At 43.3% G+C, this 57,671-nt stretch carries 48 protein-coding genes and 1 pseudogene (2 of these 49 running past the window's edge); 7 read left to right on the forward strand and 42 right to left on the reverse strand.

The genetic code is table 11. The features are described from left to right. On the forward strand, nucleotides 1-1,254 hold the 3' portion of the coding sequence (locus tag L6475_RS05850) for a hypothetical protein (RefSeq protein WP_237823507.1). The gene continues 234 nt to the left of window position 1, outside the view; the window shows 1,254 of its 1,488 coding nt (coding positions 235-1,488); its start codon lies off the left edge, out of view; it ends in the stop codon at nucleotides 1,252-1,254. A 30-nt stretch (nucleotides 1,255-1,284) separates the two neighbouring features. Here L6475_RS05850 and L6475_RS05855 read toward each other — a convergent pair. The 3 genes and pseudogenes from L6475_RS05855 to L6475_RS05865 form a co-directional block, all read right to left on the reverse strand. Next, nucleotides 1,285-1,404: pseudogene (locus L6475_RS05855) on the reverse strand (nucleotidyl transferase AbiEii/AbiGii toxin family protein); the annotation flags it as partial. Between the two features lie 11 nt (nucleotides 1,405-1,415). After that, a complete protein-coding gene (locus L6475_RS05860) occupies nucleotides 1,416-2,219 on the reverse strand; it encodes a type IV toxin-antitoxin system AbiEi family antitoxin (RefSeq protein WP_237823510.1) in 804 nt (267 codons plus the stop codon). 638 nt (nucleotides 2,220-2,857) lie between these two features. Next, the gene (locus L6475_RS05865) at nucleotides 2,858-3,934 is read right to left on the reverse strand and encodes an IS110 family transposase (protein WP_237820660.1); all 1,077 of its coding nucleotides are present in this window, start codon (nucleotides 3,932-3,934) and stop codon (nucleotides 2,858-2,860) included. Between the two features lie 450 nt (nucleotides 3,935-4,384). On the opposite strand from L6475_RS05865, the gene L6475_RS05870 reads away from it, so the two are divergent. Together L6475_RS05870 and L6475_RS05875 are read left to right on the forward strand one after the other, a co-directional pair. Continuing rightward, a complete protein-coding gene (locus tag L6475_RS05870) occupies nucleotides 4,385-7,267 on the forward strand; it encodes a glycoside hydrolase family 2 TIM barrel-domain containing protein (protein WP_237823513.1) in 2,883 nt (960 codons plus the stop codon). 172 nt (nucleotides 7,268-7,439) lie between these two features. After that, nucleotides 7,440-10,646: a DUF6055 domain-containing protein gene (locus L6475_RS05875; protein WP_237823516.1), complete on the forward strand. Its 3,207-nt coding sequence runs from the start codon at nucleotides 7,440-7,442 to the stop codon at nucleotides 10,644-10,646. A gap of 841 nt (nucleotides 10,647-11,487) precedes the next feature. Here the strand turns inward: L6475_RS05875 and L6475_RS05880 are convergent. From L6475_RS05880 to mce, 32 genes are all read right to left on the reverse strand, one after another. After that, nucleotides 11,488-11,958, reverse strand: a complete 471-nt coding sequence (locus L6475_RS05880; RefSeq protein WP_237823518.1) for a glycosyltransferase — start codon at nucleotides 11,956-11,958, stop codon at nucleotides 11,488-11,490. A 16-nt stretch (nucleotides 11,959-11,974) separates the two neighbouring features. After that, on the reverse strand, nucleotides 11,975-12,430 hold the full coding sequence (locus L6475_RS05885) for an oligosaccharide biosynthesis protein Alg14 (protein ID WP_237823520.1): 456 nt from the start codon (nucleotides 12,428-12,430) through the stop codon (nucleotides 11,975-11,977). Nucleotides 12,431-12,440: 10 nt separating this feature from the next. Beyond that, nucleotides 12,441-13,580, reverse strand: a complete 1,140-nt coding sequence (locus tag L6475_RS05890) for a glycosyl hydrolase (protein ID WP_237823522.1) — start codon at nucleotides 13,578-13,580, stop codon at nucleotides 12,441-12,443. A 2-nt stretch (nucleotides 13,581-13,582) separates the two neighbouring features. Then, on the reverse strand, nucleotides 13,583-14,482 hold the full coding sequence (locus L6475_RS05895) for an ATP-grasp fold amidoligase family protein (RefSeq protein ID WP_237823524.1): 900 nt from the start codon (nucleotides 14,480-14,482) through the stop codon (nucleotides 13,583-13,585). Then, the gene (locus L6475_RS05900; protein WP_370641663.1) at nucleotides 14,479-16,878 is read right to left on the reverse strand and encodes a CotH kinase family protein; all 2,400 of its coding nucleotides are present in this window, start codon (nucleotides 16,876-16,878) and stop codon (nucleotides 14,479-14,481) included. Before L6475_RS05900 ends, L6475_RS05895 begins: the two co-directional genes overlap by 4 nt. Then, a complete protein-coding gene (locus tag L6475_RS05905; RefSeq protein WP_237823528.1) occupies nucleotides 16,875-17,906 on the reverse strand; it encodes a glycosyltransferase in 1,032 nt (343 codons plus the stop codon). Before L6475_RS05905 ends, L6475_RS05900 begins: the two co-directional genes overlap by 4 nt. Nucleotides 17,907-17,918: 12 nt before the next feature. Beyond that, nucleotides 17,919-18,527, reverse strand: coding sequence for a serine acetyltransferase (locus L6475_RS05910; protein WP_237823530.1), 609 nt, complete (start codon nucleotides 18,525-18,527; stop codon nucleotides 17,919-17,921). Between the two features lie 24 nt (nucleotides 18,528-18,551). Further along, nucleotides 18,552-19,613, reverse strand: a complete 1,062-nt coding sequence (locus L6475_RS05915) for a glycosyltransferase (RefSeq protein WP_237823532.1) — start codon at nucleotides 19,611-19,613, stop codon at nucleotides 18,552-18,554. A 48-nt stretch (nucleotides 19,614-19,661) separates the two neighbouring features. Then, nucleotides 19,662-20,723: a polysaccharide pyruvyl transferase family protein gene (locus tag L6475_RS05920; protein ID WP_255777664.1), complete on the reverse strand. Its 1,062-nt coding sequence runs from the start codon at nucleotides 20,721-20,723 to the stop codon at nucleotides 19,662-19,664. Between the two features lie 2 nt (nucleotides 20,724-20,725). Next, nucleotides 20,726-22,072 (reverse strand): O-antigen ligase family protein, encoded by a 1,347-nt coding sequence (locus L6475_RS05925; protein ID WP_237823537.1) that lies wholly within the window; start codon nucleotides 22,070-22,072, stop codon nucleotides 20,726-20,728. 8 nt (nucleotides 22,073-22,080) lie between these two features. Further along, nucleotides 22,081-23,034, reverse strand: a complete 954-nt coding sequence (locus tag L6475_RS05930) for a nitroreductase family protein (RefSeq protein ID WP_237823540.1) — start codon at nucleotides 23,032-23,034, stop codon at nucleotides 22,081-22,083. A gap of 47 nt (nucleotides 23,035-23,081) precedes the next feature. Then, nucleotides 23,082-23,879: a phosphorylcholine transferase LicD gene (locus L6475_RS05935; protein WP_237823542.1), complete on the reverse strand. Its 798-nt coding sequence runs from the start codon at nucleotides 23,877-23,879 to the stop codon at nucleotides 23,082-23,084. Nucleotides 23,880-23,909: 30 nt separating this feature from the next. Beyond that, nucleotides 23,910-24,317: an adenylyltransferase/cytidyltransferase family protein gene (locus tag L6475_RS05940; RefSeq protein ID WP_237823544.1), complete on the reverse strand. Its 408-nt coding sequence runs from the start codon at nucleotides 24,315-24,317 to the stop codon at nucleotides 23,910-23,912. A gap of 3 nt (nucleotides 24,318-24,320) precedes the next feature. Then, nucleotides 24,321-25,541: an ATP-grasp domain-containing protein gene (locus L6475_RS05945; protein ID WP_237823546.1), complete on the reverse strand. Its 1,221-nt coding sequence runs from the start codon at nucleotides 25,539-25,541 to the stop codon at nucleotides 24,321-24,323. 33 nt (nucleotides 25,542-25,574) lie between these two features. Beyond that, on the reverse strand, nucleotides 25,575-26,843 hold the full coding sequence (locus L6475_RS05950; protein WP_237823548.1) for an ATP-grasp domain-containing protein: 1,269 nt from the start codon (nucleotides 26,841-26,843) through the stop codon (nucleotides 25,575-25,577). A gap of 2 nt (nucleotides 26,844-26,845) precedes the next feature. Next, a complete protein-coding gene (locus tag L6475_RS05955) occupies nucleotides 26,846-27,460 on the reverse strand; it encodes a GNAT family N-acetyltransferase (protein WP_237823551.1) in 615 nt (204 codons plus the stop codon). Between the two features lie 22 nt (nucleotides 27,461-27,482). Continuing rightward, on the reverse strand, nucleotides 27,483-28,445 hold the full coding sequence (locus tag L6475_RS05960; RefSeq protein ID WP_237823553.1) for a sugar-transfer associated ATP-grasp domain-containing protein: 963 nt from the start codon (nucleotides 28,443-28,445) through the stop codon (nucleotides 27,483-27,485). A gap of 2 nt (nucleotides 28,446-28,447) precedes the next feature. Then, on the reverse strand, nucleotides 28,448-29,620 hold the full coding sequence (locus tag L6475_RS05965; RefSeq protein ID WP_237823555.1) for a CapA family protein: 1,173 nt from the start codon (nucleotides 29,618-29,620) through the stop codon (nucleotides 28,448-28,450). Beyond that, nucleotides 29,617-31,089, reverse strand: coding sequence for a lipopolysaccharide biosynthesis protein (locus L6475_RS05970; RefSeq protein ID WP_237823557.1), 1,473 nt, complete (start codon nucleotides 31,087-31,089; stop codon nucleotides 29,617-29,619). The genes L6475_RS05965 and L6475_RS05970 overlap by 4 nt, the downstream gene beginning before the upstream one ends. Before the next feature lie 448 nt (nucleotides 31,090-31,537). Beyond that, nucleotides 31,538-32,149 (reverse strand): GNAT family N-acetyltransferase, encoded by a 612-nt coding sequence (locus L6475_RS05975; RefSeq protein WP_237823559.1) that lies wholly within the window; start codon nucleotides 32,147-32,149, stop codon nucleotides 31,538-31,540. After that, on the reverse strand, nucleotides 32,139-33,311 hold the full coding sequence (locus tag L6475_RS05980) for a CapA family protein (protein WP_237823561.1): 1,173 nt from the start codon (nucleotides 33,309-33,311) through the stop codon (nucleotides 32,139-32,141). Before L6475_RS05980 ends, L6475_RS05975 begins: the two co-directional genes overlap by 11 nt. Next, nucleotides 33,308-34,750, reverse strand: a complete 1,443-nt coding sequence (locus L6475_RS05985) for a lipopolysaccharide biosynthesis protein (RefSeq protein ID WP_237823562.1) — start codon at nucleotides 34,748-34,750, stop codon at nucleotides 33,308-33,310. The genes L6475_RS05980 and L6475_RS05985 overlap by 4 nt, the downstream gene beginning before the upstream one ends. Before the next feature lie 485 nt (nucleotides 34,751-35,235). After that, the gene (locus L6475_RS05990) at nucleotides 35,236-35,847 is read right to left on the reverse strand and encodes a GNAT family N-acetyltransferase (protein ID WP_237823564.1); all 612 of its coding nucleotides are present in this window, start codon (nucleotides 35,845-35,847) and stop codon (nucleotides 35,236-35,238) included. 24 nt (nucleotides 35,848-35,871) lie between these two features. Further along, nucleotides 35,872-36,957, reverse strand: a complete 1,086-nt coding sequence (locus L6475_RS05995; protein ID WP_237823567.1) for a sugar-transfer associated ATP-grasp domain-containing protein — start codon at nucleotides 36,955-36,957, stop codon at nucleotides 35,872-35,874. Between the two features lie 11 nt (nucleotides 36,958-36,968). After that, nucleotides 36,969-38,114 carry a CapA family protein gene (locus L6475_RS06000; protein ID WP_237823570.1) on the reverse strand — a complete coding sequence of 382 codons (1,146 nt, stop codon included), beginning with the start codon at nucleotides 38,112-38,114 and terminating at the stop codon, nucleotides 36,969-36,971. 3 nt (nucleotides 38,115-38,117) lie between these two features. Continuing rightward, nucleotides 38,118-38,921, reverse strand: coding sequence for a ChbG/HpnK family deacetylase (locus L6475_RS06005; RefSeq protein WP_237823572.1), 804 nt, complete (start codon nucleotides 38,919-38,921; stop codon nucleotides 38,118-38,120). 133 nt (nucleotides 38,922-39,054) lie between these two features. Beyond that, complete coding sequence (locus L6475_RS06010; protein ID WP_237823574.1) at nucleotides 39,055-40,263, reverse strand: NAD(P)-dependent oxidoreductase; 1,209 nt, start codon at nucleotides 40,261-40,263, stop codon at nucleotides 39,055-39,057. Nucleotides 40,264-40,269: 6 nt separating this feature from the next. Then, a complete protein-coding gene (locus L6475_RS06015; protein WP_237823576.1) occupies nucleotides 40,270-41,733 on the reverse strand; it encodes a lipopolysaccharide biosynthesis protein in 1,464 nt (487 codons plus the stop codon). 552 nt (nucleotides 41,734-42,285) lie between these two features. Then, complete coding sequence (locus L6475_RS06020; protein ID WP_237823578.1) at nucleotides 42,286-42,729, reverse strand: biotin/lipoyl-containing protein; 444 nt, start codon at nucleotides 42,727-42,729, stop codon at nucleotides 42,286-42,288. 11 nt (nucleotides 42,730-42,740) lie between these two features. After that, nucleotides 42,741-42,890, reverse strand: a complete 150-nt coding sequence (locus L6475_RS06025; RefSeq protein WP_237823580.1) for a hypothetical protein — start codon at nucleotides 42,888-42,890, stop codon at nucleotides 42,741-42,743. Between the two features lie 30 nt (nucleotides 42,891-42,920). Further along, nucleotides 42,921-44,486 (reverse strand): acyl-CoA carboxylase subunit beta, encoded by a 1,566-nt coding sequence (locus tag L6475_RS06030; RefSeq protein WP_237823582.1) that lies wholly within the window; start codon nucleotides 44,484-44,486, stop codon nucleotides 42,921-42,923. Nucleotides 44,487-44,505: 19 nt separating this feature from the next. Continuing rightward, entirely contained in the window at nucleotides 44,506-44,910 is a 405-nt protein-coding gene (gene mce / locus L6475_RS06035; RefSeq protein ID WP_237823583.1) for a methylmalonyl-CoA epimerase, read from the reverse strand. A gap of 202 nt (nucleotides 44,911-45,112) precedes the next feature. Here mce and L6475_RS06040 point away from each other — a divergent pair, with 202 nt between their 5' ends. The 4 genes from L6475_RS06040 to ettA are packed head-to-tail and all read left to right on the forward strand — an operon-like array spanning nucleotide 45,113 to nucleotide 50,363. Continuing rightward, nucleotides 45,113-46,714 carry a thiamine pyrophosphate-dependent enzyme gene (locus L6475_RS06040; RefSeq protein WP_237823585.1) on the forward strand — a complete coding sequence of 534 codons (1,602 nt, stop codon included), beginning with the start codon at nucleotides 45,113-45,115 and terminating at the stop codon, nucleotides 46,712-46,714. Beyond that, the gene (locus L6475_RS06045) at nucleotides 46,711-47,286 is read left to right on the forward strand and encodes an indolepyruvate oxidoreductase subunit beta (RefSeq protein WP_237823587.1); all 576 of its coding nucleotides are present in this window, start codon (nucleotides 46,711-46,713) and stop codon (nucleotides 47,284-47,286) included. The genes L6475_RS06040 and L6475_RS06045 overlap by 4 nt, the downstream gene beginning before the upstream one ends. A gap of 23 nt (nucleotides 47,287-47,309) precedes the next feature. Then, entirely contained in the window at nucleotides 47,310-48,620 is a 1,311-nt protein-coding gene (locus L6475_RS06050) for a pyridoxal phosphate-dependent aminotransferase (protein ID WP_237823589.1), read from the forward strand. 27 nt (nucleotides 48,621-48,647) lie between these two features. Continuing rightward, entirely contained in the window at nucleotides 48,648-50,363 is a 1,716-nt protein-coding gene (gene ettA, locus L6475_RS06055) for an energy-dependent translational throttle protein EttA (protein WP_237823591.1), read from the forward strand. Nucleotides 50,364-50,410: 47 nt separating this feature from the next. On the opposite strand, the gene L6475_RS06060 is transcribed toward ettA, so the two are convergent. The 7 genes in view from L6475_RS06060 to L6475_RS06090 are tightly spaced (at most 57 nt apart) and all read right to left on the reverse strand, a layout consistent with a single transcriptional unit that may run on beyond the window. Next, complete coding sequence (locus L6475_RS06060) at nucleotides 50,411-50,812, reverse strand: 2-amino-4-hydroxy-6-hydroxymethyldihydropteridine diphosphokinase (RefSeq protein WP_237823593.1); 402 nt, start codon at nucleotides 50,810-50,812, stop codon at nucleotides 50,411-50,413. Nucleotides 50,813-50,818: 6 nt separating this feature from the next. Then, nucleotides 50,819-53,116, reverse strand: coding sequence for an NADP-dependent malic enzyme (locus L6475_RS06065; protein WP_237823595.1), 2,298 nt, complete (start codon nucleotides 53,114-53,116; stop codon nucleotides 50,819-50,821). Nucleotides 53,117-53,166: 50 nt separating this feature from the next. Continuing rightward, a complete protein-coding gene (rbr, locus tag L6475_RS06070) occupies nucleotides 53,167-53,709 on the reverse strand; it encodes a rubrerythrin (RefSeq protein ID WP_237823597.1) in 543 nt (180 codons plus the stop codon). A gap of 55 nt (nucleotides 53,710-53,764) precedes the next feature. Further along, nucleotides 53,765-54,799: an asparaginase gene (locus tag L6475_RS06075; protein ID WP_237824055.1), complete on the reverse strand. Its 1,035-nt coding sequence runs from the start codon at nucleotides 54,797-54,799 to the stop codon at nucleotides 53,765-53,767. 57 nt (nucleotides 54,800-54,856) lie between these two features. Then, a complete protein-coding gene (locus tag L6475_RS06080; RefSeq protein WP_237823601.1) occupies nucleotides 54,857-55,885 on the reverse strand; it encodes a porin in 1,029 nt (342 codons plus the stop codon). 28 nt (nucleotides 55,886-55,913) lie between these two features. Beyond that, nucleotides 55,914-56,930 (reverse strand): sugar kinase, encoded by a 1,017-nt coding sequence (locus L6475_RS06085; protein ID WP_237823603.1) that lies wholly within the window; start codon nucleotides 56,928-56,930, stop codon nucleotides 55,914-55,916. A gap of 11 nt (nucleotides 56,931-56,941) precedes the next feature. After that, a protein-coding gene (locus L6475_RS06090) for a bifunctional (p)ppGpp synthetase/guanosine-3',5'-bis(diphosphate) 3'-pyrophosphohydrolase (RefSeq protein WP_237823606.1) crosses the window boundary here: on the reverse strand, nucleotides 56,942-57,671 show its final stretch. 1,562 nt of this gene lie beyond the right edge of the window; only the last 730 of its 2,292 coding nucleotides appear in the window; its start codon lies beyond the right edge, outside the window; it ends in the stop codon at nucleotides 56,942-56,944.

Genomic DNA, 57,671 nt, shown 5'->3' on the forward strand with positions numbered 1-57,671 from the left:
TTTTTCCCCTCTCATGCTAAGAAGGTGGGGAACATGCCCATAAGACCATTTGAAGAATGTAAAAGTTTTGGCAACTGGCCTAACGGTAGCCAACAGAAATGGACTGAAAAATGGAAAAAACTACCTAAAGATCAGGTCTTGGCTTTCAAAGAAGCACACACAAAATGGAATGAAACCATTATCGTTGCTGGCAAAGAAGTGAAAAAGAATCTTTATGGTCTCTTTGACGATACGCTCAGTGCTGTCAAGGATTACTCTGAATTTGACAAACTCCCAGGATTGGGAAGAATCACCACAACTAAGGATAATCCACAACTGATTCCTTTTTTAGAACGTCGATTCCTTATCCGGGAGTTAGTATGGGATAATTGCCAACGTCGAGAGTTAGACCTTAGCCGTACTCATCTCGAAGAGGTGGAAATCAGCGGCGAAGATATTGAGGTCATTATATTGCCTTCAAGCATCAGCAACCTAACACTAAGAGGGAAATTGTCACCTAATCTTTGTATCCATTCTCCTAATGATGGTTATTCTATGGTTCTTCGGGTGGAGTTGCATGATGATTTCCTTCCGGATGTGGGCTTAAGCAGGTTGACCAACTTACGTCTCACAAGTATCCAAGATTTTAATTTGAAGGATATTCCTGCGCGATACCCTGGCCTTACGTGGTTAGGGTTGGCAGGAAAACCAGGTTATATCCGTGAAGTGTCTGAGATTTCGAATTTTCGCGAATTGGAAACACTGACAATGGATGATTTATTTGGATTCTCTGCTGATGATTTTCCTCATCCAGGAAGCCTTCCAGAATTGAGACACCTATGGATTGAAAGTGTCCCAGCTGAAGCTGGAAAGATAATAAAGAAGTTGTATAAAGGAAATATTCAAGACTTGCAAGTCTTGAAACTGCGTTCTGTCGAATGGCTTCATGAGAATTTGAACAATCCACTGCGTAATTGGGATGGAAGCGAGCTCGTGCCCAAGTCAAAATATAACAAATCAGTTGCACTATGGAAAGAAACCCGTCGCCGGATGATGGAAGAGGCGAGTCATGCGGAGTTGGATTTCTCTGCTGTCAAGTGTATAGCCATTGACTATGCTGAAGGGTTCAATAAACTTGACCGTCGGTCTTCATTTATAGAGACAGAAGAACGCGAAGACATTTTCAATGCTTTTGAACAGATACTTAATGAAACAGGCCTGTCTGAATTCAAAGAAGAAATAATACAGCTCATTGACGAAAAGAGAAGTTGGTAACCCAATATGATTTATCTAAGAAAGTGGAAATAGACGTATTTGTATCGTTGGCGGTATTTCCGACTCCATACGGAAAAGCATAGTGTTATTATATCGTTTCTGCTTAGTAACTCTATCTGGCAACCAGTCAAGAACTTCCCCTAATCGATAGTTCTTGTTAATCATAAATCATCTTTTTCAATTTGAACGTTTATATTTATCTTCCATCGACTATTTCTTTCAGAAGTATTATCTTCTGCCGATGTACTTAAAGGCATATACATGAGAGAACCTGGTAAGTTTCGTATTTGTTCATACAATTCATCTGCCAGTTCGTTTTCTTCTACTACATGTTCAAGTATGTACCCAAGCCGCTGCCAAGTCACTTTTTTTACAAAGGAAGCAAGCGAAGCAAACTGGCTCTTAATGTTAATCTGTTCTGACAACTCTTCAAGTATCGTTGCTACGCGAGACAATCCTCCTACGTGCTGTTGATATTGTACAAGGTCGGCAGCAGTCAAGAGAGGATTGGAAATACGAATGGTACCAGTTTCTGTGTTTTTTGTTATGAGAGCATCCTCTGGTAGTCCCTCGCGATAGAACCAGTCGATGATAACATTCCGCGTTGAAACGACCCGACGCTTTGGGAATGTGGTCATCACAGAGAATTGCTGGGGACGCTGATGAGCGGCACCGAGCAATTCAGCAGCACTGAGCATACATACATAGTAGGGCTTGCTGAGATAAGCCATCAACTGGTCAATATAATAGGTAGCAGGAACGGAACCACGTAAAACATATTGAACAGGGATGATAACATAGAAGCCACGATACACACTGGCTATGGTCTTGTTGGAACAGAGTCTGTATAGTTCGTTCTGAAGAATTTGCTCTGAAGAGTACATTCCTGTCTCTCTCACGTCCTCAATAGAAAACGTGGGAAATCCATGAATAGCTCTATCCTTAATCCACTTTTGTAATGTCATAATGAATGATTTTGGTGCAAATGTAATAACAAATTCATTAAAAACGTGCAAACAATTCAAAAAAAAAGTCATTTCATTTTATGCTATTTTAATTAAGAACGGTAGTTTTCGAGGGCTGAACTATCATTTTTGATGTCCTAAGTAATGCATCCTCAGTTTATTCCGCAGTTAAAAGAGATGTGTTTTCAGAAGGGGAGGGAACATGAGATGGCACATTCTCAGTAAAAAGAAAAGTTACTTTACCTTATTATACATAAGAACATCTAAACTTAAACCTAAACTTACACCGCAAAAATCCATCCGTTTTTCTTCTATGTTGCATTCCAAATAATTGGAAAATATTTATTGTTTATTAACTGTTTGTTATCAATCGCTTGCGCGAAATGCATTAGTACGATGACTTTTGAAGAAGCCGTAACTATCACCCCAACGCTTACGTTGGGTACAGAATGACTACCGACAACAGACCTACCAGACAAACTTCTATGAGATGAAACGGCAAAGCAAGACCGCCCAATCAATTTACTTCTTCAGAATATATAGTAAGACGCAACAATCTTTTAAAAGAGGATGTAGTCAAAGCTACACCTCAGAAAAACGCAGGAGTCGTCTTGTGAAGTTGTCTGATAATCTGTATGTCAATTACCCGTTTGGTATGGTACATATTCCTTTTCATTCTTCAGGACGGAAAAGATGATGTTGGAAAGCTTACGTGCTATCCTCACTATCGCCTCCTGTGGCTCCATCCTCTGTTTGTACTGGAAATATTGCGTTCCAAGTCCCGCATCCTTGCCGATGGTAATCCATGCAGCCTCGATAATCATGGGGCCAAGTTGCTTGTTCCCCCTGAAAGTCTTCTCGCCATGCACGGTCTTCTCACCACTGCTGTGGCTTGTAGGGATCAGTCCAAGGTAGGCGGCAAACTCTTTCTCGTTGTGGAAACGTTTCACGTCACAGACCTCTGTCAGGATGCACATCGTGACTATGATGCCGATTCCGGGGATTGTCCTGAGCAGGTCATGCCTGTGCTTGTATCGTTCTGTCTGGCTCATCTTGCGCAATTGGCGAGTAGCCTCCAGCAATGTTCCTCTAAGGACCTCTACCTGCCTGATGAGCAGGTCAAGCGAAGCTCGTGTATCTGACATCAGCCGCACATCGTTCATCAGCCAGGTGATAAAAGCCCTTGACCAGTGCGTCTGCTTCCTGGAGAATCGTTCAGGGAATTCTACTCCATGACAATGCAGCAGGTGCTTGACTCTCGACTTGTATCCGCTGAGCTGCTTCTGTATTGTCTTGCGTATGCGGACAACAGAGCGATCGTCAATGTACTGCTTCTCTGGAACATAGTTGCCCTTGAGCAGACCTGCCTTCAGAGATCTCGCCAGTTTTACGGCATCCACCCTGTCTGTCTTCATCACCTCTTCATACTGAGTCGTCGGAACATCAGCTGCATGAATCACCATACAGCCAATACCGACTTCCTTCAATGCATAATAAGTGGAGTATCCACTGAAGCCAGACTCATAGACAGCCTGATAATCACCATCCGGGTAATTCTTCTTCAAAAAGTCAAAGAGCTCTTTTGCTGAAGGCTTCTGGGAATGCCTCTTTACAATTCCTACTTCGGGGGCTATTGCCACCTCCCAATTTTTAGCATGGACATCAATTCCTACGAAAATCTTTTGTCCTTTGAAAGATATTTTGTTCCTTTGCATACTGGTACGGTATTTAATTGTGAAAGTATCTTGTTTTTTGCACTTACAAAAATACAATCCAATTATTATCGTACCAAATTTTCTGCCTCTTTTTTCCTCGCGAAGCCTCTTTTCACGCAACGTGAGATGTAGAGGTCCTCGAAGCGTAGCGAAGAGGTTCTCTGCACCTCACGGTGCGGAATATTTCACTGCCTAAGGACTATCCCCTATCGGCTTATTGGTGTTTCCGACTGCAAACATAGTAACTTTTAATTGAATCCAATAATGGCAAGATGAGATGTCAGTTCGTCTATATATGTTAAAAAAAACAAACATATTCTGCAAGAAAAACGTGCAGAATGAACGTAAAGTCAGAAGAAATCACTAACTTTGCAAACAAAGTTTGCAGAATGTGCTTTAGGGTTTATCTCATCCCACCCAAAAAGGAATCTTCATCATCAATCATAAGAAATGGATACGCTGAAAAACATTCTCATTGGTGCCCTCGTCTGTCTGGCATGTACCTCTTCGGCTTTGTCTCAGGCCACCGTCCGTGATTGGGAGAATCCGCAGGTGGTGGGTATTAACAAACTGCCCTATCACGCCACGTTGCAGCTGCCCTCCAAATGGAAGGAGTGTAAGGAAATCGTGTCGCTCGACGGCCGGTGGCGCTTCCATTGGAGCCGCAACCCAGAGGAGCGGCCCGTGGACTTCTACCGCACAGACTACGATGTCAGTCAATGGGACAGCATCACCGTGCCCGGATGCTGGCAGATGCAGAACTTCGGCAAGCCCATCTACACCAATTCAAAGTATCCTTTTCAGCGTAACGCGCCTAGCGTGACCGGCGAGCCGCCACAGGATTGGTATGCCTACGATCACCGCAACCCTGTGGGCTCTTACGTCACCTTTATAAATATTACGCGCGAGCAGCTGCCGCAGAACCTCATCCTCCACTTCGCCGGCGTCAAGTCGGCCTTCTACGTGTGGGTGAACGGTCAGCGCGTGGGCTACAGCCAGAACTCCATGTCGCCTGCCGAGTTCGACATCACAGGTTATGTTCGCGAAGGACAGAACCGCCTCGCTGTGGAGGTCTATCGATGGAGCGACGGCTCCTATCTTGAGGACATTGACATGTGGCGTCTGAGTGGCATCTTCCGCCCTGTGCAGCTCTGGGTGAGGCCGCCCGTGCATATCAGCGATTACTATGTTACGGCTATCCCCAACACAGATTTCAGCATCGCAGAGGTCAAGGCCGATGTGGAACTGTGCAACACCAGCCGCAAAAGCGTGAAGGACCTGAACGTGGCCTTCCTCATTGAAGGGAAGGAAATCAAGGGTAGCGTACATCGCCTTGCGGCCAAAGACACGATGCACGTGCAACTTCGTTGTGAGCTTCGGCATCCGCGTCTCTGGTCGGCAGAGAAACCACACCTCTATCCCTTTGCTGTTGAACTGCGCGACCGCAACGGACAGACCATCGAACACTTCGACTACCATCTCGGCGTCAAACGCATAAACATCGTTGGCGAGGTGTTTAAGATCAACGACTGGAATGTCAAGTTCCGTGGTGTCAATCGCCACGACCACCACCCACGCATGGGGCGCTATGTCGATGATGCCACCTGCGAACTCGACATCCGACTGATGAAACAGGCCAACATCAACTTCCTGCGCACCACCGTCTATCCCCACACCGCACTCATCTATGAGCTCTGCGACCGCTATGGACTCTACGTCATGGACGAAGCATGTAACGAGAGCCACGGCTATGGCATAGGCAACAAGGAGCTGGGCAACGACCCCGCATGGCGCAAGGCACATGTGGATCGGGCCGCATCGCTCGTGCTACGTGACCGCAACCATCCCAGCATCGTCTTATGGAGTCTTGGCAACGAGGCCGGCGCAGGCATCAATGCCGAGTCCATGCGCGACACCATCGTACACCTCGACCCCACACGCCCGCCCTTCTACGACAGCGACCGCCGTTGCTCCGCCATCTACGACGACAGCTACCTCTACCCCGATGAGATGAAGCGCGTCGCCGAACGCGTCACAGACCGACCCTTCATGATGCGCGAGTACTGCCATGCCATGGGCAACTCCTTGGGGAACCTTCAGGAGTACTGGGACATTATCTATGCCGACTCCACCATCCTCGGCGCAGCCATCTGGGACTGGGCCGACCAGGGACTCGCCAAGCCCATCGACGGCTCGCCCCTGTGCTACTCCGCAGACCTGACCCTGCAGCCCGATGAGTTTTGGGCCTACGGCGGCGACTTCGGCGACAAGCCCAATGACGGCCGCTTCCTCATCAACGGCATCGTAGGTCCTGACCGCAAGCCACATCCCCACTATTACGAAGTGCAGCACGTCTATCAACCCCTCCATTTCGAGCGCGGCGACGATGGTACTGTACACATCATCAACCGCGACTGCTTCACCGACATCAACGAATACGACATCACTTACGACACCCTGCACTACGGCAGCGAGACACTGCTCAACATCGCTGCCCGACTCCGCCGTGACATGCCGTGGGCCCGCAAAGGCTTTGCCGTAGCCCGCGAACAGTTTGTGCTCGAGCCATACGCCTTCCCTGCCAAGGCTGACATCACGAAGTGTGCGAGGGCGGAGGGCAAGGCGAAGGGCGTCACCGTCTGCGGCAATGTCCTCATGTCGTGGATTGTCGACGGGCGCGAGCTGCTCCAGGCTCCCCTCGAACCCTATTTCTGGAAACCCGAGAACGACAACCAAAGTGCCGCCGGATTCGCACACCGTACAGCCGTATGGAAAGAGCCGAAGGACGTCAAAGTGACCTACACCACGCTCAACCACCAAAGCATACTCGTCGAGGTGGACTACCGTCCTTCGTCCCACGACCGCCCCGTCATACCTAAATTCGGTATGCGCATGCGACTGCCTGCCGACTTCACGCAGATTCGCTATTACGGCCGGGGACCGTGGGAAAACTATCCCGACCGCAAACGGTCAGCCTTCCTCGGCGAGTACGAGATGCCCCTCAGCGACTTCCAAACCGAGTATATACACCCGCAGGACAATGGTAACCGCTGCGACGTACGATGGCTCACCCTCACTTCGCCAACCACAATCGTCCGCATCGACGGACTTCAGCCGCTCTGCATCAGCGCATGGGACTACGGCGACGAAGACCTCGGGCCGCTTCATCCCTACGAAGTGCCGCGAGGCCGTTTCGTCAACGTCAACATCGACCTCAACGTCCACGGCGTAGGCGGCACCGACACATGGGGAAAGCGCACGCTGCCCCAATACACCATCGATGGCAACCAGCCCCACCGCTTCAGTTTCGTCCTCTCGGCAACCACCCGTTAATCCCGATGAAACCGGCGAAAAGGCAACATTGAGGGTGTGCGTCAGTGATATTGTTACGACGCTACCATTCATTGTTACACATTGGTTTTGCCACCTGCGCGAAGCAGCGTACTTTTGCAGCCGAAATCATCTCGTAGCAATGAATCACAGTTTCAATATAATAATTTCATCGATGAAAAAACAACTATTTCTACTATTGGTGTGCTTCGCGGCCCTTGCGGCTGCAGCCCAGACCGATATCACCGCTCAGTACCTGAAGAACTACGGTTTCGACAGCGGCTTCCACCACAAGGCGGGAGCCACTACAGAGGTAAAGCAGGAAATCAAAACCATCACGGGATGGACGGCCGGCTTCACCGTCGATTACACCATCACGGGCATCTACGAATATGGTTTTGCAGGTAAGTTCAACGGCGGCGAAGTGCCGGCCCAGGGCTACGAAGGCAGCGTGGGCGGTGCGCTGGCGCTCTCAACTGGTTGGGGCGTGGAGATGACCTACAGCCAAAATGTCACCCTGCCCGCAGGTACATACACCATCAACGCGCCCACCTACAACGCCAAGAGCACTACCAAGGGCAAATCGCTGCTGGCATGGATTCCGCAAAGCGGCGACGCCGTTGTCTCCGCGCTCAATGGCTACCCCTCGAAGATATGGACGCTGGATCAGATTACCTTCACGCTCACCGAAGAGACTCAAGGTAAGATACAGATTGGATATAAGGCAGCTGAGAACACCGGGTCGGGCAGCTCGGCCAACCTGCTCATCGACTACGTACAGATCCTCGTCAAGAGCATGGACGAGAGCAAGCTCGAGCTCGGCAAGACGCTCGCAACCGCCAATACACTGTACGGCGACGGCAGCGGACGCGGGGCCTGCGACCTGAAAGCCGCTATCGACCGCGCTCAGACCGCCTACGACGGCAGCGACACACCGCTGGCCGAGGTGTTGGCGGCGGACGAAGCGCTGAAGGCGGCCATTGAAACATACGCTTGGTTGAACGCATCACCCAATGCTCCTGTGGACTGCACCGAACGCTATATCCAGAACCCGTCGTTCGAGATCGATGGTACTGCAGGATGGAGTGTGTTGGGCATGAGCATACAGACCAACAGCTATTTCACCAAGAAAGAAGGCACCAACTACATGGAAGCATGGACCAGCCGCGGCAGCAAGATCTCCGAGGCCAGCCTCTCGCAGGTGCTGAAAGGACTGCCCAAGGGTAACTATCGTTTGCAGGCTGGTGCGCTACATATCCAGCAATCCGGACAAGGCAGCACAACCAACACTGGTTTGCCGCAGAAAGGTGCCTACCTCTATGCCGGATTCTCCAAGACGCTCATCACGGCCATGAAGACCTACGCCGTCACTTTCTCCATTGTCGATGAGCATGGAGAGGTGGAAATCGGCGTGACGACCGAGAATCCCACCGGCAACTACCTCTGCGTGGACGATTTCCATCTCCAATACATCGGTGAAATCGGCACATCGGACATCGCCAAAGAATTGCAGAGCCTACTGACACATGCCGAAAGCTATTCCTCAAATGGCATGCAGCAACCGGCATCCGAAAGCCTCAGCCAAGCCATAGAGGCCGCACGTCAGGCACTGACAGGAACAGGCACTGACGATGGCGGCAATACCATCTACGATGAGAACGCACTGAACGAAGCGTACGCCGCGCTGACGGCAGCCATGACGGCGGCCAAGGAGTCGGTGGCGCGCTACACATTGCTGCAGGAGCGCATTAACTATGCCGACAAGGTGCTGGCGTGGTGGAAGGACATGCCCCGCAAAGCCACGGCGTGGGGCGTTCTTGACCAGACCGTAGCCACGGCCAAGGAGCAAGTGAAGGACTGCACCCTGACCGACGACCAGCTGAAGGCCGCCGTCAACACCCTGAACAACCGCATCAAAGCGGTCGATAAGAAGATCTATTGCAGCGGCAGCGCCTGCGGTTCAGACTCGAAGTTGCAGGACAACAATAACCAATGGAGCCACAAGCGCTCCTACCAGTCGAAGCACTGGGTGCTCTTTTGGGAGAAGGAATACGGCGACGAAGTGCCAAGTGCCGTACCGGGCATTTTGGATACGGCCGACAAGATCTTCGAGATGTATGCTGACAAACTCGGCTTCATCACCATCAACCAGGGTAAGTCCAAGAGCGACACCTACAAGATGATCATCCGCCTCTTCTCCACTAGCGAATGGAAGGCCGAAGGCAGCGGCATCGACAACCAGATCGGTATGCTCTCGCTCTCGCGCTGGGCTTACACTTCGCGCGGCGGACAGACAGTAGCCCACGAGATAGGGCACTGCTTCCAGTACCAGGTCCACTGCGACAACAACGACTGGAACGGATGGATGTACAACTGGCACGAATCCACACAGAATCCCTTCTGGGAGATGTGCGCCCAATGGATGGCCTATGTCTATTATCCCAGCAAATTGCTCAATGACAACGAATGGCTTTGGAACTCGCTCAACGGTATGCACCGCCATCCTCTGGCCGGCTACCTGCGCTATGAGAACTTCTTCATCCAGGACCTCTTCGTGCACAAGCACGGCTGGGACGCCGTGGGACGGCTGTGGAACGACTGCCGCGACCCCGAAGACCCCTTCGAGACCTACATGCGCACCCGCATGACGGGTACCACCAGCCAGAAGGTCAGCCAGCTCGGCGACGAACTCTGGGAGTGGGGAGCACGCATGACCACCTTCGACCTCGACCCCATACGCTCCATCGGCGACGGCAAGGCCAGCTGGCGCAGCCAGACAGCACTCACCAAGGACGACGACGGCTACTGGTGGCCCGAGAAGAAAAACTGCATCGAGAACTACGGCAACAATGCCATCCGCCTCAACGCTCCCTCCAAGGCCAAGACGCTCTACGTGGAGTTCGAGGGCAAGGCCGGTGCCGACGGCTACACCGCTAAAAATATCACGCGCGCGGGATGGCGCATCGGATTCGTAGCCTTCAAGAGCGACGGCACGCGCGTCTATGGCGACATGCACCGCGCCGGCTACAACGACGCCGACCAACTCATCGCCTTCGACTGCCCTGCAGGCTGCAGCCACGTGTGGCTCGTCATCAGCGGAGCACCCTCGACCTATTGGACACACAACTTCACGGGATGGATAGACAACACCGAGGAGCAGTGGCCCTACCGTGTCAGGTTCTACCAGACCAACGTCTACGGCGAGGCCAACAACGACGACGTGCCGACGGGCGTTGAGGGCGTTGAGGACACTGAGGCGCTGAGGCGCGAAGACTTTGCCATACACGACCTCAGTGGACGAAGGCTGGGACAGGGTGCACCGGCGCTCCGCAGCCTTCGCCACGGCATTTACGTCGTAGGCGGCAAGAAAGTGGCGAAATAAGTTGCCTAAAAACACGTTTTCGTTGCCATGAGCGTGTAAAAACGTGCAGAATGTGTCGTAAAAGAGTCACCAGTAGTTTACAATAACTATGTAACTCACTGATAATCAACATCCGTTAGCCGCCGCGCAGGCAGCCGTTGAGGAGTAAATATCACTCTTACTTTCGAGGCCGACGCGCTGCTGCTATCTGGTCAAAATTGATGTGTCTTGCTATTTATATCTTGGCACTGAGTAAAATTACTCACTTCACTGAGTAAAATTTTGAGCTATGTATAAAAGGTCTGAATATCAAGTAATTACAAGTAGATTAAAAGAGCCAAGGAAGTTTATTCAAGTTGATAACAAAGAACAGCCCATTTAACGTTCTGGAATAGCGCGCTTGGCGTATTTATATGCACTTTTCTACTGCATATTTATAACGTCAAGACGCGTGAGAATCGCGCGGAAATCACCAACTCCTACTTCGCACTTCTCTGTGCGAAATATGAGCGCGTTGTGAATAATTCACAATGTACTGAATTTTAGCTACTTACGATTTTTGCGCTCAAAACAGTGTTTCTTTTTCGTTAATAACTCCTGAGATGAGGTTGCAATAGAACTTCTATTATACCGTAACCACATTCATCCTATACTACAACTGAATTTCTGTTATGATACAATAGAACTTAAACTGTGGTATAGAAGTTAAACAGTTGCAGTATAGGATGAATGTAGTTGCGATATAGCGGAATATTTATTTCAATTCAGATGATTTTTCGTACCTCAGCCGTTCTAGTTTGCGATTTTTGTTTGTCTTGATTTTCGAAAATTTTAGTGAATAGATATACAGAAATCGCCTCTCTTACTTGTCTATAAAGTCCTCTATGGATTGTATAAGAGAGGGGGAAGCACTGTTGCCGATGTGCTGTAAGGCAGTCAGTTTTCCATTCAGCAGCATTGCAGTCAGTTCCTCCTCGTCCATGGCAACATTCACAGTTCCCATTTCCTTAAATTTCCGTGCAGTAGCCAGTTGGTGTTCGTTGCGGTGTTCACCCAAGGCAGCTATGCGAGGAAAAACAATTATGGGCTTGTTCTTTTGCAGGGCCGACAAGATGGTACCCATTCCCGCGTGAGATATAATGAGTCGGGCTTTGTCGAATAGACTGTTGAATTCATCAGGGGCGATGAATTCAACAGTTTTTATATTTTTAGGCGTGAATCCACACTTATATACCTGAGCAATGATTTCCTCATTCAGCTGTGGAGCCAGATTGTCTATTATTCTGATAAGGCGGTCGAACGGAAGTTGCGTTCCAATAGTTACGAATATCATGATGAAAAACGTTTAGTTAATTTCCAAAGACATTTCCAGCATATTGTATTTTTTCTGTAGCGAGATCCTTCCATTGTGTATAAGTCCGTGAGGCAAACCTCGAAGCCATCCGTCCGCTAGCAGACAGATGTACAGCATTGGCGATGCTGTCTATCCATATCGTCTTTATCCCAATCAGTTTGCCTGCCATAAGGAATACCAATCCGGGAGCAGCCCCGGTGGTGATGATGGCATCAGGTTTCTCTCTCAGTATTATTCTTATGGCTTTGAAGAACGATGGTATCAGTCGCCACGCATCCGACCTGCTGAAGTCAGTCGTCTGGTAGAATTTCTGTCCTTCTACCATTGTGGCGCATTTTGGGTGTGTTGAGACATATAGCATGTCATAGTGCTCTTCCATGGGGCGTGCTATTCTCAGCAACTGTATCCAGTGTCCGCCTATTGAGGCTACTGCCATTACCTTTCTTTTCATTGTTATCATCCTATCTAATAATAATATTCTTTTGGTTGATAAAAGATTTCATATCAGTTGAATCATTGAAATTTTTCAAACTCCATATCTGAACGATACTAAGATTTACTCCTGTAGCTTTTAGCATTCTATTCAGATGTCTTGTATAATAATATGGTATTTTTCGTTTGTTGTTGTTCGTTTCAAACAAAGCTGTTGCCATTTTCCTTTTTTTGGCAATCTTGCTCACCATCTTAGCTCTGTTTACAGCAGCTTTCCAATCCTTGTCAGACTTTCCGATAGCATAATCGTCAAATCCTATCACGTCAACATAGCTGTCTCCAGGGTAGCGTGACATAAATTCCTTTTCATTGTTTACGAAACGGTCTGAACAATATGCCCATAGAATCTGAGCATTGGGAGCATATTTCCTAATGATTTGTTCAGTTAATATGAAGAAACGTTTATAGTCATCCGCCGAAACGTACTTTGCTCCCCACCACATCCAGCTGTCTTCCCATTCATGCCATAGACGGAAAATAAATGGGATCGGTTGTCCGTTTTCATCAACAAATTCATTGATTATGCCAGCAACCTCTTTGCACCTGTCTTCAAACCAGACTCGGGGAGTGGGGTAGAGCAGAACATTGTCTTTACCCGACAGGTTTCCCTTGCCGCACACGTCACCACTATTTTCCAGAATTTCCTTTATGACATAGCGATGTTGAACAGGATAATCGGGGATTTTTTTATTATTAATATATCGAAACCCTGATGTCAATGGGAATCCTGTAGGGACATACGGATTCTCCAGATGCCATGAAAAACTTGCTATGGCTCGGCGTTCACGCCATGTTTCCTTAACAATTTTAATCAGGTTCTCTCTTGCTTTCCGAATCGCTTTTGGCTTGTGCCATGTACCACTGGCATAGTGGAAATCCACACCGTATATTATAGGTTGGCTTTGTAGCACGTTTTCGTATGCAGACTTCAGTTCTCCGCTTTTCCTTGGATCATAGAAATTATATTGGCTATAATAGGTCTTTCCTTGAAGGGCAGCCTGTATTAGTTCTTTTTTTAAAGAAGCGGCATCACTCCAAGTTTGTGCCAAAGATACTGACGACAGCATCAGACAGCAAGTGACATTGCAAATGATATGATATATATTCATCTTCATTCTAATGGCAATACTGTTAATTCACCAAGTTTGTCAAGGAATTCTTGTGTATAAAAGTCTTGATAGCCTCCCTGTGATGTCATTGTAATTTCGCCAAAATAGATTTTATCGTCTACAATATATAAATCAATGCGAGCTGCAGGTAGCCCTTTGCCTAGTTTTCCTGCAATTTCGATAAGACGATCAAACTCTCGGGGACGGGGAATTTGTTCCATGGGTTTCACATAGTGATTAGTCCAAACAGACCATTCTGGATGAAACTTCCAATCCATATCATATAATGCAACATTTGCATGATATTCTTTGCGGTTCCATGTACACCATATAAACTTGGGATTCCCATGAAATACCCATATCTTGTAATCGATCAGCGAATTTGAATTGCATGGCTGTGTTGATACATCTAATAATTTTTCTGCTATGATGCATGGCTTTATTAGTGCGTAATGAGGTTCGCCAGACAAAACGCTCAATTTTTCATGGAGGCTTTTGCAAAAATGTTTCTTCGTGGCCTCGATGTCCAACAAACTCTTATCCTTGCATATCACCACATCGCCACTGCCGTTGTTGCATTTCATGACGAATTGCTGTGGCAGCTTCTCCCAATCAATCTCCTCCACTGTGTCCCACTTGCCAATGAGTGGAATGAGGCAATCTTCTAAGCCACATTCCTTCACATAATCTCTGACACGATACTTGTCTGCCAACAACGGCCACTGACTTGTATCCCCGTAGAACTTCATCCAGTTGATTTTTTCGTTGATATCTTTGGGATGCTCAAAGTTAGGCCAACGGCGCAACTTGTACCAGAATTTCAGGCGAGCCACCCTAATAGGCGTCAAAACTTTCAGTGTGACCAAAAGCTGAACGAAAAACAAAATCAAAGACTTCATCATTGCATGTTAGGATTCTTATGAAGATATTTTCTTCTTTCCCCATTTGAATAAACCACAATGTTCACTCCATTTTCTATGCCGCTACGTCTGACACCAGATGGAGAATAGACTCCCACAACCCTATTGGTGTAGTCTTGCCATGTCCTGTTAGATCCAATATTAGTTGTTTCTTGCACTTTGTTAATCTCCACATTCGCGATATTGGATTCTGCAACATAATCGCTGAAGTCAATAATCTCCTCACCAGACGATATGAAATATTCCTGGATAGAAAGGTCACTGTAGTAGATTGTCATTTTCCATGTGTTGCCTGAAAGGGATTTGAAACACAAAGGATAATTAGAATAGTATGCGCCATCGAAATCTCCGGCTTTCAGTTCCACATCGTTGAGGAAAACCTGTTCTGACCCAATATTGACTTTCAGACCGAACACATATCCTAAGTCAAAGAACCCAGCCATTTCCTGATATGTCTCCATAGGTCGCTTTTTCAAATATCCTTTAACATATTCCAGTCGATATATATATTTATTATACAACGATGCAGGCCTACCCCAAGCTTCATGTGTGGGAATAATTTCGTCCTCAATTTCGTCTCCCATTGTTTTCAGCAACGGAATGGTAATAGCTGGTTTAAGAAAATCGCCAAGATAAACGGAAAACTTTTCGATGAATAGTTTGCGGAATTCAGGAAACCCTATCATCACTATAGGAAACTGGTGGTGACGAGCTTTTCTAGGGGAACTGATAACTTTATCTCCTTCCTCGCCATTCAGAAAGAGATAGTCAAGAAAGTTGGTGATTCCTTTCCTATCGTAGACGGCATCCATATCCTTTAGTATCCACTTCCATTTCCCTTCTTGCGATAGAGGCTTCCATAGAGAAACATTATTAGATGGCCAGTCCCAATTAGTGGCAAAGACTTCAGCTATTAGGTAGTTTACAAGGTTAAACACATCAATTTTATCTGCGATTTCACTATAAGTGATATCCTCCTTTTGATAAATTCTTTCAAGTCTAGTATTGGCCATCAGTCCCACGCAAATAATGCTATCATCATCAATGCCGTAGTTGGCCTCTACATAGTCTTCGTTACTTCTCTCCCTCAATCCGTATATTCCTTTGTAATCTCCATTGATATAGCATACACATGGGCTATAGGCCTGATAGTCTATACTATCAATATAAGAGCCTATGACACGTTGGATGAAAGCATCTTCAATTCGGAAATCCTCACATCTGTTGCCGCCATTGCGTAGCACAAAAGACTTTACTGCGGTAACATTAGGCTTCTCTGGCCAAAAAGTTGCATTGAAACGCTTGGTGCCGAAGCGCTTGTTCGCATACACTTTAAGAGATTTTTGTGCAAATTTTCTTGAGTAATTTCCCCCCACAGCAGTCTCGCCGATTTGATTGAAAATTCGCATGCCATTGGCATCGAAGTACTCCACGTTGACAGGTCTGCGCCACGACTGTTGGTAGTTTGGCTTGCTACCGTCGGCAGAGTCCGGACTCAGGATTCCATACTCCGAGTTGAAGAGATATGCACTGTCAAGCACTAACGAAACGATGGGATGGACACCATGTTCTCCAGGAAAAATATATGACTGTGTGAGTGTGGAGGAGAACAACGCTTCCTGTGAAATCAATTTGGCCCGGACAACGGTTGAAGTGTCGATATAGATAGAGAAACTCGTCCCACTTGCAGAATTAAGGCTTGGCTCCTCTCCGTTAAGAGTCATGTAAATTCGTGTGTCATCGGGAAAATCGCCCTCAGGCATCGTTATATTAATCGTTAAAGGACTGTTGCAAAGTTGACCTTCAATGTCGAAAACAGGTTGTGGCATCAGTAGGTCAGAGCCTCCTCCACCATTGGTTGTTCCTGGGGTAGGAATGAGTTCGTATTGCCATGTATCGCCACCATCAACAGTGCGTCCGTACGCAATGTCAATGGCCTTCATCTTCTTGTGGGTGAGTTTGTCTATCAGCGTTCCTTTCTTGTCAAACAGACACACCATTCCTTTCCCGGAGTCAATACGGAAATTAGTGTGCAGCCCGTTGCCGACCTTGTCGCAATAGATGACGACATGTCCGTTTGGTGCTATGATGGAGTCAACAGTAATGGTGTAAGATTCTGCCACATCTTCAGAAAGGCCAATACGCATTTTCTTTATATTAATCTCATTGTCCGTTGGATTGTACAACTCAACCCACGAGTCGGGGAAATCATAATCGACAAATAATGAGTTCACATTTGATTGCATGATTTCATTAATCACCAGGCTATTCCCTTGTGAATAACCATTTTTCACTCCTATATTAAGAGTGAGTAATACTAAGAAAAGGAAATGTTTTTGCATGTTCAATGCTTTTTTGTAAATATCGGTCTTTCTCATATTAATTCTATCTTCTTCAAAAACTCTTTTGTGATGATATTACGCACATCATATTTCTTCGCTTCCATCTGACACAGCTCTTTCATTCTGCGGATGTCATATTTTCCTTCAATACATTCTTTCATCCTACATGCCAGTGCATCTGCATCATGTACAGGAATGAACAACCCCGTTTCGCCTTCCTTCACGAACTGGCTGTTATGAGCCCAGTCGGTGATTATCATAGGCAATCCTGCCACAAAGGCATCTATAAAGATACCGGCAAAGCCTTCTCCCCTCCAGCATGTCGGGAATAGCAGCATATCGTATGTGGCCAACCTGTCATATCCTTCTGTTTGCCGCATATCAAGAAATCCTTGATAGTTCACATTTGTCAATCCAGAGATTCCCTCCTCAAAAGTTGTTTTGTAGTCATCCGCCACTTTTCCATAAAAGTCAACAACAAACCGGTCCTCTATTCCCCAGTCATTCAAGAGCTTTGCAGCTGCCATAATCTCATTGCATCCTTTTTCTGCCATAATGCGTGAAAGGAATACAAAGCGCAAGACATTTTGGGGAACACTTACTTTTGGAAGATAATCGATGCGTTTGAAATTAGGGACTTGCATGACACCTTTCACACCACATTCCTCCAACTGTCGAAGCATCAAAGGACTCTCTACAAGAGTATGCTTGGCATAACCGATAACATCAGCATCGAACACACCATTCTTCACTTTATCGCCCAAAGTTCCACCTATAACCCAATGAACAACATTACGCCTGAGGTTCAATTTCTTGAACCATTTCAACATGCTATATATATTCGAGGCTGAAGTGGAAAGAACAATAGTGGCTTGGGGCTTAGTGACCACAGACCATAATGCCTGCAAATAGACCCACGGGTGTTTACGCTTTTTATAAAAGTCCAAGACCGTTACCTTGCAGTTCTTTTTCAGTTCTGCAATAATATATTGGTTTTTTGCTGCTTCTCCGTCAACAGGAGCTCGCCCTTGGTTGACCCAGCCTACGAATATAATGTCTTTCATACAATCAGTTTTTTATTCAGAAACAGGCCACGGATTTTTGATATAGCGAGCAGGATTTTCATAATTCAACACTTTTGCTGGGACCCCAGCTGCTGTTGCATTTTCTGGGATGTCTCTAGTGACGACAGCTCCGGCTCCTATGGTTACATTACTACCAATCTTCACATCATCGACAAGACATACATGGGGACCGATATAGACATTATCACCAATGATAGCAGGTGTCTTGTGGTTAGTCCCGATATTGTCAAATTGCGATATGTTTACATTGTTTCCTATAACTGTACCACTATTGATTCCTAAACATATCTTGTGCCCTATAAAAAAACCGTATCCGATTTTCGTTGTAGTAAACATTAGTACTTTTGCTTTTCTTTTCGAATAAAAGAAAATAATCTTAAAGAGAGGTGTCAACCATCCTTTATATTGACACAGTCGGAACCAAAATTGCAACGAGGACTCTGTATGTATTAAACTATGCCAAATGACAGAAAGCGTTGATTCCTTTTTTCCGGAAATTCTATACCTGTCACTTTTGATAAGCGTCATGCAATCCTTATAACATTCTGCTATAGGAATGCGTATTTGCTTTCCGTTCAATTCATAAACTTCTGTTTTCATATTCAATTATGTTACATTATGTTTTCAACGTGAACCATTATTTTGACTATTCAACAGTTCCTTGTATTGACAGATGTATTGTTGGGCAGTTTGGGTCACATCAAAATGAGTTTTTGAAAAATTAAAAGCCTCATCGACAATTGACTTGTCGATGGGATTGATGATAAACTGATACAATTTGTCTGCCAAATCCATGCTATCACCATGCTTGAAGATAACACCAAGCCTGCCACCCGCAATGACCTCAAGAGGTCCCTCCAAGTCGCTCGTAACTACAGGCAATTTTGCGGCACATGCCTCTGCCAAGGTTAGTCCAAAACCTTCACTAATACTGGGCATTACAAAAATGTCATAGTCTTTCAAATGGGAATAGACCCATTCTCGCGATTTAAATCCGACAAACTTAATATGTTCTGTCAGATGATACTGAGCAACCATCTTTTCCAATTCAGCTCTATCATCGCCGTCTCCAATGAGGTCGCACGTAATGTTTGTAAGATGTCGCGAGTTTACCAAATCGTTCAAAGCGTCTATGACTAATCTCTGCCCCTTTTCAGGATGCAAGCGTCCGACACAGACTATTTTATAAGTATTTATTTTCGCAATTACCGAAGTATCTTTTATCTCGATATCGTTAGTATGAATACCATTATAAATCACTCTTCCGTTAGGAAAACCTTGGCTTGCCGCGTAGTCTTTAACAGCTTCTGATATGCAAAATAATCGTTGGTAGCGGCTGAAATATTTGGAAGGACAATACGTGTTATGTATGGTGAGGACTTTTCGCCAAGGAAACCATAAAGTACCGATTAAGTTGCCTTGATGGCAATGTATCAAATCTGGGGAAAAGCTCAACAAGAATATATTTAGTTTTGCCAGTGATATTATGTTCTTACTGCCAGGTTTTCGTCTGACGAGTATAACCTTCACTTTTGGATCTAATGTTTGCAACAGCTCCTTATTGTAATAATCATTTATGATATATAGCCTCACATCACAGGATTTCAGCTGCTCGTTGATAATGTCCACAAGCATAGTTTCTACTCCTCCATAATCGAATGACCACGTCAAATGTGCTATTCTCATATAATATCAAACTTCATGTTTCAAGTTTCAGGCTTCAAGTCTTAAATTTCAAATTCTGCAGGAACAGGCCTCCTTTAGAAAGTCAAGAGATTCTTCTCGCATCTTTTTGATTATCTCGTCTATGACTGCATAGTCGATGTCTTTGTTAATAACATATTCCATCGTTTTGTACAAAGCACTTGTATCCTTACAGAAATGGTCCGACAATCCCAATTGCGCTAACAGACTCTCTTGACGTGCGGCGCGTCCTGCTTTTGCAGGAATAATAACGAACTTTTTGTGGAAAAGTATGCAAAAAACCACACAATGGAAGGAGAATGTAACAACAATTTTTGCATATCTGATGGAGTTGAGCCATCCGGCAACAGAGAGATAAGCCCGCTGCTTGAATCCAGATATAGGACGGTTTGAACGTAAGGATATTGCCTGCAAATGGTTGTTATTAGCGAACTCTGCAATGATTCTCTGCTCGTCTTTATTTCGAATGAATGTGAAATACACCAGTTCGTTGGTCTCATGCAGGGGGCTATATTTTCCGCATATATCGTCGTATGATGATAGCAGCAACGTGGGGTCAGCTACTAGTCGCGCGTCAATACCAAATGTATTTTTGCATATAGCCACTCCAGACTGTTCCCTCACACTCACAGTATTGAACTTGTGAAGCAATGCCTTCACTTCTTCTGTCAGAGCTGGCGATAGCCAACTGTCTGTTCCGAAACTAGCAGCATACGAAATACGGCATACATCGTCGGGCAGGAAAGTGAAGAAATATACAAGTGAATCCAAGCGTTTCGTGATATCTGGATTCCACACTTGATCAGAGCCTACAATGTACAAATCGCTTCTATGCTGAGCATTCTTCAATTCAGTAGTGGTCTTATATTCTCTTGTAAAGTAATTCAGGTGTTTTTTCCTGAACAAGAAGAAGAGAAAATCTTGTGGTATCTGTAGTAGGGTGGTGTACCAGCTGAAATATATTTTGGGAAGTTGAATATCTATAATGTCAATTTGGTGCCCCATGCTTTGTAAAGTTTTACACAAAGCATAGCACTGAAGGTTTGCACCGAAGTTTGACTCTTTGGAGAAGGTTAAAATCGAAATCTTCATACTTATGAATATTTTTTATAATTCACATTAAAATATCGTAAATACTCTATCAGCAGATAGATAAAGAACATCTGCATATTCCCATAAAGGTGGTCGTTCTTGAATGAAATTAATATCAGTAACAGATAAAACAGAAAGGCTGACATGGTAACGTCAGATATTTCCCTCCTTTTATATAGGAATTTTGTGATAGTCCACGATAGGAAGATGAATAAAGCTATGCCAAAGAATCCAAAGTTCATCAAAGGATTTACCCATGCAAGGTCGCCTGAGGAAATCTGACCAATGAGTTCAGTGCGGTGGTTAATTGTACCTAATTTAAAATTGAACTGTTGTCGCGTTTTTGGTGAGTCTTCGTGACGAGTGCCTATTCCAAATACTGCATAACGAGGATGCTTGATCATATAATCAAGCCGTTCTGTAAATAAGAGTACACGGAAAGAAAATGTGCCATTCTCATTTTCAAATTCGTTATAGACGGCACTTTCGTAGTCCAAATTTATAACAGTTTTGATGTCATCTGTGGTGGAACGATTACTTGCTTCATTCTCAAAACGGTTCATAATGGCTTCACCCGCAAATAGGGAGAACACTAATCCAATTATACCATATTGAACGATTTTTCCGCCTTTCTTGGTAATAAGCAAATGCAAAACAACACAAAAGACGTATGCTATCATCACTGCCCGATGCTGGGTTAGGAGTATGGCAATCAAGAATAATAGGACAAGGACCACACTTTTCCATCTGCTAAAGTCTAACCTAATGGTGGCCAAAAGCATAAAGAAATAAGCAAGATAGGGAATGTTACGATAGCGTGCAACCCCAATATCATTAGCTCCTTGACCTACATTTGCATGTTGTAGGATTTTCATACCAAGAAGTGGTTGTAAGTCAAAAAGCACTGTTGATATGATGGTGATGACTGCTATCTGTTTAAATAGATGGCTTATTTCCTGCTTTTTCAGTTCCTGAACAATCCAGAAGGAAAAAAGTGGTATGTAGGTGCGATAGTTTGCAAGAGCAAATGTGAAGAGCTCTTCTTTCAGAACTATGGTGCGAACAAACTCTAATGTTATATATAGGCCAATGAGAGTAACAACTTTATATATCTTAATCTGCGGTTTGAAGAATATATAGTTACCTTTTAAAGCATTCATCAGGGCGACTGCCATTAAATATACAACGGCAAAGTCTGGGTATTTCACTGGACACCATTTCTGATTCAGAAAGTGGAAACCACCAGTAAGGAAAAAGAAAAACACAAATGCCCCTCGCCCCTTACGGCCTTTTATATACTGAATCAGGCCATACAGTAATATGATTGCACAGATTACGAGAAATATCATATCTAAATCTAAATTATTTGATGAATAATCTGGTATTCTACTCTTTGGCTACCTGTAATCATAAACTTCTCTGGCGCATTACCTATACTGATAAAAACAGCAGGTATTTCGCTCTCTGAATAACCAACGATACTTCTAAGCTGTTTCTGTTTCTTTATGGATAGGTGAGCATTCAAAGTGCAAGCGCAAATCCCATAATAGTGGATGGCATAAAGCAGATTCATCGTGAATATACCGGCATCAAGAAATGCTGATGTTCTGTTTTCGCATTGCCAATGGCCCATATCTGCCGTAATCAATAGGATTTTATCTGCTTGATGTCCCCAACCAGTATGCCCCCTTTGCAACTTCAGAACTTCAGTCTTTTTTTCATCTGTTGCAATGACATACACTTTGATCTCCTGCCTGTTGCATGCAGATGGAGCAGTTTGGGCAAGATGGATAGCATTGATAATAGTCTCGTCAGGAACTTTTTCATCAGAATACCAACGCACAGAATGGCGTGAAAGGGCAAAGTCCTTGAAATTATCAGTGGGAGCAAAAAATTCGGATTTTGTAGTTTCATAACATAACTTAGTATCATACAACTTGCTCTTCAGCACTTCTTGTATCCCTTTGACAATATCATCAGGCAATTCAAAGCGATTATCAATATGCAAGTTGTAATACTGTTGCAGAATATCAATTGAGCACTGTATTTCGATATGATTAGGTGTGTAATCCTTGATGTATTTCCTACATCTGTCGATAATACCTCTCACTTTAGGGTATCCAAAACCTAATTTGCGCTTTGGCATAGTGAGTCCCTTTTCCAAAGTGTGATTAGCCACCATCAATTCGGCCAAGTTTTCTTTTTGTCCTCGTTTTATAGTACTGCTATACCAAAGATCATGCCACATCTTTAGGAGTGTCACACCCAAAAACGGGAGAAAATGTTTGGCAGCTCTAATTATTTCAATCATGCCTTGTCGTATTTATGTGTAGATGCCGTTCAATTCAAATTGAGCGGTTATTTGTAATAAGCTGTTATACGATGTTTTCCAACTCTTTTTTCAATAGGAGGCAACTGCATATAGTCGCCATAGCATATCCGGAGCCATTTGTCATACTGACGTATTGCCTTAAAAGTGCGTCCTTCAAATTCCACATCAACGTACTCCTCAAAAAGATCTGAGGGGTAAGTATCGAATGGGTTATCACGTGACATTGTTATGCCGACAAGCCCTGTTGGTGATCCATTGTATTTCTGCGATAACATGGAAATCTTTTTCTGTATGAATGTTCTTGGAACTGGCAACAACTTATGTAATAATATCTTAACTTTTCCCAGAAACCTCTTTCTTGTGCGCAACAAACCTTTCATGTCAGAGTTTTTTGTAAAGTTAAGAAATATTAGGAATCGTGTCCACTTTTGCCATCTTAATCTTTCCCTCACGTTGGTTGGGAAATTGTCAACGACAAACACATCTATAAATAGTCCGTATGACCGCATAATCCCATTGCTGGAAAAAATGGTGTTGGAGTTATACACTTTACCCATTGGGTTAAGATGATGCTTGTTGACGGTTATATCAGAAAACGGATAACGTTCAGAATGGTATAAGGCCTTGAAACGTTCATAATCAGCCCTTGGCATGATGACATCAATGTCGTCATCCCAAGGAATGAACCCCTTATGCCTAATAGCCCCAAGCAACGTGCCGTATGCCAGACTATAACGGATATTGTTTTTCTCGCAGAAGTCTGCGAAATGGACGAGTATCTCAAAAGGGATTCTTTTATATGCTTCTTCTTCTATTTCTTTCATTTCTCAATGGTTTAATTGTAATTCTTTTTTCTAACGCGTTTTGGAGTATTCACGCAGCATAGTAGAAGAGATGCCTTCCGTACGTGGAATGACAACAACCTCCTTGCCGTTCTCAAGACACCATTCCACCGCCCGTTGGAAACCTGCATGTGTCTGGTCGGGTCCTTTTGCAAATACGTCAAATTTAAAGTTTGGCAGGTCCTTGTCCACATCTCTATATAATATTACTTCATCGACATAACGTATGGTGCTGACCATATACATACGCTCTTCAGTGGTATATATCATCGACGTGCCAGGCTTGTATTTTTGAATAAAATCACCGTCCTGTACTGCTACTACGAGTCGGTCGCCCAGTTCCTTGGCCCGCTTGAAAAGGAGTATGTGGCCTATATGTAGCATGTCATAGACACCAACTGTCAAAATTGTCTTTCCCATTTCTTAAAATATATGAAGCACTCGCTTCGCTATTCTTTTAAAACTATATAATTGTTCTCTAAATTGCTTCTCAAACACCTTATAGGGGGCATCGTCTGTTTCATCTTTGATGAAGTGAATGTCAGCTGCTGCAAGTAATTTCCTGTATTCACGGAACGACATACATCCTTCGGAAAAATCATCCAAGGCCATCTTCTCATTCACAAATGTGGCAGCATGGGTGACCGTTTGTGTCATATCGTCCGTACTATCTCCGCACATCAATTTCACGAACATAGCAGGCAAGTTGACACCAGCTTTCAAGATAGCCATGCCGGAACCGCCAGTACGAAGATTCATCTCGTCAAAATAAAAAATGCCGTTACTCTCAAGAAAGTCTATATCGAAGACTCCTACGAATCCCATCTGGCGGATGAACTCGGCAAACTTGCCAATCAAGTCCTCAAAGCCAGCTGTGGGTAACACCTCGCCAGCCAAAGCCACACCTCTATGTCTCTTACTTTCTTTAAGAAATTTGATAATGCCAGGTATGATAACATTCGTTCCATCGGAATATCCAAGGACGGCATACTCGTGGCTGATATCTATAAAATCCTCTATGAGCACCTTTGTGATGTCATTCTTGTCAGCGATTGCAAGAACAGCCTTTAACTCCTCAGGATTATTACAACGCCGCTGGCATTTCTTTCCAGCTCCAAAGGATGACACAGGCTTAGTGAAGCAAGGGTACTTGATACCTTCGGGAATCTGGAACCCATCCCCTCTTTTCTCAATGACAACAGAGACTGCGGTGCTCAGACCCACAGAAAGTGCCAATGCTTTCTGATGGGATTTGTCCATCCAATAGGCGATAGAGAATTGAGAATTGAGAATTGAGAATTGAGAATTATTATTGATGATGTATGGAACAGCAAAATGTTTTTTGATCTCATCATCATCAATGGCCAGGGCAGAGAAGTCACTCGTTGGGAAAATGATGGGCTTCTGACCCTCCACAGCACATTTCTCCAAAAGCAACTTGACCAAACCTTCTGCTCCTTCTTGCCTATTAAAGAACAAGACTTCCTTTACAAATTTGCTATAAGCATCAATGGGTTTTGTCGGAAAACCCGTCTTGAAAGACCTTACATGTATAACTGTCACTTCACAGGCGATCTGGGCTACTGCTCTTATCACACCTAATCGGATGCCATAACCATGTCCTATTACAATAACTCTCCGCATAAAATGTTTGTTAAATTATAAAACATTTTCATCTTATACTCCGAATTTCTTGACTTGTTCCTTTTCAGGAACTATCCCGTAACGAATCTTCGAATACAGTTTTGATAATTGGTTCTTGACTGGCATAAGCATTCTCTGTTTGAAAAATGCCCTCTGATATGCTTTCTGGGGTTGTGGGTCATCATTATCTTGAATGAAGTGAATATCTGCAGTCTTTATGTATCGCTGATACTCGTCCAAAGTGATATATCCATTCAACCAATCGAAAAAACACATTCGTTCATTGGTATATACTGCTTCTCCCCTAATATTTTTATTCATGTTGGGCATATCTCCACCAATAAAATATCTTACCATCATAGCAGGCAGGTTTACTCCCATTTTGGTAACCGCATAGCCAGAACCTCCGAAGCGGAGATTCATTTCACAGAAATAGATTTTACTGCCACTTTCATAGAAGTCAATGTCAAAAACGCCAACGAAACCTATTCTAAGAACTAACTGCTTGAATTTGTCTATTACTTCTTTAAAACCGTCAATTGGCATCACCTTACCTTGAAGCGCAATACCTTTGTACCTCTTAGAGATGACCAGAATCTGCATCATACCAGGTATCACCACATCCTTCCCGTCGGAGAAGCCAAGTAGAGCATATTCGGTATTTATCTCTTTGTATTGTTCAACTAAGACGTGTCCTGTTCTGGCTTTTGTCGTTATGTATTCATTGAGCGCATTTTTCAGTTCTGTTTCATTGTCACAACGATGCATTCCGGTTTTTCCTCCATTCATTGTGGCCAACGGCTTCGTATAGCAAGGGTAAGCGATGTCATCGGGGATGAGGTATGCTCCATCTTTGATGTCAATCACTATGCCATTGGCTACATTCAGTCCCACACTTTGTGCCATGTCTTTCTGGTGAATCTTGTCCATCCAGTATGCCATAGTGCCAGAACCGTTGCAAATGTAAGGGAAAGAGAAGTGTTCAGCCAATAGATCTCGGTTATTATCTATTGCAACTACGGTGTCATCGCTGTCAGGGAACAACACAACCTTTTGCTGAGAGTCCGTACAATGTTCTAATAGAATTCTAATCAGATCTTCCTTATCTTTCCGCAAACAATAATAGACATGGCTGACGTATTTGCTGTAACAGTCAATAGGCTTTTTATTAACTGGCTTTCCGTCGCTTTTTAGCTCGGTCATCACGATGACTGTTACCTCACACCCCATCTGAGCTACTGAACGTATGATGCTCAGTCGCGAAGAATAGCTATGACCTATGATTACAACCTTTTGTTTCATTCTTATAATATTCCGAATCGCTTAACCCGTCCCTTTCCAGGAACCATTTTGTAACGAGTCTTTTGTTTGAATTTGGATAAATGGAATTTCAATTTGATATACCATGAGGGATAAGGACAACCATCTAACCATTTAGCACGGACTATATTGAAATGATCTTTGTATGCCTTGCATTCAACAAAATGATAGCCCTCTTGCTTCGATATTTTTAACATTCTGGCATTATGTTCATTTGTATCTCGCGTAATAACGCTAATTCCCATATTTAGAGCAGTAGATTCTGCTACTTTATACATTGAACGATATATACCTTTACCGCTATAATCGGGAAGTACTGCTCCAAAACAGAGATAACCATACGTTCCTTTATTATACCATTTGTTTCCTTTTTTGATTTTCAATGCTAACGTACCTACTACATTCTGCCCATCCAATGCAATAAACATTTTACCATTTTTCTCCACCCTCCTTTTTATTTCTTCTCCTGCAAGGGATGGGTATGACATAATCACACCTTTTTCTCTGTTCTGGGCATGAGCCTTCCAGAGGACGTTATGTATTTCATCCCACGACACCCAATCAGGCTTTTCAACAATACTGATTATAGGATTATCCATTTTTTCCGATTTAAAAAGTCCTTTATTTATATGACATCATCTCTTTATATAAACCATGATTCATGTTTAGTGAATCGAATATCACACCGGGACCTTGGTTTCCTTCTATCAAGATGGGGCCGTCATTTGTTATCGCTACATCCCATCCCACAAATCTTATCTGTGGAAGCCTTTTAGCTGCTTCTTTAACAAATTCTACGGCTTGCTGCCAAAAAGGTATCTCCCTGCCTAACATATAGATTTCTGACCCTGGGTGTATGAATACTTGTTGGCCTAAAGAATTGGTCACACCAGGACCATTTATTCTCCCATACTGAAGGTCAATGGGGTATATTACTCCGCCAGCACAAAAATTATCGACAAGGGAATCCCCCGTGCCACACCTTAGTGCAGTTTTTAGAAGATGTACTTCTCCAGAGGTGTCCATGATGGTCATCATACGAAGTGTATTGACAGACTTGTTGTTAAAACACATCATAGGGTGCTGGTTTATTATTTCCTCAAATATGTAATCCTTGCCCGCGTATTGCAATAATATCTCCTTTTCGTCTTTATACAGTTCTTGGATACCCTTGCCTTTAGAGCCATCGGAAGGCTTTACCAAACAACGGCCTGTTCTTTTTACAAAATCCTCAAGCTCTGAAACGGAAGCGGTCTTACAGTCTATCCAGTTACGTTTAATGAATTCGGCAAAATGTTTGTTGAATTCCACTTTGTTTTTCAGTAAATGATTATTCTTCCTATCATTATATCTTGCCTTAACTTTACCAATACGTTTCTTTGTGTATGTTTCATCTCTATCAAATGAACGGAGTTTGAAAAAGCCTCCCTCATAATATTGGAGCGGACTGCATCCATATCTAATTAAACAATACATACAATCAATCCAATGGTATAGAAATGAACAACCAGTGAGTGCAGAAACCCTTTTAGCTGTGCTGACACTCTCTTTCAAATCTTTTCGTGAGGGTTTGTAGAATTCCATAGTTATTTTTGTGATAAATATCTTTTTTTGACAATATAATTCCAAACAAAGCGCATATCTTCTTGCCTCCTATCTTGGTTTACAACAGTCTGGTTAATTAATATTTGTTGTTTCGTATAAGTATTCAAAAGATTATCTTTATAACGCTTAGGAAAGAGCCTAAGCATCATGCGATTCCATCTGCTGTTTCCTTTAAATGCCATCAAATACTTATTCATGATATCGGCTGCTTTAACACGCTCGTATTCAGAACATATTAGTTCTTCATTATCAATTTGGCTACTTCGCTCCTCAAAATCATTTAAACTCTGGTCTGCAGCATATCGTAATAAATCTTGATTGGTAACACAAATCTTATGTTTTTTTATTTCTACTGACTTTTCCTTTTCTCTAAAACATATTTCTACCACCAAACCTTCCCTTGTCATCTTTTTTGTGTATTGTCTTGCGAAAAAGAAATTTCCTTGCCCATATAACAAGTATGCACCATTATAGAATTCCTCACATCCTATGCAATGGGTATGTTGAGCTGTTATAAAATCAGCACCACAATCAGCCATCCTGTGAAACCGTCTCCTAACCATCGGAGTTGGATATGGAAGATACTCAGCGCCACCATGGTATATAACTATAACATAATCATGTTTTTGTTTAAGTTCTTTAAGTTCATTGCATACGATGTATTCATCATACAAGTTCACACCCGCTGTATGCTCATCTGGAATATTAAAGAAAGTCTCTGAAACATTGTAAATACACACCCTTTCCCCACCTAATGTCAGGCTTATATGTGTCTTTATACTGTTTGAGTCTTTACCAGAACCGACATGTTGTATCCTTGCAGTTTCCAAGCACCCGATTGTATCGAGAAACCCCTTTTTTCCATAATCCATGATATGGTTATTTGCTAATGCTATTGCATCAACCCCTAAACCTTTAATACCTTTAACTGTTGAAATAGGAGCGTTTAGGACAGGGCCTACTTTTTCCTGCTGTTCAACAGCATCGGTCAAAGGACCTTCAAGATTGACAATGGAGAAATCTGCCTCTGCGAACAGGCTGCATATCTCTTTGCCGAAGAGCTGTTGAGCATCGCCCTCTTCAAATAGCGGAATATTTGTTGCGTTGGGCAGCAAATCACCACCTATGATTATTCGAAATGTCTTATCTTTCATCTTCTTGAGAACTTTTTTTTGATTTTAGAAAACATGGGGGTAACTATACTCTTGGTATATATAAATGCTTCCGGTTTAAATAGTAAAGACCAACCTGCGTAGGCGATAATGTATATAAACAATTTGACAAGTCCGTCAAGATAGATTGAAAAATGGCACAACTCTGCCGTTTCATAGCTCACAGCAGCAGCTACAACCGCAGATACCATAATAGGCACGATGTCCATCAGCTGTTTCCACCATTTATATCCCACATGTTTGGAGACCAAGGATATATTCACAAAATAGGAGAACCATGTGTTCAACACCATGCCTATTAAAAGGCCGTTAATTCCAAATAAAGCCAATCCTCCCACTACGAAGCCTATTCCTATTGTTCGTTTAATGACTGTCCATACAAACATCATCTTACTTTTTCCAATGGCCGCAATCGATTGAAGATTGACTGACTGTAAACAATATGCCAATCCGGCGATGCATAGCACCTGAAAATAAGGGACACTGGGGAGCCAGCGTTCAGAATAGAGAAAAAGAAAGATGGGCTTGGCACACAGCAGGAGAAGGAACATCAGCGGGAAAGTTATGTATGCAAGAGTCATTGTAAGCCGCTTAATCATGTTTCCCAGTTTCTCCTTATCATCTTGCACTTCTGCATATAAGGGATAAGTGACTTGTGTCAAAACCTGCGAGATACTCGTAGATGCAAGTTTCTCCGTCCCCTGTGCTTTGGAGTAATATCCCATAATTGCAGGATTATACATCTTACCTATAAGAAGTCCTTGAAGCTGCTGTCCGAATTGATTGAGAAGATGTGTCAGGAACATATAAAACCCAAAGCTGAACAACTCGCGGAAGGACTGCCAAGAGAATGTCCAAATGGGACGCCACCTGATATAGAACCAGAAGACAAGTGCAGGGATGAAAGCCGTGAGTAGATGCTGCGCCACCAAAGCCCAAACGCCATAGCCATGGTAGGCCATGAGAATGGTGATTAGGAGGGAGGTGATCGAGGTAGTGATGGTGACAATGGAAAGGACACGAAAGTTCAGCTTCTTTCGCAATTGGTTACGCTGAATGATATTAAACGCATATATGAAGAGAACAAGCCCTTGAACTCGAAGCACGTCGCAGAGTAGTGGTATGTCGTAAAAGCGGGCTATGGCAGGAGCAGAGACATAGAGGATGGCATACATCAGGACGGCCATTCCGAGGTTCCACCAGAAGATGGTAGAGTAATCCTCCTGCGTAGGTCGTTTCTTCTGGATGAGTGCTGATCCGAATCCTCCGTCAATGAAAGCCTCGGCCAGCACCATGAAAATCATCAGCATGCCGATGCAGCCATAGTCGTATGGGGTGAGCAGACGGGCCAGTATGATACCTGAAATGAACTGGATAAACATTGTAGAATATTTCTGCAACGCTGTCCAGATCATGCCTGATGCGGCTTTTTGTTTCAGATTCTTTGCCATGATATACACTGCATGATTTTATTAATGCAAAAATGCTCTTGAGCCTCAACTTTGGAAAGAGAAAAAGATGTGAAAAGAGTTATACACAAATGTAGAAGTGCTCCTTTCAGGTTGTTGCAATTTATAGTAGATTTATTATTTAGGTTTCTTATGCACATATTACTATCTATATGGTTGTAGTAGTTGTTTCTTCAATAATGTATTTCCTGATTATTTACAGTCCGTACACTAAATATCTACTAATATTGCGACAAAATTACAAAAAAAAATCCATTTTTGTCAATTTATAATAAAAAAAATAAAGTTTTCCGTTTTTTTTGATTGGATTTTAGTGTCAATCGTATCATCACGATGACACTTACTTCACAGCCAATTTGCGCAACGGAGCGAATAATGCTCAGTCGCGAAGAGTAACTATGCCCTATGATGACTACTTTCTGTTTCATTCTTATAATATTCCGAATCGCTTAACCCGTCCCTTTCCAGGAACCATTTTGTAACGAGTCTTCAAATACAGTTTTGACAATTGAAAACGGAATTTGATGTACCAAGATGGATAAGGGCATTCGTTGAACCATTTAGCTATTACCACATTGTAATGGTCTTTGCAGGCTTTATATGCAACATATTGATAACCTTCGCGTAACTTCAATTTTAGAATTGTCTGATTATTTTCATGTGCATCACCCGTTGTTAAAGAAAGTCCTTTCCATCTGATATAATCCATTGCTGTCCTTGATAGGAGAAAGTAGGCGCGCGTTTTTCTATATTCTGGAAGCACAGTTACAAAACATTCGTATGCATATTCGCCACTCGTGAACCATTTTCGGTTATTCTTAATCAGAACAGCCCAAGTCCCAATGACTTTTTTCCCATCCAAGGCAACAAACATTTTTCCCTTGTCGCCAACGAACCGTCTTATCTCGTCACTTGACTTCGAGGGTAAGGCATTATTGATACCATTTTCTCTGTTCTCTGCATGGGACTTCCACAACACTTCACGTATTTCGTCCCACGACACCCAGTCAGGTTTCTCTATGATTTGAAAATTATTTTCCATATTGGGTATAATTGTTTAATAAATATTTCCACACATAATACATATCTTCGCTTGTACGTTCACCTTGTACAAGATTGAAATTACGAAGCATTTGGGGCAATGTGTACGTGTGTTCTGGGTGTTTTACCGAGTTTGGGAAGAGTCGTCGGGTAATTCGCCGCAAAGGATAACTGCCTTTAGCTGCAACAAGAAACATACGCATAATTTCCTCAACCTTCACCTTTGAATATTGCTCTATAATATAATCTTCGTCATTCAGGCGCTTGCTACGCTCATAAAAGGGTGTTAGGTCTTGTTTGTCATCATAGCAAAGCACATTGTCTTTAATAGTCACAATGTGATTATTAACCGAAAAGCCATTATCTGTAATGGTGATTTCTGCGATAAGTCCTTGCCTTGTAAGATTGAGATATTTTTTCTGCCTGGCAAAATGGAAGTTGCCCTGGCCATGTAACAAATAGGAACCATTGTACCATTCCTCACATCCAATGCAATGGGTATGTTGTGCCGTAATGAAATCCGCCCCACAGTCTGCCATACGATGGAAGCGTGTCCTCGTTTGTGGTGTGGGATATGGCAGATACTCCGCACCACCGTGGTAAATGACTATTATGAAATCATGCCGCTGTTTTAGCGCTTTGATTTCGTTCAAAACAATCCACTCGTCATAAACATATGCGCCAGCCATCTCTTTAGTGGGCTTATTGAAGAAAGTCTCTGATACGTTATAGACGCATATCTTTTTATCATTTATCGTGATGCTCACATGGCTGACGGGTGGAGAAGAACAACCTTTCTTTGGAGCGATGCCAACATATAGGATTCCTGCATCATTAAGTATATCAAGCGTGTCATCTATGCCTTGCTGCTGATAGTCTGTTATGTGGTTGTTGGCTAAAGCCAAAGCAGAAAGGCCAAGATTCTTAATACCGGCAATTGTAGCTTTCGGGGCTTTTATCACAGGCCCGTCTTTTTGTTGAGCTACGGTTGAATCTGTTAGCGCACCTTCAAGGTTGGCTATGGAAAAGTCTGCTTTTGCAAACATTCGGCATACTTCCTTGCCATAAAGTGCTTCGGCATCAGCCTCTTCAAACAATTTGATATTATTTTCGGAGGGGAACAAATCACCTGCTATAACTATTCTGACAGAACTGTTAATCATAATTGTTTTTTCTGTTTCCTTTTTCTGACTTTCGAAATCATTGGGTCAACGACTGACTTAAAGTATACAAAAGCTTCGGGCTTCGCCAGGAAAGACCAACCCAGATAGATGGCGGAGTAAACCAACAGTTTCAGGATGCCATCGGGATACATGTCGAGTTTCAGCAAATAGCCACAACCATAGCTAATGGCCGCAGCAACAATAGAAGCTACAGTAACCGGCATTAAGTCAAACAACTGTCTCCACCATTTGTATCCTATATGCTTCGAGACCAAACTGATATTCACAAGGTAAGCGAACCACGTGTTCAGGACCACACCTACCAGAAGTCCTTTCATACCCCATAAAATCAAACCACCTACAACAAAGCCAATTCCAACAATTCTTTTAAACAACGTCCATAGAAACATTGTTCTGCTTTTCCCTATTGCTGCAATAGATTGCAGATTTGCCGATTGTAGGCAATAAGCCAAACCTGCTAAACATAAAACTTGAAAATAAGGGACACTCTGTAACCAACGGTCGGAATAAAGCAAAACGAATATTGGCTTGGCGCAAAGCAAAAGAATGAACATCAATGGAAATGTGATATAAGTGAGTGTCATCGTGATGCGACGAATCATGTTGGTCAGTTTTTCCTTGTCATCCTGTGCTTCAGCATAAAGAGGATAGGTTACTTGGGTCATCACACTACTAATGGAAGTGGAGGCAAGTTTTTCGGTTCCGTCTGCTTTGGAATAATAACCCATAGTAGATGCAGTGTAAAATCTGCCAATTAACAGACCCTGCAATTGTTGCCCGAAGCGATTGACTAAATGGGTCAGGAACATATAGATGCCAAAACTAAACAGTTCCCGAAATGACTTGACAGAAAAAGTCCAAATGGGCCTCCACTTGATGTAAAACCAGAATATGAGGGCAGGAATGGCGGCAGTAATAATATTCTGGGTTACCAACGCCCAGACACCGAAGCCATGATAGGCCATGAGAATGGTTATAATCAGGGCAGAAATGGACGTTGTAATGGTAACGATGGCAAGAAACTTAAAGTTCATCTTCTTGTGCAACTGGTTCCTCTGGATGACATTAAAAGCATAGATGAATAATATCACTCCCTGCACACGGAGGACATCGCACAAGAGCGGAATATTGTAGAAACGAGCAATAGCAGGGGCGCTGACATAGATAATGGCATAGAGTAATACCGACATACCGACGTTGAACCAAAAGATGGTAGAATAGTCCTCTTGTGTAGGTCGCTTCTTTTGTATCAGGGCAGAACCGAAACCTCCATCGATAAATGCTTCGGCCAACACCATAAATATCATCAGCATACCGATGCAACCATAGTCAAATGGTGTGAGCAGGCGCGCCAAGATGATGCCGGAAATAAACTTGATGAACATTGTAGAATATTTCTGCAACACTGTCCAGATCATGCCTGATGCGGCTTTTTGTTTAAGATTCTTTGCCATGATATACACTGCATGATTTCATTAATGCAAAAATGCTCTTGAGCCTCAACTTTGGAAAGAGAAAAAGATGTGAAAAGAGTTGTACACAAATGTAGAAGTGCTCCTTTCAGGTTGTTGCAATTTATAGTAGATTTATTATTTAGGTTTCTTATGCACATATTACTATCTATATGGTTGTAGTAGTTGTTTCTTCAATAATGTATTTCCTGATTATTTACAGTCCGTACACTAAATATCTACTAATATTGCGACAAAATTACAAAAAAAAATCCATTTTTGTCAATTTATAATAAAAAAAAATAAAGTTTTCCGTTTTTTTTGATTGGATTTTAGTGTCAATCGTATCATCACGATGACACTTACTTCACAGCCAATTTGCGCAACGGAGCGAATAATGCTCAGTCGCGAAGAGTAACTATGCCCTATGATGACTACTTTCTGGTTCATTCTTATAATATTCCGAATCGCTTAACCCGTCCCTTTCCAGGAACCATTTTGTAACGAGTCTTTTGTTTGAATTTGGATAAATGGAATTTCAATTTGATATACCATGAGGGATAAGGACAACCATCTAACCATTTAGCACGAACTATATTGAAATGATCTTTGTATGCTTTACATTCTACAAAATGATAACCTTCTTGCTTTGATATTTTAAGCATTCTGGCATTATGTTCATTTGTATCTCGCGTAATAACGCTAATTCCCATATTTAGAGCAGTAGATTCTGCTATTTTGTACATTGAACGATATATACCTTTACCGCTATAATCGGGAAGTACTGCGCCAAAACAGAGATAACCATACGTTCCTTTATTATACCATTTGTTTCCTTGTTTTATTATTAATGCTAAAGTTCCTATTACATGTTGCCCCTCAAGTGCAAGATACATTTTGCCATTATTCTCTACTCTTTTTTTTATTTCATCTCCTGTAAGTGAAGGGTATGACATAAAAACGCCATTCTCACGATTTTTCTCATGAGCTTTCCAAAGGACTTGATGTATCTCGTCCCATGATACCCATTCAGGCTTTTCTATAATATTAATCTCCGTATTCATTTCTATATTTCTGAGCGATATTTATTAATCTGGATATTTCGTATTTGGCCTCAGCCATAGTTCACGAATAATCCTTTCAGTATATTCACCCAACCCGGAACCAAAGGCCGACTGACTTAATCCTGGTTTAGTATTAAATTCAATTAATATAGGTTCGCCATTCTCCTCTATAGCCACATCCCATCCAATGATATGGAAAAATGGCAGCCTATAATGCAACCTCTTCACAAATTCTATTGCTTTATCATACGAAGGTATTTGATAGCCTTCTAAACGAATCCCCGTATCAGTCTCTTCAATATTATCACTACCAACCTTCCCATAAGAGAATTTTCCTAATTTACCATCCGAACTAATTGTCGTACTTAATCCACCTGCGCTTTGATTATCTATTACTTGTCCAGACCGGCCAATTCGGACTACAGAATAGATAATCAACACTTCCATCCCTGAGCGATATGAAAGGATTCGCAAAGTGTTCAGAGAAGAAGGATTCAGAGCAGCCATATCCTTGTGTTGGTGAACCCTATTTTGAAGCAGAAAGTTCATCTTATATTTTTTGAACAACTGATGGATGGATTTCCCGTCTTTGTCTATAATACCATCCTTTACTGTAATAAGTTGAACACCATTGCCCTTTGATTCTCGTGAGGGCTTAATTATCACCTCATTCATATTCTGGCAGCGGAGGACGGCTTCTTCTTCAGAGACGGGCTTATCGTCATAATAATAGTAACCGTTGATATTTTTTAGAAATGAATGCACGATATTTTCACCAGGGAAAAGCAACTCGGTGAAATTTTTGTCCGCAAAAAATGGAGATAATTTTTGGTCATTCGCCTTGGGTAACAAATCGCACAAATACAATGTTGAAGGAATGTAATACTTAGAAAAAATTCCATTACGGGAATAGAAATATTCATGTCCATACAAAGGTATCTTTTTCCCTATAACACTGAGATAAAAATCTTGTATCTCCTTTTTCTGCTCTTTTGTTAATTTGCGACGCTCATTGAGATATTTGAATTTTCGGGTTATCTCATGTTTTTTTTGTCGCATTTCAAGATATTTGTGAATCTTTACTATCAGCTTTTTTAATAATTTTGACATAATAATATAGGTTATTTGTTGCTATTACGTTTCAAAGTCTGCATAAGCAAGGCCCTTCTTGCATCATGCGTAAGAAGTCTTAGCAGACGATTGTCGTTTGTAAAATCTTTTCCCACCAGCCTGCTTTTCCAATTATTAAACAACAGTTTTGTGCATTCCTTTATGGTTTGTGGATGAAAAACTCTATCAACGATTGACAGTTCTTTTTGACCTAGTGTTTTACAAATCTTGTTTAAATAGTTGTCATACGCATCTTTATCAGCAAGATAACGGCACAATTGTCTATTATGTTCGATTCTTTCTTTGTCAGAGTCTATTATGAGTCTGACATTGTCAACATTGCGAGTGTTCAACACTTCCCATTTGATGCTATTCTTTTCAATGGTCATCAACACACATAATCCTTCATACCAATGGGGGCAATTTGCTCTAAACTCGTAGTTTTCCTTACTGTTGAAAAGAAAGTTTCCGAGACTATAGAAAATGGGCTTGTTTTTATATATCTCCCATCCTTGAGGACAATGAGGGTGTGTTCCAATTACCCCATCTGCACCATAGTCAATAAAGTCACGATAGCGGGCGATGGTTTCAGGCAAGGGAACATCAATGTATTCAATGCCGTCATGGGGTAGAACAAACAAATAATCCGCTTCCTTTTTCGCTTCTATGATGACATGGTTCACTTTCAAGTCATTAATATAAGCACAACCCAACCCTTCGTGGTTCCTCACATTATCAAACACACCTGTATAAGCTGCGAACGATAGCGACAGAAATCCTATCTTTAGTCCGTTTGTCTCGCAGACCTTGATTTTATATGCTTCATCGTATGTTCCTGCACCAAACGATTGATTCCCTAAAGCGGATTTGGTTTTCTTGAACCCTTCCTCACCCCAGTCAAAGGCGTGATTATTTGCTAATTGGAATAGATTAAAGCCAATACTACGCAGGAAATTAGGAGCATCGTCATTTTGGAAGAACCTTTCTCTCACTTGAGGAGGCAATGCACCACTTGGTTTAAGCGGGACTTCAAAGTTCACCACCTTCAAATCGCACGATTGAATCAAACATTTCAATTCATCAGACACAGTGATTCGTGATGTTGACGGTTTTGAACAGAAATCTCCTGCGAAAAATATTCTAATTTGCTTATTCATTAGTTATCGTTTTTTAAAGGAATCCTCCCATGATAAGAACTCTATACCTCCTAACTCTTTCAGCATTTGAATTTGTTTCATCATTGGCTGACGTTCATGTTTAAAATAAGATGGACTGTCATCTAAAAATACACCATCCTTATAATTCGGATGACAATATAATTCAACGACATTATACTGCTTAAAGGAATCTCTTTTTGAGAGGAAATAATCGATATTTGTCGCTGGTATAGATTTTACTAAATGATTCCAACTTAAAAATCTATAAATTTTGAATCTTCGTTTGTTCATTTGATGTAATCCCCAATATCGAACGGACTCAATCTTGTATTTTCGTGTAAAAAGGTTTAAGGCAACGGCTACCGACCATGTCAGATTATACCATAAATGAAAGTCCACATGCTTATAGTCAGCCTTTCCTTCAGTAACTTCATTGAATTTCTTATACTGTGCAACCAACTCATCATAGACTAGCCTCCATTTCCTGATGCAGGAAAACTCTTTTGGCAATCCATGATACTTCAAAAACTTCTGGTCTTTGCAGAAAAATGGGTCTTTTCTCATCGCCTCAGTCAGGGGAGCATCTTCGGAACCTTCTTGCAGTAGGTTGGCAGATAAGTTGAAATGGAGGTGCAACTTGTCCATATACTTCCCCGCTTTAGCAAGTTCTATGGCCTCAGGTAGATATTTTCCTGTAACAATCAGTCCGGCAGAACAAATCAAACCTTGTGTGAAGGAGTCATTAATAGCTTGATTTCGTCTAGGACTTTTTCCGAAATCATCAGCATTGATTATTATTCGAACCATAAAATGCTTATGTTTAGACTATTTGTTAAAAATACTTGATCGACATATTTAGATTTATATCGAATCATGGACAGGCATTTGCGTAACCTTCTCCAATATGTGAATACTTTCCCCAGCATTTTTTAGCTATTGACTAACGGCCTTCAGCAAAATCTTGCAGATACTCAAATCTATGAGTCAGTTGCCCTTTTTCCAAAATCGTTGAACGGTCAATCACATCGGAATGCTCACCTTTAAGCAAGGGTTTGAAAACGTACTCTGTCAACATCTCTCCAAAATACTCACTGGCATCGATTGCCAGAGCGTTGGGACAAGTGTCAACAGCCATTACCGTAATATTATCCTTAGACGAGAAGGGCAACTCTTCCTTATGAGTTATGGGATTGAAGTCATAATACGGTTCAGCATGGGTAGCAGGTCTGATGGTTGACTTAATACTTCCACAAATGTCACAGGTGACGTCACCAATCATTTTAATAGGCAACTGGTTTTTGATAAAGTCTTCCTGTTCAAGATAAACGGGGGCTTTGGGATCCCAAAAATGACAAGAAATGAAAATGTCAGTATGCTTTGCATATTTTATAAAATCACTTTCATATTCTTCGGGATTATTGCGGAAATCGCTCCGATTGAATGGCTTGCCATCTTTTCGTTTCACCAGCTCATCGACAGATGCCTGGTAAAAAGAAAGCATGTTTACAGGCTCGTCACTCATAAACTGCGCGTATGTCAGTTCCTGAGCACGGCATTCGCGCATCCCATAAGTAGCGCCCTGAGCTACACGTCCATTACCTGTAATCAGAATCTTCACCTTTGGCAACTGTGCTGTAGCCAAGATAGTACGCATCTGAGCCAACGTGAACTTACGGTCTGGGTTGGGGAGTAATACACAACCTTCACGGAGAAGATAGCCACGCAAAGTATAATAAACGCCAACCACACCAGCCCACCAACCAAATGCACAGACACGCTCACTATTCTCATCGACAAGATACTCATAGTCAGAAAAGGTAAGATTCTTTGCCAGCATAGACTGAAGCAACGGGCGATTATAATCCTGCATCTTGGCTATATGGGCGAAGAAAAAATAATGCTTGTCCGGAATAAGACTCTCAATCTTTGCTTCTTTGATACCGAAAAGAATGTCTGCATCGCTAATATCATCCTGCACCTGGACACCTTCTGCACGATAGTCCTCATCGGTGAAAGCACGGATGTCGCTGGATTGGACAACAATTCTGTGCTGAGGATACTGTTTATTCAGTTCAGCCACTTGCTTAGGAGTAAGTGCCACGCGATTGTCCACAGGGGTCTTGGTTTCTTTGATTAAAGCTATTCTCATCGTATTTTAGTCTTTCTTCTTCCAGATTTTAAACTTTGAGGGAATAATAGTTAGAAAATAGGAGTATGCTTCTGGCTTAAATACCAAAGACCAACTTATATATAATATCACATAGACAGCTAACTTTACAATGCCATCGGGATACATATCCAAATTTAACAGAAAGCCAACACCAAAACTGACAAATGCGGCTAGTAATGAAACTATCGTGACAGGTAAAATATCCAAAATCTGATTGTACCATTTGTATCCAATATATTTTGACACCAAACTGATATTGACAAACCAAGAGAACCAATAATTAAATACGACACCTGCCAATAGGCCTTTCATGCCAAAACAGACTAATCCAGAAACAACGATTCCTATGCCAACGATTCGCTTAAACATTGTCCAAAAAAACATCTCTTTGCTTTTCCCGATGGCTGCAATAGATTGCAAGTTGACCGACTGCAAGCATCCTGCCAGACCTGCTATACATAAGATCTGAAAATAAGGGACACTCTGCAGCCAACGGTCAGAATAAAGCAAGACGAATATAGGCTTGGCGCAAAGCAAAAGAATGAACATCAATGGAAATGTTACATAAGAAAGCGTCATCGTAATGCGACGAATCATGTTAGACAGTTTTTCCTTGTCATCTTGAACTTCGGCATAAAGAGGATAAGTCACTTGGGTCATCACTACACTAATGGAAAGGGAGGCAAGTTTTTCGGTCCCCGCTGCTTTTGAATAATAGCCCATAGTGGATGCATTGTAAAATTTGCCGATTAGTAACCCCTGCAATTGTTGCGCAAAGCGATTGGCCAAATGAGTCAGGAACATGTAGAACCCAAAGCCAAATAACTCCTTAAATGATTGCCACGAAAATGTCCAAATGGGACGCCACTTAATGAAAAACCAAAAAACGAAGGCTGGGATGGCCGCCGATATCAGATTAGATGCTACCAATGCCCAAACACCAAACCCCTTGTAAGCCATGAAAACAGTCACCACTAATGTAATTAGAGCTGTAGTTATTGTGACAATAGAGAGTACTTTGAAATTCAACTTTTTCTTAAGCTGATTTTTCTGGATGACATTTAAGGCATAGATAAACAATATGAGTCCTTGCACGCGAAGTACATCGCACAGGAGCGGAATATTGTAGAAACGAGCAATAGCAGGGGCGCTGACATAGATAATGGCATAGAGTAATACCGACATACCGACGTTGAACCAAAAGATGGTAGAATAGTCCTCTTGTGTAGGTCGCTTCTTTTGTATCAGGGCAGAACCGAAACCTCCATCGATAAATGCTTCGGCCAACACCATAAATATCATCAGCATACCGATGCAACCATAGTCAAATGGTGTGAGCAGGCGCGCCAAGATGATGCCGGAGATAAAATGGATGATCATTGTAGAATATTTCTGCAACGCCGTCCAGATCATGCCTGATGCGGCTTTTTGTTTAAGATTCTTTGCCATGATATACACTGCATGATTTCATTAATGCAAAAATGCTCTTGAGCCTCAACTTTGGAAAGAGAAAAGATGTGAAAAGAGTTATACACAAATGTAGAAGTGCTCCTTTCAGGTTGTTGCAATTTATAGTAGATTTATTATTTAGGTTTCTTATGCACATATTACTATATGGTTGTCGTAGTTGTTTCTTCAATAATGTATTTCCTGATTATTTACAGTCTGTACACTATTTGACTACTAATATTTGGCAAAAATACAAAAAAAATATATATATGCCAAATAATCATATAAAAACTCGACGGCTTGAATATTAAAAATTGGAATTAGTAGTACCTCTCGTATGGATTGGAGGCACCTTTCATATAGATTTGAAGCACCTTTCGTATAGATTGGAGGCACCTTTCATATAGATTTGAAGCACCTTTCGTATAGATTGGAGGCACCAATCATATAGGGAGTGACCAGGACAAAAAAATAGCTGTTCCGTTAGAGGAAACAGCTATTTTATTAGAGATTCTTGAATAATAAGGTACTTTGTTGTACCTTGAGTTGAAATTACTCAATGAAAATGAGGGCGTCGTCTTCCATCACACTCTCGCCAACTTTTACGCAAATGGCGGTTACCTTTCCTGCTTTTTCAGCCTCAAGGTTGTTGGCCATCTTCATGGCCTCAAGTACGACAACAGTGTCGCCTACCTGAACTTCATCGCCTACAGCAACTTTGATGTCGGTGATGACACCGGGTAGGGGAGCCTTGACCGCAGTACCGGTTCCTGCTGCTGCCTTGGTAGCATTTTCTGCAGAGGCATTTGAGTCTCCCTCAGAAGATGATACTGGAGCTTTGCCCAAAACCGGTTTCTTCTTCTCAGGCTCGGCGGGTTTCTCTAATTCAACTTTAAAGTCTTCACCGTTCACGTTTACGGTTACGACGCAATCCTCGATATCGCCTACGGCAACTTCGTATTTTGTGCCGTTGATAGTATATTTATACTCTTTCATTCTGATTCGATTTATGGGTGTGCTGTCATTGTCTGTGCATAGCCATTCCACTGAGTGGGGCGCTCGACAATCGTGATGATGCCTGGCTCCACATCGTGAACATTATTGCCAAGATGCTCGTGAAGAGCCATAGCAATAGCAGCATATACTTCTTTGTTCATAATTATCAATTGTCAATTGTCAATTATCAATTACATAGGGATGTTTCCGTGCTTCTTGGCAGGCAGAGCATCACGCTTGGTTGCTAACTGGGCTAATGCACGACAGATGCGGAAGCGTGTGTTGCGTGGCTCAATCACATCATCGATATAACCATATTTGGCTGCCTGATAAGGATTGGCGAAGAGCTCGTTGTACTCTTCCTCCTTCTCAGCAATGAATGCCTTTACGTCTTCGCCAGCTTCCTTCTTGGCTTTCGCCTCCTTGGCATACAACACAGCTGCTGCGCCAGATGCGCCCATTACGGCAATCTCGGCAGAAGGCCATGCGTAGTTCAGGTCGGTGTGAAGTTGCTTAGAACCCATCACAATGTGTGAGCCACCGTATGACTTGCGCAGGGTAACGGTGATCTTGGGTACTGTGGCTTCACCGTAAGCGTAAAGCAATTGGGCACCGTGAAGAATTACGGCGTTGTACTCCTGACCTGTACCAGGCAGGAATCCGGGAACGTCAACCAAAGATACGATAGGAATATTGAAAGCATCGCAGAAACGAACGAAACGTGCACCCTTGCGGCTGGCGTTTACGTCGAGCACACCAGCATAACAAGCGGGCTGGTTGGCTACGATACCTACGCTCTGTCCATTGAAGCGAGCAAAACCAACGATAATGTTCTTGGCAAACTTAGGCTGTACTTCGAAGAATTCGCCATTATCGGTGATAGCAGCGATAACTTTGTACATATCATAAGCCTCGTTGGGATTCTCAGGGATAATCTCATTCAATGAATCCTCCATGCGATTGATAGGATCATCGCATTTCTTGCGGGGGGCTACCTCCATGTTGTTTGAAGGAATATAGCTAAGGAGGGTCTTAATCATCTGAAGACCTTCTTCTTCTGTCTTGGCGGTGAAATGGGTAACACCTGACTTGGTCGCATGAACTGATGCTCCGCCAAGGTGTTCCTGATCAATGTCCTCGCCTGTTACGGTCTTAACAACTTTTGGACCTGTGAGGAACATATATGAGGTGCCTTCCATCATCAGGGTGAAGTCGGTCAGGGCAGGGCTATATACAGAACCACCGGCACAAGGACCAAAGATACCTGAAATCTGAGGAATAACACCTGAAGCGAGAATGTTGCGCTCGAAAATCTCGGCGAAACCTGCCAGTGAGTTAATACCTTCCTGAATACGTGCGCCACCAGAATCGTTGATGCCAATGACGGGGGCTCCCATCTTCATGGCCATATCCATCACTTTGCAGATTTTCTGGGACATGGTCTCAGAGAGCGAACCAGCATGTACGGTGAAGTCTTGTGCAAAAACAAATACCAAACGGCCTTCGATGGTACCGCTACCGGCTACGACACCGTCGCCAGGAAATTGTTTCTTCTCCATGCCGAAATTGTGGCAACGGTGCTCCTTGAACATGTCGTATTCCTCGAATGAACCTTCATCGAGGAGCATGTCAATACGTTCGCGTGCCGTATATTTGCCACGCTCGTGTTGCTTCTGAATGGCTTTTTCGCCACCACCGAGACGGGCCTGTTCGCGCTTCTCGATGAGCTGCTTAATTTTTTCTAATTGTTTGCTCATTTTTTTATTGTAAAAAAAATTAGTGTTCACAAAGTTCTGTCAGCACACCTGCTGTTGACTTGGGATGCAGGAAAGCGATGTTCAACTGCTCTGCACCTTTACGTGGCTGCTGGTCAATGAGTCGGACACCCTTTTCGCTTACTTCAGCCAACGCATTTGCTACTCCGTCTTCGATACAGAAAGCTACATGGTGTACACCTTTATTTCCTTTGTCTAACCATTTCTGAATAGTACTCTCAGGACTTGTGGGCTCGAGAAGTTCCAACTTTACCTCACCGCACTTCAAGAAAGCTGTTTTTACTTTCTGGTCTTCCACTACCTCGGTGGCATAACATTCTAATCCCAATACGTCTGTAAAGAATGGCAGACTCTCTTCGATACTCTGAACAGCAATGCCCAGGTGCTCAATGTGTGATATCTTCATAATCTGTAAGTTTTTTGTACAAAAGTTTGTCTGTTATTTGAATTCGAGCGGCTGCAAAGTTAAGAATTATTTCCAATCTGAACAAATGTTTCTTTGTTTTGTTTGTGAAACAAACCTAAAACTCGGACAAATTGAATGTTTTATTTGGCTGTGTAAATAATTTTATTTAATTTTGTTCGCAATAACAAAACCCCAAACTGTTATGAAAAGACTACTATTGGGCGACCAGGCAATTGCTCAGGGCGCCATTGATGCTGGGTTGAGCGGCGTTTATGCTTACCCAGGAACTCCCTCTACAGAGATTACCGAGTATATTCAAGATTCGCCTCAAGCACGAGAGCGAGGTATTCATAGTCGTTGGTCAACCAATGAAAAAACGGCTATGGAAGCAGCGCTTGGCATGTCGTTTATGGGCAAGCGTGCACTGGTGTGTATGAAGCACGTGGGATTGAATGTATGTGCTGACCCATTTGTAAATAGCGGCATGACCGGAGTTAATGGAGGTCTTGTTGTTCTTGTAGCCGATGACCCTTCAATGCACTCTTCGCAGGATGAGCAAGACTCACGATTCTATGGTAAGTTTGCCATGATTCCTACCCTTGAGCCTTCCAATCAACAGGAGGCGTACAACATGATGTCAACGGCATACGAGTTGTCTGAAACCGTAGGACTGCCCGTGCTGATGCGTGTTACTACCCGCATGGCTCATAGTCGTGCAGTGGTTGAAATAGCGGATTCGCCTCAGCCTCAGAAAGAACTGAATTATAATGCGAAGGCCAGCAACTGGGTGCTTCTGCCTGCTTTTGCCAGAAAACGCAATGATGTGGTGACTGGTCAGCAACCTCTTCTGGAGAAAATTGCTGTGGACAGTATATATAATAGGTATGAAGATGGTGCTAATCACCAACTTGGTGTTATAGCCAGTGGTATTGCCTATAATTACTTGATGGAGTGTTATCCTGACGGAAAGTGTCCTTATCCTGTGCTGAAGGTTAGTCAATATCCCTTGCCTAAGCAGCTTGTGCGCCGTATGACTGAGGAATGTGATAAGGTGCTCATTGCTGAAGAAGGACAACCCTTTATTGAAGACCAAGTGCGTGGCGTGATGCCGGGCAACGCTGATATTCTTGGACGATTGACTGGTGAATTGCCACGAACTGGTGAACTGAATCCTGACCTTTTGAAAAAGGCATTGGGACTGCCCAGTGATGAGGCATATAAGAGTTGTGAGGATGTGGCTCCACGTCCACCTGCTCTCTGTCAGGGATGTGGCCATCGTGATGTCTATACAGCGCTCAACCAAGTTTTGCTTGACTATCCAAATGCCCGTGTGTTTGGTGACATAGGATGTTATACGCTTGGTTTCCTTCCTCCGTATAAGGCTATTCATTCCTGTGTAGATATGGGCGCATCTATTACCATGGCTAAGGGCGCAAGCGATGCAGGACAGTGGCCTGCTGTTGCCATCATAGGTGACTCAACGTTTACGCATAGCGGCATGACAGGACTATTGGATGCTGCCAATGAAAATTCGAATATAGTGGTTGTCATCAGTGATAACCTGACTACGGCCATGACTGGCGGACAGGATTCAGCAGGTACAAATAAGTTTGAGGCTATCTGTCTGGCATTAGGCGTACATCCTGACCATTTGCATGTGGTGAATCCTATTCCTAAGAATTTGCCTGAGATTACTCGTATTATGAAAGAGGAAATAGAATATAAGGGTTTGAGTGTTATTATTCCTCGTAGAGAGTGCATGCAAACTTTACAACGTCACCTTAAACAGAAAAAAGCAAAATGAAGACAGATATAATTCTTTGTGGAGTAGGAGGACAGGGTATCCTCTCTATTGCAACCATTATAGGCGAGGCTGCTATGAAAGAAAATCTCTTTATCAAGCAGGCCGAAGTACATGGAATGAGTCAGCGTGGCGGTGATGTTCAATCAAACCTGCGTCTTTCCAGTACTCCTATTCATAGTGATCTTATTCCTCTAGGCGGAGCTGATGTAATCATTTCTATGGAACCCATGGAGGCTCTTCGCTATCTTCCTTTCTTGAAAAAGAATGGGTGGATTATTACCTCAAGTACACCTTTCGTTAATATTCCTAATTATCCTGATCCTGAAGTAATTAAGGCCGATTTGGAAAAATTGGGTAATGTGATAATGCTTGACATTGAGCAACAGGCAAAAGATGCAGGCGTTCCTCGTTCGGCAAATGTGATACTCTTGGGAGCCGCTCAAAAGGCACTTGGCATAGAATATGAAAAATTGGAAGATGCCATTCGTAGAGTGTTTGGACGTAAAGGAGATGCTGTGGTTGATGCTAATATTAAGGCATTGGCTATAGGAAGAGCGGAGAGCGAAAAGTAATAACTATTGGCTTCAGCTGAATTATGAAAGAGACTCCTATAAAGAAAGAGATTGTTGACCGTTTAGTGGCACAATTAGGAATACAGGATTTTGCAAAGGCTACCATTCGCGAGGTGAAGCAGGTGGCGGCTATGGCTGAGAAAGAGAGTGGGGTGGAGTATATCAAGATGGAGATGGGTATTCCTGGTCTTCCTGCAGCTCAGGTAGGCGTTGATGCTCAGATTCAGGCTCTTAAAGATGGTATTGCTCATAGTTATCCCGATATTCAAGGCTATCCTGGCCTGAAAAAAGAAGCATCGAGGTTCGTCAAGGCTTTTATCGGTATTGACATCGATGCTGAGGGGTGTGTACCAGTTACTGGTTCTATGCAAGGAACTTTCGCTTCCTTCCTCGTATGTTCTCAGTGTAATCCTCAAAAAGATACTGTACTCTTTATCGACCCAGGCTTTCCTGTTCAGAAAATGCAACTGAAGGTGATGGGGGTGAAGTTTGAGACATTTGATGTTTATGATTATCGTGGTGACAAGCTTGAAGCTAAACTTGAATCCTATCTCAGCAAGGGTAATATCTGTGCCATCGTGTATTCCAATCCGAATAATCCGGCATGGATATGTCTAAGTGAGAAGGAATTAAGCATCATCGGCACATTGGCTACAAAGTACGATGCTGTGGTGATGGAAGATCTGGCATATTTTGCGATGGACTTCCGCAAAGACCTCTCCAAGCCTTTTGAACCTCCATACCAGGCTACAGTGGCCCGATATACCGATAACTATATGTTACTCATCAGTGGCTCAAAAGCTTTTAGTTATGCTGGTGAGCGTATAGGTGTTGTTTGTATCAGTGACCAGTTGTTCCATCGCCATTACGATGCCCTCAGTTTGCGCTATGAAGGACTGCCCTTCGGACTTGTTTTCTCTACACGTATGCTATATGCACTTTCATCCGGAACCAGTCATAGTGCTCAGTATGCTTTGGCTGCACTGTTGAAGGCTGCCTCCGATGGAACTTACAATTTCCGTGACGAAATTAAAGTATATGGTGAGCGTGCCCATAAGTTGAAGGAAATTTTCCTTCGTCATGGCTTCCACGTCGTTTATGATAAAGACTTAGACGAACCGATTGCTGATGGGTTCTATTTTACGATTGGCTATAAGAATATGACAAGTGGTCAGCTGGCTCATGAACTGATGTACTATGGCGTTTCGGCTATCTGTCTGGTCACTACAGGTTCTCATCAAGAAGGCCTACGTGTATGTACTTCTTTCATTGAAGACCATCAGTACAGTCAGTTGGAGGAACGAATGGCAATCTTTGAAGCGAATAATCAGTAATTATTTTTATTCAATTTCTTTTTATTAATGGCAACAGTTGACGATAAGAAGGTAATATTCTCGATGGTTGGCGTGAGCAAAACCATTCAGCAAAATCAGAAACAAGTACTTAAAAACATATACCTAAGCTTCTTTTATGGTGCTAAGATCGGTATTATTGGCCTGAATGGTGCCGGTAAATCAACGCTGATGAAAATCATTGCAGGGCTTGACCAGCAGTATCAAGGCGAAGTGGTTTGGAGCCCTGGCTATACTGTAGGCTATTTACCACAGGATCCTCCACTGAATGAGGAAAAGTCAGTGAAGGAGAATGTGATGGAGGGCGTACAGCACGTCTATGATGCATTGGCCGAATATGATGAAATTAATGTAAAGTTTGGTATGCCTGAATACTATGAGGATCCTGATAAGATGGATAAACTCATGCAGCGTCAGGCTGAACTTCAGGATATTATTGATGCAACCGATGCATGGAATATGGACTCAAAGCTCGACCGTGCCATGGCTGCATTGAATTGTCCTCCAGGCGATTGGAGTGTAAAGAATCTCTCCGGAGGTGAACGTCGACGTGTTGCCCTCTGTCGCTTGCTTCTTCAAAAGCCTGACGTACTACTTCTTGACGAGCCTACCAACCATCTTGATGCTGAGTCTATTGACTGGTTGGAACAGCATCTTCAGCAGTATGAAGGAACGGTGATTGCTGTTACTCACGACCGTTACTTCTTGGATGATGTGGCAGAATGGATTCTTGAGCTTGATCGCGGTGAGGGAATACCCTGGAAAGGCAACTACTCTTCATGGTTGGAACAAAAATCACAGCGTTTGGCATTGGAGGAAAAGGCTGCCTCTAAGCGTAGGAAGACACTTGAACGAGAATTGGAATGGGTTCATATGGCACCCAAAGCCCGTCATGCTAAAGGTAAAGCTCGTCTGAATTCCTACGAGATGATGCTGAACGAAGAGCAGAAACAAAAGGAAGAAAAATTGGAAATTTATATTCCTAACGGTCCCCGTTTGGGTAATAAAGTGATTGAGGCTGAGCATGTGGCGAAAGCCTATGGGGAGAAAGTGCTGTTCAAGGATTTGAATTTTACACTTCCACCTAATGGTATTGTGGGCGTTATAGGTCCTAACGGTGCAGGTAAAACTACCTTGTTCAGACTGATTATGGGACTTGAACAGTCTGATGCTGGTTCGTTTAGTGTGGGTGAGACGGTAAAACTTTCCTATGTTGACCAGCAACATAAGGATATCGATCCAGAAAAGACTGTCTATCAGGTTGTTTCACAAGGCAATGAGACCATTAGAATGGGTGGCCGTGACGTGAATGTTCGTGCCTATCTGTCACGCTTCAATTTCAGTGGCGCTGACCAGGAGAAGAAATGCGGCGTGCTCTCAGGTGGTGAAAGAAACCGTCTGCATTTGGCTATAGCCTTGAAGCAAGAAGGAAATGTTCTTTTACTTGACGAGCCCACCAACGATATTGACGTGAATACACTTCGTGCTCTAGAGGAAGGCCTTGAGGCGTTTGCCGGATGTGCTGTGATTATCAGTCACGACCGTTGGTTCCTTGATCGTATCTGTACCCATATTCTTGCTTTTGAAGGAGCACAGGGAGATGCTGCAACAGGAGAGGTGTTCTTCTTTGAAGGAAACTATTCTGAATATGAAGCCAACAAAGCTGAACGTCTTGGCCTTGACGAACCGAAACGTGCGCGTTATCGTAAGTTGATGGAGGAATAATTTGTTTGATTCTGATTATGGTATCGAGAATGCTGTAATCAGAGTTTCTATAATAAAAGAGTTTTGATATATGGACGTTCCCAATCGTTGAGGTGAAAGCGTGTTGTGTCGTATTTCATGAGATCAAGATCAATTGGAACAATACCGTGACTCTTTGCCTGTGGGGTTCTTCCCATTTCCTGTTCTATCTGCTTTAAGGTCGAATTCAATTCCTCAATGGTGAGTGTAGTACGAGCGTAAAGCAATTGGTTAACATAGAGTGGGGAAGTGCAGTCATCAGTAGAATGATTGTTGTTTTCGGAGGTAGAACATTTATAAGGTTTGGTCCATATAATTTCTGTATAGTTTAAATCGAATAAAACCTGGTCAAGGCGCTTTTGCGCCTCGGCCAGGTTTTCTTGTTGTTGGCAGTTGGATGCCAATGAGAGTATGATATTATGAATATCCATCAAAAATTATCTTTTTGCAATGCGAGTCTTGATCTTGTCCACATAGGCATCAATCACAGCAACGGCAACGATATTCACTACGTCTCGTACTGATGCACCAAAGTCGATGAAGTGTATTGGCTTGTTCAGTCCCATTTGGATCGGGCCAATGATTTCCACATCAGGATCCAACATCTGCAGCATCTTGTAGCTTGAACGGGCTGCTGAAAGATTTGGGAATACGAGTGTGTTGACATCTTTACCCTTGAGACGTGTGAAACCATATTGCTCATCGCGCAAGTCGCGATCTAATGCAAATCCAATCTGCATCTCACCATCGATAGCCAGATCAGGGAACTCCTTTTGCATCTGCTCAACGGCAGCGCGTACTTTCTGGGCACCAGTGCTTGTTGATGAACCAAAGTTGGAGTGGCTGATCATAGAGATTACTGGCTTTTCGTTGAAGAATCGTACAGTGGTGGCCGACAGTTTGGCAATATCTACGAGGGTGTCTGTATCGGGACTCTCGTTGACGAGTGTATCTGCCAGATAGAGAGTTCCCTTAGGCGAGTTGATGATGTGCATGGTGCCGAAATGCTTGTACTCAGGACGAATACCAATTACCTCATTGACAACTTTAATTGTATTTGAGTATTTGGTGTACAGACCTGTAATGAAAGCATCTGCCTCGCCAGTTTCAACCATCATCATGCCGAAATAGTTGCGCTCGAACATCTTGTCGTTTGCTTCCTGATAGGTATAACCATCACGCTGACGCTTCTCGCACAGAATACGGGCATAACGCTCTCGGCGTTCCTGTTCGTTGGGGTGGCGCAAGTTTACAATCTCAATGCCTTCCAGACTCAGCTGTAACTGTTTAGCCATCTTCTCGATTACCTCATCGTTGCCAAGCAAAATGGGCTGGCAGATACCTTCGCTTTTGGCCTGAACTGCGGCCTTCAGCATAGTGGGGTGGATGGCCTCAGCAAATACTACACGTTGCGGATGGGCAGCAGCTGTAGAATAAAGCTTCTGAGTGAGCTTTGTCTCCTGACCAAGCAGCAATGACAGAGACTTCTTATATTCCGACCAGTTCTTGATCTTCTTGCGGGCTACACCACTCTTAATGGCAGCCTTGGCAACTGCTGCACTCACCTCGCTAATGAGGCGTGGGTCAACAGGCTTTGGAATGAAATACTGGCGTCCGAACTTAAGGTTGTTTACCTTATATACATCGTTTACTACGTCAGGTACAGGCTTCTTAGCCAAATCAGCAATGGCCAGTACTGCAGCCATCTTCATTTCTTCATTGATGGCTGTAGCATGAACATCCAATGCACCACGGAAGATGTAGGGGAATCCAATAACGTTGTTAATCTGGTTGGGGTAGTCGGTACGTCCTGTTGACATCAATACATCGGGACGTGCCTCCATTGCATCCTCATATGAGATTTCGGGTACAGGATTGGCAAGGGCAAAGATAATAGGATCTTTGGCCATTGTTTTCACCATATCCTTTGACAGAACGTTACCTTTCGACAGTCCTACGAACACATCAGCTTCATTTACGGCTTCTGCAAGTGTGTGTATGTCGGTGCGATTGGTGGCAAAGAAACGCTTCTGTTCGTTCAGGTCAGTACGGTCGGCGCTGATTACACCTTTCGAGTCGAGCATCACAATATTCTCCTTCTGAACACCCAGTGCCATATACAACTTTGTGCAGGAAATAGCAGCAGCACCAGCACCGTTGACTACCAGTCGGACTTTAGTGATGTCTTTACCGACAACCTCAAGAGCGTTCTTCAAACCAGCGGCACTGATAATGGCTGTACCGTGCTGGTCGTCATGCATCACAGGAATATCCAAAGTCTTCTTCAGACGTTCCTCGATATAGAAGCATTCAGGAGCTTTGATGTCTTCAAGGTTGATACCGCCAAAGGTTGGAGCAATACGTTCTACTGCTTCACAGAACTTTACGGGATCTTTCTCGTCAACTTCAATGTCGAATACATCAATACCACCATAAATTTTGAACAAAAGACCCTTGCCTTCCATCACCGGTTTGCCACTCATGGCACCGATATCGCCGAGACCAAGTACGGCAGTACCATTTGAAATTACCGCAACAAGGTTGCCTTTGTCCGTATAACGGTAGGCGTTGTCGGGGTTCTCCTGAATCTCCAGACAGGGATAGGCCACACCTGGAGAGTAAGCCAGCGACAGGTCTGTCTGTGTGCGATAGGCCTTCGTGGGCTTTACTTCAATCTTTCCTGGACGGCCGCTCTCGTGATAGATCAATGCCGCCTCTTTTGTGATTTTTGCCATAAATAATTAAGTTGATTGTGTTGTGGATATGATGAAAAAATTATTCGTTATTAATAATTCTGAGCCTTCACCTGGAAGTAAGCCTGGGGGTGGTTGCAAACGGGGCATACCTCAGGAGCTTTCTTGCCAATGACGATATGACCACAATTTGAACACTGCCAGATAACATCATTATCTTTTGAGAAAACGCGCTCCTTCTTAATATTGTCAAGCAATTTGCGATAGCGCTCCTCGTGTTCCTTTTCAATAGCTGCAACACCTTCGAATTTCTCGGCTATTTCGTCAAAGCCCTCCTCGCGTGCCTCCTTGGCCATGCGAGCATACATATCAGTCCACTCAAAATTCTCACCTCCGGCAGCAGCCTCAAGGTTTTCTGGTGTACTCTTGATAGCGCCACCTTCCAATAATTTGAACCACATCTTAGCATGTTCTTTCTCATTGGCAGCTGTCTCTTCAAAGATAGCAGCAATCTGTACAAAACCATCCTTCTTGGCTTTTGAGGCCCAGTAGGTATATTTATTACGTGCCATTGACTCACCTGCAAATGCTTCCTGCAGATTCTTTTCTGTTTTGGTTCCTTTCAGTTGTTTCATAATTCTTTTTGCGTTTAGTTATTAATAATAGGTGAAATTGAATTATTGTCAGGCATTATTCGGTAATCTCTCCGCGAATACTGCGCTGCATATACTTGCGTATTTGTTCTGGGTCATCATAGTGTGACTGCAAGAACATTAATTTTGTTACAGCACTTTCCACCGTTGAATCGTAACCACTTATCACGCCAGCCTCTTTCAGTTGGTAGCCCGTGTCATATCGTCCCATCTCAACCCGGCCTTGCAGGCATTGGCTGATGTTGATAATTACTTTGCCCCGACGCGTTCCTTCTTTCAGTGCGCTGATCAACCAAGGATTCTGTGGCGCGTTGCCCGACCCAAATGTTCTCATCACTATAGAACGAAGGTTGGGGGTAGCAATGATATGACGAATCAAATCCTCACGTACACCAGGAAACAACGAGAAGATAATCACGTTGTTGTCGAGACGGAAATGAGGAGTCATGGGTTTTGTGAAGTCTGGCTTCATAATCAAATCTTCGTGATAGGTGATGTTTACGCCAGCATCCACAAGGTGCGGATAGTTAAACGACTCGAAAGCGTTAAACTCATCCGCACTTTGTTTGGTGGTACGATTGCCTCGCAGCAAGTGCCCATTGAAATAAATGCCCACCTCTGGAACCATAGCTGTGCCATCCTGATGACGTGCAGCAGCTATTTCGATAGAGGTGATGAGATTCTCTTTACCGTCTGTTCTTAGCTGTCCGATGGGAAGTTGCGAACCGGTGAAGATAACGGGCTTGGTCAAGTTCTCCAGCATATAGCTCATGGCCGAGGCCGTATAGGCCATTGTATCTGTACCGTGAAGTACCACAAAACCATCGTAGTCTTCATAATGATCGGCTATCACATGACTCAGGTCTGTCCATCTTAGTGGAGACATATCACTGGAGTCAATGGGAGGATCAAACTGATACGTTGATATTTTGGTATCGAATTGTTTCAGTTCCGGCACATTATACAGCAGGTGCTCGAAGTCGAATGGTTCGAGCGCATGCGTGTGTGGATTACGGTTCATACCGATAGTGCCACCCGTGTAGATAAGGAGAACTTTTGATGTCACAATAATCTTTCCCGTTTAATACGATTGACTTGTTGTCGTTATTCCTTGGACGATGGGATTCAATTAGAAACGGAAGTCGAGTTCTACGTCAACGAGGTTGTAGTTGAAATGGCCAGCGCGTTCATTCACACGGGCATATTCCAAGTTCAACTGCAAGTTCTTGGTGAACATATAGTCGGCACCCACTTCATACAGAGTCTTTGACTGTCCCCATTCCTTAGCCTCACGATACAGGTCGTAGCGAGCCTTAACATGGAGTTTCTTCTCAATGATAGGGGCAATGCAGAGCGCATAGATACCGTCGGCCTTATCGCTGGTGTGATTAGCATTCCATCCCTGGTTGTGAATGTACTCGGTGCGGAATGTCCAGTCGTTCTTGGCATATTCGGCAGAGAGGGCGTAGCGGTTCTTCTGGACGTTCTCATTGTTTATCTGGCTGCTTCCTGTCCATCCGAAAGCACCGATGCGCATGCCCTGAACCGGCACTACCCAAATGCCGCCGATGATGTCCTTTTGATTGTTCTTGTCCTTCTGGTTGATACCTTCACCGTTGAACACGCCTACCTGATAATGAAGCAGGTTGTGGTCATTGACCTTCAGGAGGTCGCCTTGAAACTGCAGGCCGATATCACGTCCGTTGGAGGCATGCTGACCTGTGCGGTCGCTGAAGCCAGCCAATTTAGAAACGTTCTGTGAGTAGCTCATAAAGCCTTGGGTGATTGGGTGCATGGGGTTCTCAAAAGTAAATGGACGCTTAAACTGACCGGCCTTCACTTTGAAAAACTCATATTTCTGCCACTCACCAAAAAGATCAACCAAACGGATGTCTGTAGATGATTTGTCTGGATCAAAGGTATTACCATTAATCTGCATCTGAACTTTCCAGTAAAAGTCGTCGTGGGCACGGCCTTCAAGAGCCAATCGAGCCAAACGTAGGTTAAAGGCATTTGTTTCAGCCTCCTTCTTATCGCTGGCTTGATATTGTACCATTCCGTATCCACTGAACTTTATATTCTGAAACCATTCATTGGTCTGGGCACTTGCTGTTATTGTGGCAAGTGTAGTAAGAAATAATAAGAAAACCTTTTTCATTATCGTTTTGATTTATAATATTTTACCTTTATTTGATTATTGCTTTTATTTCATCGTCAGAAGCCAGGTTGAAGTCACCTGGTATTGTATTCTTGACGGCTGCTGCTGCTAAAGCGTAGTTCAGTTTCATTTGCTCATCATCAGGGAATGCATCAAGTGAATGAAGCAGTCCTGCCATGAAAGCATCGCCAACCCCCACTGGGTCAATGACATCTGTTATATTATATATAGGTGCTTGGAGCAACTGTCCATGAGTCCAAAGCAGGGCAGTCAGCGTGTGATGACTGGAGGCCACGATGTTGCGCATACCCATCAGCCAACGCTTGCAGCGTGGAAATTCGGCATGCAAGTCGTCGAACCATTCACGGTATTCATCCATCTGCATCTCAAAATCGGAAGTCGTGGCTGTAAAAGGTGGTTGCTGGCGCTGACAAATCCATTCAAACTCAATGGCATCTCCAAACATCATGTCGCAGCGTGAGAGCATCTTCTTCAGTGTTGCTCTTGGATCAGCTCCGTATTTCCAAAGGTTCTTACGGTAGTTGATATCGAAAGAAATCTGTAACCCCAGTTCATCGGCCACGTCAAGAGCCTCAAAGGTAGCGTCAGCTGCGTTTTGGGATATTGAGGCGGTGATGCCAGAAACATGTAGTATATCAGCATCTTTAAGAATTTCACGCCAGGGAATCATGCCAGGCTTCAATTCGTAATAAGCGGAACCATTACGGTCGTAAATAACTTTCGAAGCTCGCATTCCAGCGGCAGGTTCAAGATAATAAGTGCCAATACGTGTGCCGCCATAAATGATACGGTGGGTATCGACTCCCAATTGGCGTAAATTTTCCATGGCAGTCTTACCAATCGCATTATCTGGCAGTCGGGTAATGTATTCTACGTTGTCTCCCAGAGTAGCCAGCGAAACAGCAACATTGGCTTCACTGCCACCATATTTACTGGTAAACATATCGCCCTGAGTCAATCGCAGATGATCAAGTTTTGAAAAGCGTAAGAGCAATTCACCGAATGTTACAATCTTCTTAGCCATAGTCTTTGTGTTTAAATTCTCTCCACCTGTTTCACTCCTTTTACTGTTCTCAGTTTCTTGATGAGCGATTCCAGGCGAGTGTTGTCATTAATCATTATTACTAAGTTTCCGCGGAACAGTCCATCGTTCGAGTCGATATTAATGCTCCGCAATATAAGTTTCTCATCTTTTGAGATGATACTAGTCAAGTTGTTTACAATACCCAAATCGTCATTACCAATGACGCGCAGCGTGATGCTATATTGTGATGAACCTTTGCCGCTCCATTTGGCTTTCACTATTCGGTAGCCAAAGCGACGACGCATTTCATGAGCGTTCGGACAGTCACATCGGTGGATCTTGATGCCGCCTCCAGCAGTTACAAAGCCAAACACTTCGTCTCCATAGATGGGATTACAGCATTTTGCAAGCTGGTAGTCAATACCTTTGAGGTTTTTGTCAATCACCAGCACATCATCGCTTGGTTGAGTTTGAGGAGCCACATGATCTTCCAATACAAACTCATCGGCTGAGCGCATGGCATTCTTGCTCACCTGTTTTCCGTCCGCATCAACACCTTTCTCTACTTGTTGAAGTTCAAGGTATTTATCTATGACGGTAGCCACATCAAGTGTGCCTGAAGCAATGTCTCTATAGAAATCGCTGGCCTCCTTATAGCCCAGTTTTTTCATGGAGCGCATCATCAAACTCTCGTCCTGTTCAATCTTTCGATTGCGGAATTTGCGTTCCAGCATTTCCTTC

Origin of the sequence: Prevotella sp. E9-3 (assembly GCF_022024015.1) — a bacterium.
Classification (GTDB): domain Bacteria; phylum Bacteroidota; class Bacteroidia; order Bacteroidales; family Bacteroidaceae; genus Prevotella.

Excerpts from the sequence above, each read along its gene's own strand:
- L6475_RS05860 (WP_237823510.1), bottom strand. The coding sequence starts at position 2,219 with ATGACATTACAAAAGTGGATTAAGGATAGAGCTATTCATGGATTTCCC.
- L6475_RS05865 (WP_237820660.1), bottom strand. The coding sequence starts at position 3,934 with ATGCAAAGGAACAAAATATCTTTCAAAGGACAAAAGATTTTCGTAGGA.
- L6475_RS05870 (WP_237823513.1), top strand. The coding sequence starts at position 4,385 with ATGGATACGCTGAAAAACATTCTCATTGGTGCCCTCGTCTGTCTGGCA.
- L6475_RS05875 (WP_237823516.1), top strand. The coding sequence starts at position 7,440 with ATGAAAAAACAACTATTTCTACTATTGGTGTGCTTCGCGGCCCTTGCG.
- L6475_RS05880 (WP_237823518.1), bottom strand. The coding sequence starts at position 11,958 with ATGATATTCGTAACTATTGGAACGCAACTTCCGTTCGACCGCCTTATC.
- L6475_RS05885 (WP_237823520.1), bottom strand. The coding sequence starts at position 12,430 with ATGAAAAGAAAGGTAATGGCAGTAGCCTCAATAGGCGGACACTGGATA.
- L6475_RS05890 (WP_237823522.1), bottom strand. The coding sequence starts at position 13,580 with ATGAATATATATCATATCATTTGCAATGTCACTTGCTGTCTGATGCTG.
- L6475_RS05895 (WP_237823524.1), bottom strand. The coding sequence starts at position 14,482 with ATGATGAAGTCTTTGATTTTGTTTTTCGTTCAGCTTTTGGTCACACTG.
- L6475_RS05900 (WP_370641663.1), bottom strand. The coding sequence starts at position 16,878 with ATGAGAAAGACCGATATTTACAAAAAAGCATTGAACATGCAAAAACAT.
- L6475_RS05905 (WP_237823528.1), bottom strand. The coding sequence starts at position 17,906 with ATGAAAGACATTATATTCGTAGGCTGGGTCAACCAAGGGCGAGCTCCT.
- L6475_RS05910 (WP_237823530.1), bottom strand. The coding sequence starts at position 18,527 with ATGAAAACAGAAGTTTATGAATTGAACGGAAAGCAAATACGCATTCCT.
- L6475_RS05915 (WP_237823532.1), bottom strand. The coding sequence starts at position 19,613 with ATGAGAATAGCACATTTGACGTGGTCATTCGATTATGGAGGAGTAGAA.
- L6475_RS05920 (WP_255777664.1), bottom strand. The coding sequence starts at position 20,723 with ATGAAGATTTCGATTTTAACCTTCTCCAAAGAGTCAAACTTCGGTGCA.
- L6475_RS05925 (WP_237823537.1), bottom strand. The coding sequence starts at position 22,072 with ATGATATTTCTCGTAATCTGTGCAATCATATTACTGTATGGCCTGATT.
- L6475_RS05930 (WP_237823540.1), bottom strand. The coding sequence starts at position 23,034 with ATGATTGAAATAATTAGAGCTGCCAAACATTTTCTCCCGTTTTTGGGT.
- L6475_RS05935 (WP_237823542.1), bottom strand. The coding sequence starts at position 23,879 with ATGAAAGAAATAGAAGAAGAAGCATATAAAAGAATCCCTTTTGAGATA.
- L6475_RS05940 (WP_237823544.1), bottom strand. The coding sequence starts at position 24,317 with ATGGGAAAGACAATTTTGACAGTTGGTGTCTATGACATGCTACATATA.
- L6475_RS05945 (WP_237823546.1), bottom strand. The coding sequence starts at position 25,541 with ATGCGGAGAGTTATTGTAATAGGACATGGTTATGGCATCCGATTAGGT.
- L6475_RS05950 (WP_237823548.1), bottom strand. The coding sequence starts at position 26,843 with ATGAAACAAAAGGTTGTAATCATAGGTCATAGCTATTCTTCGCGACTG.
- L6475_RS05955 (WP_237823551.1), bottom strand. The coding sequence starts at position 27,460 with ATGGATAATCCTATAATCAGTATTGTTGAAAAGCCTGATTGGGTGTCG.
- L6475_RS05960 (WP_237823553.1), bottom strand. The coding sequence starts at position 28,445 with ATGGAATTCTACAAACCCTCACGAAAAGATTTGAAAGAGAGTGTCAGC.
- L6475_RS05965 (WP_237823555.1), bottom strand. The coding sequence starts at position 29,620 with ATGAAAGATAAGACATTTCGAATAATCATAGGTGGTGATTTGCTGCCC.
- L6475_RS05970 (WP_237823557.1), bottom strand. The coding sequence starts at position 31,089 with ATGGCAAAGAATCTGAAACAAAAAGCCGCATCAGGCATGATCTGGACA.
- L6475_RS05975 (WP_237823559.1), bottom strand. The coding sequence starts at position 32,149 with ATGGAAAATAATTTTCAAATCATAGAGAAACCTGACTGGGTGTCGTGG.
- L6475_RS05980 (WP_237823561.1), bottom strand. The coding sequence starts at position 33,311 with ATGATTAACAGTTCTGTCAGAATAGTTATAGCAGGTGATTTGTTCCCC.
- L6475_RS05985 (WP_237823562.1), bottom strand. The coding sequence starts at position 34,750 with ATGATCTGGACAGTGTTGCAGAAATATTCTACAATGTTCATCAAGTTT.
- L6475_RS05990 (WP_237823564.1), bottom strand. The coding sequence starts at position 35,847 with ATGAATACGGAGATTAATATTATAGAAAAGCCTGAATGGGTATCATGG.
- L6475_RS05995 (WP_237823567.1), bottom strand. The coding sequence starts at position 36,957 with ATGTCAAAATTATTAAAAAAGCTGATAGTAAAGATTCACAAATATCTT.
- L6475_RS06000 (WP_237823570.1), bottom strand. The coding sequence starts at position 38,114 with ATGAATAAGCAAATTAGAATATTTTTCGCAGGAGATTTCTGTTCAAAA.
- L6475_RS06005 (WP_237823572.1), bottom strand. The coding sequence starts at position 38,921 with ATGGTTCGAATAATAATCAATGCTGATGATTTCGGAAAAAGTCCTAGA.
- L6475_RS06010 (WP_237823574.1), bottom strand. The coding sequence starts at position 40,263 with ATGAGAATAGCTTTAATCAAAGAAACCAAGACCCCTGTGGACAATCGC.
- L6475_RS06015 (WP_237823576.1), bottom strand. The coding sequence starts at position 41,733 with ATGGCAAAGAATCTTAAACAAAAAGCCGCATCAGGCATGATCTGGACG.
- L6475_RS06020 (WP_237823578.1), bottom strand. The coding sequence starts at position 42,729 with ATGAAAGAGTATAAATATACTATCAACGGCACAAAATACGAAGTTGCC.
- L6475_RS06025 (WP_237823580.1), bottom strand. The coding sequence starts at position 42,890 with ATGAACAAAGAAGTATATGCTGCTATTGCTATGGCTCTTCACGAGCAT.
- L6475_RS06030 (WP_237823582.1), bottom strand. The coding sequence starts at position 44,486 with ATGAGCAAACAATTAGAAAAAATTAAGCAGCTCATCGAGAAGCGCGAA.
- mce (WP_237823583.1), bottom strand. The coding sequence starts at position 44,910 with ATGAAGATATCACACATTGAGCACCTGGGCATTGCTGTTCAGAGTATC.
- L6475_RS06040 (WP_237823585.1), top strand. The coding sequence starts at position 45,113 with ATGAAAAGACTACTATTGGGCGACCAGGCAATTGCTCAGGGCGCCATT.
- L6475_RS06045 (WP_237823587.1), top strand. The coding sequence starts at position 46,711 with ATGAAGACAGATATAATTCTTTGTGGAGTAGGAGGACAGGGTATCCTC.
- L6475_RS06050 (WP_237823589.1), top strand. The coding sequence starts at position 47,310 with ATGAAAGAGACTCCTATAAAGAAAGAGATTGTTGACCGTTTAGTGGCA.
- ettA (WP_237823591.1), top strand. The coding sequence starts at position 48,648 with ATGGCAACAGTTGACGATAAGAAGGTAATATTCTCGATGGTTGGCGTG.
- L6475_RS06060 (WP_237823593.1), bottom strand. The coding sequence starts at position 50,812 with ATGGATATTCATAATATCATACTCTCATTGGCATCCAACTGCCAACAA.
- L6475_RS06065 (WP_237823595.1), bottom strand. The coding sequence starts at position 53,116 with ATGGCAAAAATCACAAAAGAGGCGGCATTGATCTATCACGAGAGCGGC.
- rbr (WP_237823597.1), bottom strand. The coding sequence starts at position 53,709 with ATGAAACAACTGAAAGGAACCAAAACAGAAAAGAATCTGCAGGAAGCA.
- L6475_RS06080 (WP_237823601.1), bottom strand. The coding sequence starts at position 55,885 with ATGAAAAAGGTTTTCTTATTATTTCTTACTACACTTGCCACAATAACA.
- L6475_RS06085 (WP_237823603.1), bottom strand. The coding sequence starts at position 56,930 with ATGGCTAAGAAGATTGTAACATTCGGTGAATTGCTCTTACGCTTTTCA.